Annotated in this window: 51 protein-coding genes and 1 pseudogene (2 of these 52 cut by a window edge); 32 read left to right on the top strand and 20 right to left on the bottom strand. The window is 38.1% G+C overall.

The window, feature by feature from the left end; all coding sequences use genetic code 11:
- The 6 genes from D9O48_RS09470 to D9O48_RS09445 all read left to right on the top strand — a co-directional run.
- Positions 1-2,287: the 3' portion of a TonB-dependent receptor gene (locus D9O48_RS09470; protein WP_126972726.1), read on the top strand. Its footprint begins 1,010 nt before the window's first position; the window shows 2,287 of its 3,297 coding nt (coding positions 1,011-3,297); its start codon lies off the left edge, out of view; it ends in the stop codon at positions 2,285-2,287.
- Between the two features lie 23 nt (positions 2,288-2,310).
- On the top strand, positions 2,311-4,479 hold the full coding sequence (locus D9O48_RS09465) for an IPT/TIG domain-containing protein (protein ID WP_158624862.1): 2,169 nt from the start codon (positions 2,311-2,313) through the stop codon (positions 4,477-4,479).
- 26 nt (positions 4,480-4,505) lie between these two features.
- Positions 4,506-4,742 (top strand): hypothetical protein, encoded by a 237-nt coding sequence (locus tag D9O48_RS09460; protein ID WP_158624861.1) that lies wholly within the window; start codon positions 4,506-4,508, stop codon positions 4,740-4,742.
- A gap of 175 nt (positions 4,743-4,917) precedes the next feature.
- Positions 4,918-5,841 carry an RtcB family protein gene (locus tag D9O48_RS09455; RefSeq protein WP_126972723.1) on the top strand — a complete coding sequence of 308 codons (924 nt, stop codon included), beginning with the start codon at positions 4,918-4,920 and terminating at the stop codon, positions 5,839-5,841.
- Between the two features lie 136 nt (positions 5,842-5,977).
- Positions 5,978-6,751, top strand: coding sequence for an alpha/beta hydrolase family protein (locus tag D9O48_RS09450; protein WP_158624860.1), 774 nt, complete (start codon positions 5,978-5,980; stop codon positions 6,749-6,751).
- A gap of 80 nt (positions 6,752-6,831) precedes the next feature.
- Entirely contained in the window at positions 6,832-7,635 is an 804-nt protein-coding gene (locus D9O48_RS09445) for a hypothetical protein (RefSeq protein WP_126972721.1), read from the top strand.
- On the opposite strand, the gene D9O48_RS09440 is transcribed toward D9O48_RS09445, so the two are convergent.
- Positions 7,632-8,855, bottom strand: a complete 1,224-nt coding sequence (locus D9O48_RS09440) for a GNAT family N-acetyltransferase (protein WP_126972720.1) — start codon at positions 8,853-8,855, stop codon at positions 7,632-7,634. The two genes, D9O48_RS09445 and D9O48_RS09440, sit on opposite strands and share 4 nt — an antisense overlap.
- Before the next feature lie 431 nt (positions 8,856-9,286).
- Here D9O48_RS09440 and D9O48_RS09435 point away from each other — a divergent pair, with 431 nt between their 5' ends.
- Genes D9O48_RS09435 through D9O48_RS09425 form a run of 3 tightly spaced genes read left to right on the top strand, consistent with a single transcriptional unit; the run spans position 9,287 to position 11,225 of the window.
- Positions 9,287-10,009: a dioxygenase family protein gene (locus D9O48_RS09435; protein ID WP_126972719.1), complete on the top strand. Its 723-nt coding sequence runs from the start codon at positions 9,287-9,289 to the stop codon at positions 10,007-10,009.
- Positions 10,009-10,521 carry a hypothetical protein gene (locus D9O48_RS09430; RefSeq protein ID WP_126972718.1) on the top strand — a complete coding sequence of 171 codons (513 nt, stop codon included), beginning with the start codon at positions 10,009-10,011 and terminating at the stop codon, positions 10,519-10,521. The genes D9O48_RS09435 and D9O48_RS09430 overlap by 1 nt, the downstream gene beginning before the upstream one ends.
- Positions 10,518-11,225, top strand: coding sequence for a pirin family protein (locus D9O48_RS09425; protein WP_126972717.1), 708 nt, complete (start codon positions 10,518-10,520; stop codon positions 11,223-11,225). Before D9O48_RS09430 ends, D9O48_RS09425 begins: the two co-directional genes overlap by 4 nt.
- Before the next feature lie 56 nt (positions 11,226-11,281).
- Here the strand turns inward: D9O48_RS09425 and D9O48_RS09420 are convergent, their stop codons facing one another.
- From D9O48_RS09420 to D9O48_RS09400, 5 genes are all read right to left on the bottom strand, one after another.
- On the bottom strand, positions 11,282-12,043 hold the full coding sequence (locus D9O48_RS09420; protein ID WP_126972716.1) for a hypothetical protein: 762 nt from the start codon (positions 12,041-12,043) through the stop codon (positions 11,282-11,284).
- Positions 12,044-12,309: 266 nt separating this feature from the next.
- Positions 12,310-13,029 (bottom strand): 3-ketoacyl-ACP reductase, encoded by a 720-nt coding sequence (locus D9O48_RS09415; RefSeq protein ID WP_126972715.1) that lies wholly within the window; start codon positions 13,027-13,029, stop codon positions 12,310-12,312.
- 12 nt (positions 13,030-13,041) lie between these two features.
- Entirely contained in the window at positions 13,042-14,169 is a 1,128-nt protein-coding gene (locus D9O48_RS09410) for an aldo/keto reductase (protein ID WP_126972714.1), read from the bottom strand.
- A gap of 74 nt (positions 14,170-14,243) precedes the next feature.
- Positions 14,244-14,831 (bottom strand): cupin domain-containing protein, encoded by a 588-nt coding sequence (locus tag D9O48_RS09405; protein WP_233589224.1) that lies wholly within the window; start codon positions 14,829-14,831, stop codon positions 14,244-14,246.
- A 28-nt stretch (positions 14,832-14,859) separates the two neighbouring features.
- The gene (locus D9O48_RS09400) at positions 14,860-16,230 is read right to left on the bottom strand and encodes an amidohydrolase family protein (protein ID WP_126972713.1); all 1,371 of its coding nucleotides are present in this window, start codon (positions 16,228-16,230) and stop codon (positions 14,860-14,862) included.
- 338 nt (positions 16,231-16,568) lie between these two features.
- Between D9O48_RS09400 and D9O48_RS09395 the strand changes: the two genes are divergently transcribed.
- From D9O48_RS09395 to D9O48_RS09385, 3 genes are all read left to right on the top strand, one after another.
- Positions 16,569-17,438: an AraC family transcriptional regulator gene (locus D9O48_RS09395; protein ID WP_126972712.1), complete on the top strand. Its 870-nt coding sequence runs from the start codon at positions 16,569-16,571 to the stop codon at positions 17,436-17,438.
- 121 nt (positions 17,439-17,559) lie between these two features.
- Positions 17,560-17,994, top strand: coding sequence for a DUF3592 domain-containing protein (locus tag D9O48_RS09390; protein WP_126972711.1), 435 nt, complete (start codon positions 17,560-17,562; stop codon positions 17,992-17,994).
- 201 nt (positions 17,995-18,195) lie between these two features.
- Complete coding sequence (locus tag D9O48_RS09385; protein ID WP_126972710.1) at positions 18,196-18,606, top strand: DUF3592 domain-containing protein; 411 nt, start codon at positions 18,196-18,198, stop codon at positions 18,604-18,606.
- 436 nt (positions 18,607-19,042) lie between these two features.
- Here D9O48_RS09385 and D9O48_RS09380 read toward each other — a convergent pair whose 3' ends face one another.
- The 9 genes from D9O48_RS09380 to D9O48_RS09340 all read right to left on the bottom strand — a co-directional run bounded on the left by D9O48_RS09380 (position 19,043) and on the right by D9O48_RS09340 (position 28,684).
- Complete coding sequence (locus tag D9O48_RS09380; protein ID WP_158624859.1) at positions 19,043-21,334, bottom strand: TonB-dependent receptor; 2,292 nt, start codon at positions 21,332-21,334, stop codon at positions 19,043-19,045.
- A 253-nt stretch (positions 21,335-21,587) separates the two neighbouring features.
- Positions 21,588-22,535 (bottom strand): hypothetical protein, encoded by a 948-nt coding sequence (locus D9O48_RS09375; RefSeq protein WP_126972708.1) that lies wholly within the window; start codon positions 22,533-22,535, stop codon positions 21,588-21,590.
- Between the two features lie 8 nt (positions 22,536-22,543).
- The gene (locus tag D9O48_RS09370; RefSeq protein ID WP_126972707.1) at positions 22,544-23,494 is read right to left on the bottom strand and encodes a hypothetical protein; all 951 of its coding nucleotides are present in this window, start codon (positions 23,492-23,494) and stop codon (positions 22,544-22,546) included.
- Between the two features lie 22 nt (positions 23,495-23,516).
- Positions 23,517-24,299 (bottom strand): HmuY family protein, encoded by a 783-nt coding sequence (locus tag D9O48_RS09365; protein WP_126972706.1) that lies wholly within the window; start codon positions 24,297-24,299, stop codon positions 23,517-23,519.
- 230 nt (positions 24,300-24,529) lie between these two features.
- Complete coding sequence (locus tag D9O48_RS09360; RefSeq protein ID WP_126972705.1) at positions 24,530-25,096, bottom strand: biliverdin-producing heme oxygenase; 567 nt, start codon at positions 25,094-25,096, stop codon at positions 24,530-24,532.
- A gap of 65 nt (positions 25,097-25,161) precedes the next feature.
- Positions 25,162-26,127, bottom strand: a complete 966-nt coding sequence (locus D9O48_RS09355; protein ID WP_126972704.1) for a hypothetical protein — start codon at positions 26,125-26,127, stop codon at positions 25,162-25,164.
- A 28-nt stretch (positions 26,128-26,155) separates the two neighbouring features.
- Positions 26,156-27,121, bottom strand: a complete 966-nt coding sequence (locus D9O48_RS09350; protein WP_126972703.1) for a hypothetical protein — start codon at positions 27,119-27,121, stop codon at positions 26,156-26,158.
- Positions 27,122-27,132: 11 nt separating this feature from the next.
- Entirely contained in the window at positions 27,133-27,891 is a 759-nt protein-coding gene (locus tag D9O48_RS09345; protein WP_126972702.1) for an HmuY family protein, read from the bottom strand.
- Between the two features lie 94 nt (positions 27,892-27,985).
- Entirely contained in the window at positions 27,986-28,684 is a 699-nt protein-coding gene (locus D9O48_RS09340) for an HmuY family protein (protein ID WP_126972701.1), read from the bottom strand.
- A gap of 356 nt (positions 28,685-29,040) precedes the next feature.
- On the opposite strand from D9O48_RS09340, the gene D9O48_RS09335 reads away from it, so the two are divergent.
- The 4 genes and pseudogenes from D9O48_RS09335 (at position 29,041) to D9O48_RS19160 (ending at position 32,853) form a co-directional block, all read left to right on the top strand.
- Positions 29,041-29,883: a heme/hemin ABC transporter substrate-binding protein gene (locus D9O48_RS09335; RefSeq protein WP_126972700.1), complete on the top strand. Its 843-nt coding sequence runs from the start codon at positions 29,041-29,043 to the stop codon at positions 29,881-29,883.
- A 70-nt stretch (positions 29,884-29,953) separates the two neighbouring features.
- Positions 29,954-30,991 (top strand): FecCD family ABC transporter permease, encoded by a 1,038-nt coding sequence (locus D9O48_RS09330; protein ID WP_126972699.1) that lies wholly within the window; start codon positions 29,954-29,956, stop codon positions 30,989-30,991.
- Between the two features lie 14 nt (positions 30,992-31,005).
- A pseudogene (locus D9O48_RS19165) lies at positions 31,006-31,758 on the top strand (heme ABC transporter ATP-binding protein); the annotation flags it as partial.
- Between the two features lie 105 nt (positions 31,759-31,863).
- Positions 31,864-32,853, top strand: a complete 990-nt coding sequence (locus D9O48_RS19160) for a ChuX/HutX family heme-like substrate-binding protein (protein WP_449404152.1) — start codon at positions 31,864-31,866, stop codon at positions 32,851-32,853.
- Between the two features lie 76 nt (positions 32,854-32,929).
- On the opposite strand, the gene D9O48_RS09320 is transcribed toward D9O48_RS19160, so the two are convergent.
- Positions 32,930-33,901: a helix-turn-helix transcriptional regulator gene (locus D9O48_RS09320; protein ID WP_126972697.1), complete on the bottom strand. Its 972-nt coding sequence runs from the start codon at positions 33,899-33,901 to the stop codon at positions 32,930-32,932.
- Positions 33,902-34,190: 289 nt separating this feature from the next.
- Between D9O48_RS09320 and D9O48_RS09315 the strand changes: the two genes are divergently transcribed.
- The 3 genes from D9O48_RS09315 to D9O48_RS09305 all read left to right on the top strand — a co-directional run bounded on the left by D9O48_RS09315 (position 34,191) and on the right by D9O48_RS09305 (position 37,838).
- Entirely contained in the window at positions 34,191-35,381 is a 1,191-nt protein-coding gene (locus D9O48_RS09315) for an esterase (protein WP_126972696.1), read from the top strand.
- Positions 35,382-35,589: 208 nt separating this feature from the next.
- Positions 35,590-36,303, top strand: coding sequence for a hypothetical protein (locus D9O48_RS09310; RefSeq protein WP_126972695.1), 714 nt, complete (start codon positions 35,590-35,592; stop codon positions 36,301-36,303).
- Between the two features lie 149 nt (positions 36,304-36,452).
- Positions 36,453-37,838 carry a S41 family peptidase gene (locus D9O48_RS09305; protein WP_126972694.1) on the top strand — a complete coding sequence of 462 codons (1,386 nt, stop codon included), beginning with the start codon at positions 36,453-36,455 and terminating at the stop codon, positions 37,836-37,838.
- 96 nt (positions 37,839-37,934) lie between these two features.
- Here D9O48_RS09305 and D9O48_RS09300 read toward each other — a convergent pair whose 3' ends face one another.
- Entirely contained in the window at positions 37,935-38,537 is a 603-nt protein-coding gene (locus tag D9O48_RS09300) for a DUF4468 domain-containing protein (RefSeq protein ID WP_126972693.1), read from the bottom strand.
- A gap of 212 nt (positions 38,538-38,749) precedes the next feature.
- Here D9O48_RS09300 and D9O48_RS09295 point away from each other — a divergent pair, with 212 nt between their 5' ends.
- The gene (locus D9O48_RS09295) at positions 38,750-39,097 is read left to right on the top strand and encodes an SdpI family protein (protein WP_126972692.1); all 348 of its coding nucleotides are present in this window, start codon (positions 38,750-38,752) and stop codon (positions 39,095-39,097) included.
- Positions 39,098-39,135: 38 nt separating this feature from the next.
- Here the strand turns inward: D9O48_RS09295 and D9O48_RS09290 are convergent, their stop codons facing one another.
- A complete protein-coding gene (locus tag D9O48_RS09290) occupies positions 39,136-40,632 on the bottom strand; it encodes a hypothetical protein (RefSeq protein ID WP_126972691.1) in 1,497 nt (498 codons plus the stop codon).
- Between the two features lie 179 nt (positions 40,633-40,811).
- Here D9O48_RS09290 and rbsK point away from each other — a divergent pair, with 179 nt between their 5' ends.
- The 8 genes from rbsK (at position 40,812) to D9O48_RS09250 (ending at position 51,328) form a co-directional block, all read left to right on the top strand.
- Entirely contained in the window at positions 40,812-41,741 is a 930-nt protein-coding gene (gene rbsK / locus D9O48_RS09285) for a ribokinase (RefSeq protein WP_126972690.1), read from the top strand.
- A gap of 73 nt (positions 41,742-41,814) precedes the next feature.
- Positions 41,815-42,816 (top strand): GRP family sugar transporter, encoded by a 1,002-nt coding sequence (locus D9O48_RS09280; RefSeq protein WP_126972689.1) that lies wholly within the window; start codon positions 41,815-41,817, stop codon positions 42,814-42,816.
- Between the two features lie 29 nt (positions 42,817-42,845).
- Positions 42,846-45,881 carry a SusC/RagA family TonB-linked outer membrane protein gene (locus tag D9O48_RS09275; protein WP_158624858.1) on the top strand — a complete coding sequence of 1,012 codons (3,036 nt, stop codon included), beginning with the start codon at positions 42,846-42,848 and terminating at the stop codon, positions 45,879-45,881.
- Between the two features lie 16 nt (positions 45,882-45,897).
- Positions 45,898-47,298: a RagB/SusD family nutrient uptake outer membrane protein gene (locus D9O48_RS09270; RefSeq protein ID WP_126972687.1), complete on the top strand. Its 1,401-nt coding sequence runs from the start codon at positions 45,898-45,900 to the stop codon at positions 47,296-47,298.
- A 50-nt stretch (positions 47,299-47,348) separates the two neighbouring features.
- Positions 47,349-48,383 carry a nucleoside hydrolase gene (locus D9O48_RS09265; RefSeq protein ID WP_126972686.1) on the top strand — a complete coding sequence of 345 codons (1,035 nt, stop codon included), beginning with the start codon at positions 47,349-47,351 and terminating at the stop codon, positions 48,381-48,383.
- 6 nt (positions 48,384-48,389) lie between these two features.
- Positions 48,390-49,538, top strand: a complete 1,149-nt coding sequence (locus D9O48_RS09260; RefSeq protein WP_126972685.1) for a glycoside hydrolase family protein — start codon at positions 48,390-48,392, stop codon at positions 49,536-49,538.
- Positions 49,539-49,556: 18 nt separating this feature from the next.
- On the top strand, positions 49,557-50,672 hold the full coding sequence (locus D9O48_RS09255; protein WP_126972684.1) for a hypothetical protein: 1,116 nt from the start codon (positions 49,557-49,559) through the stop codon (positions 50,670-50,672).
- Positions 50,673-51,019: 347 nt separating this feature from the next.
- Positions 51,020-51,328 (top strand): hypothetical protein, encoded by a 309-nt coding sequence (locus D9O48_RS09250; protein ID WP_126972683.1) that lies wholly within the window; start codon positions 51,020-51,022, stop codon positions 51,326-51,328.
- 84 nt (positions 51,329-51,412) lie between these two features.
- Here the strand turns inward: D9O48_RS09250 and D9O48_RS19075 are convergent, their stop codons facing one another.
- Positions 51,413-51,538 carry a hypothetical protein gene (locus tag D9O48_RS19075; protein WP_262707383.1) on the bottom strand — a complete coding sequence of 42 codons (126 nt, stop codon included), beginning with the start codon at positions 51,536-51,538 and terminating at the stop codon, positions 51,413-51,415.
- A gap of 67 nt (positions 51,539-51,605) precedes the next feature.
- On the opposite strand from D9O48_RS19075, the gene D9O48_RS09245 reads away from it, so the two are divergent.
- The 4 genes from D9O48_RS09245 (at position 51,606) to D9O48_RS09230 (ending at position 56,549) form a co-directional block, all read left to right on the top strand.
- Positions 51,606-54,032, top strand: coding sequence for a TonB-dependent receptor (locus D9O48_RS09245; protein WP_199750543.1), 2,427 nt, complete (start codon positions 51,606-51,608; stop codon positions 54,030-54,032).
- Positions 54,033-54,088: 56 nt separating this feature from the next.
- Positions 54,089-54,571: a DUF4625 domain-containing protein gene (locus D9O48_RS09240; protein ID WP_126972682.1), complete on the top strand. Its 483-nt coding sequence runs from the start codon at positions 54,089-54,091 to the stop codon at positions 54,569-54,571.
- A 69-nt stretch (positions 54,572-54,640) separates the two neighbouring features.
- Positions 54,641-55,357, top strand: coding sequence for a DUF4625 domain-containing protein (locus tag D9O48_RS09235; protein WP_126972681.1), 717 nt, complete (start codon positions 54,641-54,643; stop codon positions 55,355-55,357).
- Between the two features lie 247 nt (positions 55,358-55,604).
- Complete coding sequence (locus D9O48_RS09230) at positions 55,605-56,549, top strand: DUF4625 domain-containing protein (protein ID WP_126972680.1); 945 nt, start codon at positions 55,605-55,607, stop codon at positions 56,547-56,549.
- Between the two features lie 193 nt (positions 56,550-56,742).
- Here the strand turns inward: D9O48_RS09230 and D9O48_RS09225 are convergent, their stop codons facing one another.
- Positions 56,743-57,671, bottom strand: partial view of a hypothetical protein gene (locus D9O48_RS09225; RefSeq protein WP_126972679.1) — the 3' portion only. Its footprint extends 67 nt past the window's final position; 929 of the gene's 996 nt are visible here — the last part of the coding sequence; the start codon falls outside the window, past its right edge; the stop codon is at positions 56,743-56,745.

Genomic DNA, 57,671 nt, shown 5'->3' with positions numbered 1-57,671 from the left:
TGAAACCGCTCATATTCTTTCGGTTGATGATGCAAACGCTATCTCCAATGCAGTTCAAAGCCGCTACGGAAATATATTCGATGCCGGTACTGCAGGTATGTATACGAATTGGAGCGAATCGCAAAAGTTTTTTAACAGACTAGACTGGAATATTAATAACAACCACCAATTGGTGGTGCGCAACAATACTATTTTTAGTAAGGCTTCGCATATGGACAGAGATCAGCAGGATTTCCGTTTCAGCAGCATGGCTTTTGAGCAGGTAAATAATCAAACCAGTACGGTAGCAGAATTGAAAAGCCGCTTCAGTAATGACCTTTCCGGAAACCTGGTTGTGGGTTTTTCACAAGTGAAAGATAGCCGAAATCCGATAAGTGACCCATCGTTACCACAGGTTCAAATTATGGGACGAACGCCCGGTTCTACCATTTATCTGGGTTCAGACCGTGAGGCGAGTATTTTCAATATGCGTCAGAGAACATGGGAAGTTACTGCAAACCTTAACTGGAATAAAGGTATTCATAAGTTCCTGATAGGTACACATAATGAAATCTATAACATCAATTATGGTTTTGTGAACGGTTGGAATGGTCGGGTAGATTACCAGAGTATTGAAGATTTTTTAAGCAATAATCCTTACAGGGTAAGGGGAAGTTACAATTATACAAATAATAACAGAGATTACATACTGGATAATGCTGCTGCCATTTTTGATGTACATATGTACAGCCTCTATATTCAGGACGAAATAAGAATAAGCGATAAATTAAAAATTACACCGGGCTTACGCGCAGACCTGGCTTATCTGCCAACTATGCCGGTAATGAGTAATAAAGTGCGTAATATTCTTGCAGACCCCGATTTCGGAAATACTTATACTTATACTCCGTTGAACAGAATAAACAACCAGTTCATGAACAAAGTTCAGTTGTCACCACGTGTGGGCTTCAGATATGATGTGTTGGGTGATGCTACTGTAATTGTAAGAGGTGGTGCCGGTGTATTTACAGGGCGTATACCTTTTGCCTGGTTAGCATATGCGTATTATAATACAGGAGATAGTTATGGTGCCTTTGATCAGAGAGCCGATAATAAACCTTTTGTTCCGGGTAGTGATGCGATCAAACCAAGTCCGAACGGTATTGGTGATTTTATCGAACAAAACGGGGCTGTTATGAATAATCCGAACAGCGGAAAAACACAAATCGATTTGATTGATAATGATTTCGTATTACCAAAAGTATTCAGAGGTAGCCTGGCAATTGATTACACTACCTACAATAACTGGAAGTTTACCGTGGAGGGTATCTATACGCGTAATATAAAAGACGTTTTATTTCAACAGTTAAATACGAATGATAATCCTCGTTGGTATGGATATGATACCGAACGTCAGCAACCAATTTATAGCGGAACGGTAGATCCGCGCTTTTCAAATACTTACCTGTTAAGTAATACCAATCAGGGATTCCGTTACAGTGTTACAGGTACTGTATCAAAATCAATCGGAAATATTTTTAATACCAGTGTTTCATATACTTACGGACAATCAAAAGACCTTAGTAACGGTGTACGTAACTCGATGGAAAGCAACTGGCAGTTAAACCAGGCACTGGTGCCGAATAATCCGGCACTGGCTTACAGTAACTTCGATATACGTCACAGAATTGTGGCAAATGCTACTTACACTCATTATTGGAACACAGCCGGAAAAACAATTGTTTCTCTTTTTGTAAGTGCACAATCAGGTAGTCCGTTTACTTATGGTATTGTAAATAACAGTATTCAGGGATTACCTCAACAGGTTTCACTAGTTTATATTCCAACTCAGGAACAAGCCGTAAGATTCTTTAAAGATAATTCACAAGGAACCGCACAACAACAGGCTGATGCATTTAATCAGTTCATCGATGGTAATGAATATTTAAGTAGTAGAAGAGGTCAGTTCACCGAAAGAAACAGGGGCAGAACTCCCTGGAATGTACAGGCTGATTTACATGTTTCGCATGATATCTTTTTAAACAAATCAAAATCGAAGTATATAACAGTTGTGTTTGATGTAATGAACCTTACAAATCTGATCAGCAAAAACTGGGGCATTCAGTATTTTTCTCCTAATACATTCAACAGTACGAGTAGTGTTGGATTAACTCCGACACTGTTTCCGCCTATGCAAAACAGCGGTAACTATCCGGTATATACATTTAAAAACCCCGGGCAACCCTACAGTATTGATTATTTCGGGTCAAGAGCACAATTACAGTTAGGTGTCAGATATACATTTTAATGATAAAAATAAAAACAACTAATATGAATTTTAGTTATAAAAAATTATCATGGTTGAGTACATTACTGGTAGTAATCGCCATGTTTACTACCATAGGGTGTGGCAAAAAAGATAAGGCACCTGAAGTGGTGTTGCGAATAGACAGTTATTATCCTAACAGTGGTAATGCCGGCACACTGGTTACCATTGAAGGAAGTGGTTTTGTAAAAGATATTGCTTCCTACAAAACAACCATAGGCGGGGTGGAGGCGGAAGTAATCGGCGTTACTGCCAATACACTGGTGCTTAGAGCTCCTTTTGATGGTAAAACCGGTAACCTTACACTTGCTTACAATAATAAAAATTATGAAGTAGGAACTTACACCTATCAGTCATTATCTGTAAGCAGTATTTTTCCAACCAATGGCTCAGCAGGTACGCAGATCAGAATTAATGGTACCGGTTTCAGCAGTACCGAAAAACCGGCAGAAGTTTTAGTAAATGAAAAATCAGCCATAATCGTAAGTGTGAGCGATACGCTGATCGTTGCCGAAGTGCCAGACAAAGCAGGAACCGGTGCTGTTAAAGTAAAAGTTAACAGCCTCGAAGCAAGCGGACAAAATTTCAAATATCAGGCAATCGATAATATCAAACCCAAGACCGGTGGTGCTAATACAAAAGTAGTGATCACTGGTGGAGGGTTTGAAGAAACTACAACAGGTAATACGGTTGATTTTAATGGTAAAATAGCGGTTGTATTAACTGCCACTGAAAGCACATTAGAAGTACTGGCTCCTGAGGAAGTTACTACCGGGCCATTATCTGTTGTGATTAACGGACAAAAACTGACCGGTGAAACTTTTACAGTAGTAGATCCGCCAACGATTAATTTTATATCTCCGCAAAGCGGGCCTCAGGGAGCAGAAATGACTATTTCAGGAACCCTGTTCAGCACAGAAGCAGACGAAAACAAAGTTTTTATTAACGGAATAGCAGTGCCTGTTACGAGTGCATCAGCAACTCAGTTGAAACTGACCATTCCCGGAGGTACCGGAGATGGTATTGTAAAAGTAATTGTGAATGATCAGGCTGTAGAAGGGCCCGTATTTAAAGATCAGACTTTAGGTATTGCTGCCATTTCTCCTGATAATGGTTTAGCCGGTACCTCCGTTACTATAGCAGGTACAGGCTTCAATAGTAACCCTACGGGTAATACTGTTTATTTTGGTGATCTTATTGCAACAATAACTGCTGCTGATGAAAACTCGCTGACAGTTACTGCTCCGCAAAATCTTGTTACAGGTAAGGTAAAAGTAGTAGTAGGCCAGCAGGAGGCAGAATCACCGCAACCTTTCAAACGAGCAGGTATAATGACACTTGCCGGAGGACCAGCTTCAGATGTATTTGCCAGTGGTGCAGGAGGAATAGCATTAGACAGGGATGGAAACGTATATATAACAGACAGGAATAATAACCGGGTAAAAAAAATAACCCAGGAAGGGGTCGTAACTACTTTGAAAGAAAATGGAGTTGATATTGAATTCAGTACTCCATGGGGTATTGCTATTGATAAAAACGACAATATTTATGTTGCCGAAAGCGGTGCAAGCAGAATAAGAAAAATAAGCTCGTCAGGGCAGGTTACCGTACATGCGTCAGGGTTTTCACCCGCTAAAATGACCATCAATGATGCCGGAGAACTATATGTAAATGTGAGTGGTATCGGTGCCGGTATGAATAAAGTTTACACAGTAGGTAACTACACTAAAGTAGCAGGGCCTGGCTGGGTATGGTCAAAACCATACGTTGACCCGGCAGGAAATATTTACTATTCTGATCAGAATACAAACGGGTCTAACGGTATTGATATGGCTACCCCGGCAGGAATCAGACCTGTAACATTAGTAGGCCAATATGACGGAGGTTATAAAGATGGATTCGGTACAGATACCTATTTCAACGGTATTGAATCTGTTATTTATTACGCACCTAATACAATAATGGTGGGTGAAGCCAGCGGTAGAAATCTGAGATTAGTGAATATTTCTTCAAAACAGGTAAGCACTCTGATCAGGTTTTCTTTTGGCTATGAAGATGGAACGCTTCAGAATGCAAAAGTTTCAAACATTTATGATGTTGCTATCGGAAAAGACGGAAGTATTTACATTTTAGATGCAAATAACAAAGCTGTACGTAAAATGTTCCTGCAATAATTTTTCACTTACTAAATTGTTCACAAATGGCTGCAATAGATTCATCAAAGCATAAGCGGCTCATGAGCTGGGTATCGGATAGAAGCGTAGAACAGGGCGAGCAATTACCCATGGAAGAGGTACAAACGCTTGAATCTATCTATCAGCAATACAGAACACAAATCGATTTATTACACCGGCTTGCCGGGGAATATGATATCCTATATAAAAAAGTACGTGTGCAGTTACGTAAAGTTGCTACAACGGAAAAAGCTTACAGGTGATCAGTTAGGTTTAATCCGTTCTTTAGTCAGGTTTAAATATGGTGTTACTCGATGTCTTGAACAATTAAGAATTATTATTAATAATTCTTAATTGTTTTTACTAGGTCATAATAAAATTTATTTTGAGATACCGGATAATTTTCGTATATTATAAGAAAGGACTTTCTTACAAGAAATGGAATTGATTAACTACTCAGCCGAACCGCTGAACAAAGTATATGGCTGGCTGCCACACGACCTGAATGCTGAAAAGGTCATCTTCTTCCCGGATGCCTGTCCGGGTAAATCACCTTTACCAACCGGAACTGTAGTGTATACTGAACAGCCAGACTGGCGGAAGTTTGCTATCTCTGATTGCGGTTGCGGCATGTTATTGTGTGAAGCAGATCTTACCAAAGCTGATTTTAAAAAAGAAAACTGGGATGATATTTACTTCGATATCAAAGCAAATAAAGGCAAACTGGGCGATCTCGGTTCCGGAAACCATTTTCTCGATGCCCTGGAATCATACACGGATGATAAAATTTACTTCCTCATTCATACCGGTTCCAGAAATGAGTCTAAACTGGTAGACGATCTCATCAACAATCCCCAAAAATTTGATGCGAAATTTGAAGAAGTATGCGAATGGGCAAAAGATAACCGTTTCGAAATTTTCAACATACTACAAAAATACTTCGGACGACTACGCCTCATCCTCGATAAAAATCATAATCATTTCGAACTCACAGAAAAGGGGGTAATTATCAGAAAAGGTGCAGTGAAAGTATTACCCGGCGAACAAACCGTTGTTCCCTCAAATATGAATGGAGATGTTGTGTTGATTACGGCAACGGAAGAAGTACGGCAAACTTACAACTCACTGTGTCACGGAACCGGCAGGGTAATGTCGCGCGGCGAAGCAAAAGAATATGCAATGAACTTTGACTATGACGATCTGAGAAATAAAATCTATATCCCGGAAATGATTGCCAATGACAACATTAAAACGGATGCACCCTTTTGTTATCGTGATCTGGATAGCTGCCTTGGCTTGATTGACCCCCTCATTACCATCAATCAACGATTTTCAGTTTTTGCTTATCTGGGCCAAATGTAAATTTTCTTTTTAAGTTTTTGCAAACGGCCGGTTGGATACACATCCGGTTATACTACACGAATCTTTATTGTGAAAGTTATCTGAATCCATTTCAAATGTATTAAATTACATCAGATAAATTTGTAAAATGGAACGAATGAAAAATATTCTCCCGGTTGTTGCTTTTGTGATAGTATTGTTATCTTGTGCCGGTAATACAGCAACTACTCCAGAACAGGTAGCCACCCCCGTATATATACAATCAGATACACTTGAATGGTTCGACTCTTCACGGAATAGAAAAATTCCCATAGCTGTTTTTTCAGCAGCTGTTAATGAAAAAAATGCAGGTTTACCGGTAATTATTTTCAGTCACGGTTACGGACAAAACAAAGGTGGCGATAACTTTGCCTATTCATACCTTACTGATTATTTATCCCAATCAGGTTATTTTGTAGTAAGTATTCAACATGAGTTACCCACCGATGATTTGTTGCCAATGGAAGGTGATCCACGTATAGTTCGTCGTTCTAATTGGGAGCGTGGAGCAGAAAATATTTTGTTTGTTTTGAATGAATTGAAAAAGACCTATCCTGATCTTAATTATAATAATGTTTCTTTAGTGGGCCATTCAAACGGAGGTGACATGAGTGTGCTGTTTGCCCATCAACATCCTGAGCTGATTAACAAATTAATTACAATGGATCATCGACGTATGCCTTTACCAAGAATTAAAACGCCTAAAATATACACATTACGATCGAATGACTTTCCTGCTGATGAAGGAGTTTTGCCGTCAGAAGAAGAAAATAAATCACTTGGAATCACTATACAATTAGTACCCGTTAGTCATAATACAATGGACGATGATGGTACAGAAGAAGAAAGAACTATCATGAGAAAGTATATATTGGAATATTTAAAAGATTAGTGAAAATAACCTACGCAATATTAATTTTTTTATCTGCTCAGGTTTGCAATGCACAAACTGACCGGCAGAAACATTCAAAAATGACAGAAGACGTTTTTCATAACATATTACCATTTCGCGACTTTGAAAAAATAAGTGCATTTGTTCGATACTATGGTAACAGGAAAACTTTCGGTAATCGTTGGAATCACAATCCGCATTTCTCATTTCCATTCGGAAGCCTCTATTTAATTCCTTATGGTGAAAATTCTTTTGTAGAAAAACCACATCCTTATGCTTACAACGGCTTTTACTTTCAGTCAGAGGAGTTAACTTTCAGCCTGAACTACATAGACCGTGAAACTGTTACAATCCAACATTTCAGGCAGCATGAAAAGGCAATCCGGGCAATTATTGAAAAAGTAACTGCAATAGCAACTTCTTATATAGCTTTTGACCTGCAGGATGAATATCTTATGAAAAATGAAGGCATTCTTTTACTTTTGCCAATGGATCCGGAAGAAAACAATATTCAGCTAAAACTACAGATCAATGTGGTGGATGAAATGTTTAACAGACCTGTGGATAAAACCGGAATACCGGTAGTGTTTAACAAAATCAATGAACTAAATTTATCCATAGAAAAAAGAGACGCCACTCTTTTAAAAATTGAACCAGAAACAGCCGGGCAGTTCCGTTACTCCTGGATTTTCCACTTTACAATCAACAATAGCAGATATTGTGTTCCTGTTTCATTTTTTGACCGGCAGGGTAGTATTGTTGAAATCTACGATGATCTCGTTCTGAAGATTTATTTGAATAAAAATGATACTGAAAATAGGTTACCCGATTACTATTATTACAAAATAGAATTACTTGAACCGGTAAAACCGGTAGATTACTAGAAGTAATCTGAAAAATAAGGTTGCTCTGTAGGAATAAGTTTTTCGAGCATTCTTAGCGTAACTTCGTCAGTTTGTATTCGTCCCAACCGGTGAAGATAAGCCGGTGATTTATAACTCATGAATAAGGTAGACAAGGTTTGAATATCTATCTTTACAGCTTTTCCTTCGGGTTCACGGGTAATATCTGCCGTAAATGCCTGATGGGTGGATGGTCTGATTCCAAAAATACCATTGTTCCATTCGGCAATTGGATCACTCACAACAAAGTGAAAGGGTTCAATTGTATCATCCCAGGGATAAGCACTTAAAAATCCTTTTACATCCACAATACGTGCCATATAGTAAGGTTCAATGGTTTCAACGATCTGACTATCGTCCAGATTAAAAGCCAGTGGTTCATTCATATATTTAGTACCTCTGATTTCTTCAATCATTGAACCATGAGCACCGACAAAGTTCCAGAGTCCATGACGGGCATCCTGTGTTATATATACCATTTCCTTGATGTGAAATACATCATTTTCCACCCAATAAAAAAGATAGCCCAAAGGGTTGTTATTGGTGTCAAAATAAACGGCAGCTGTTCGCTCTTCTTCATTTTCCCAACGCCAGTATTCCGTCCATTCAAACTGGTTCCTGATCAGCGATCCGTGTGTGATTTTGGCAAACTGTTGATAAATTGTAATTACAGAAGGGTCAGATACTTTTTTTCTTTCAACGTGCCCGCTTACGGGATGATATTTTGGTACCTGTGTGTCTTTTAAGGTAAAGGTCATCCGGTCTGACATGATTTCCCAGCCCTTTTTCCGGTAATAAGAGATGGAATAAGGGAACAGGTAGGAAATATATTGTTTCGCTTCACGCATTTTTTCCAGGCCCATTTTAATAAGGTCGTTCATTAAACCCATATTGGAAAATTCAGGATAAGTACCCACCCCGGTCAATCCGGCCATTTCATATTCAGTTCCGTGAATATTTACAAGGAAAGGATAAATACTCAGAGAAGAGATTAACCGGTCGTTTTCAGTGAACCATCCCAGTACTTCTGCATTTCTCAGAATAGGTTGTTTAGATCTATTGAATTCGCCTTCTTCATAACCATATTCTCTTAACATTCGTTTGGTGACCTGAAAAACATAATTGAGTAATTCTTCATATTGATTAATATGAGCAAGTGTTACTTTTTTAATGACCAGTTTATCTTTAATTGTTTCAGACATAATATTTTATGTTTTACTTAATAAGGCAGCAGCAGCTTTACTAAGAACTTACTGTAAATTACGAAATTGAATAATCAGAACCATTTACTGTTGTTTTTTGATGGTATTTATATGATTATCTGTTATTTATGTAGATAAGGGGAAGCTATTTTATAGTATTACACTGTAACGTAGTGAATTGTTTTACTTTTCTTTTAATTAATTGTAAATAATCATTTTGTATGTTCGGATATAGATAGGGTATAGACGATAACTGCTATATCATCATTTCATTTTTATAATCGGTATTGTTATAAGGATTAAAAAAATAAAATAATTGGAGCACTCGTCGATATAAACACTGCACTCATCGATCCTTAACATTTTCTTATATAGCCGTTTGATATTATTGGATTGAGTTTTAGAAATAGAATCGATTAAATCATACAGCTATGGAAAGAAAAAAATTCCTACGATCTTTATCGTTATTTGCGGCATCACCATTAATTATCTCTGCCTGTAAAAAAAGTGAAAACGACAGCAATTCTTCCGGCAGCGGAAACGATGTTACCGTGGATGATTCGTGTATAGTAACACCCACTGAAACAGAAGGGCCGTTTCCGACTAAGAGTCCAACATCCTATATCAGGAATGATATCAGAAAAGGTGATGGTATTGGGGCGGATATGACTGCTGATATTACTATTGTGAATGTCAAAAACAATTGTAATCCGGTTTCGGGAGCAATTGTGGATATATGGCATTGTGATGTGAATGGAGATTACTCGCAATATGGCGGTACACAGATGCAATCTACCAATTATCAGAATCAGCATTGGTTCAGAGGCCGGCAATATACAGATACCAACGGATTAGTGAGTTTTAAAACAATTTTTCCCGGCTGGTATCAGGGACGTGCAACTCATATTCATGTACATGTATACAATAGCAGTGGTACATCATTGTTGATTACACAAATTGCCTTTCAGGATAGTCTTTCAACAACTGTTAACACAACAGGTGGTGCATATGGCTATACAAAAGGAATTAGCGGCTATACCTATAATTCAAGAGACAATGTATTCGGTGATGGGGTTGACAAAGAAATGGCTACTATAACCGGTAATCTTGCTGATGGGTTTAACTTATCGATTACCATTAAAGTAAATGCATAATGTTACGGAAACTAATCAGCCTGCATTACAAAAAAATGATTGACTCTACGCATCAGGGCCGATGGGAAAAGATGGTGCTGGAGCAGGCATATGAAGAATTTAAATTACAGTTTCAGTATTATAACAGAGAGCAGTTGTATCATAGTTATTCAGAAATAAAAACAACCGTTCATGGAGCAGACCAGCTTCCTTATCTGGTGAGCGGCGCGATTTTTAATTCTCTTCATCTGCTGGAAGATATAATTCCGGATATATATGATCAGTCAGGAGAGAAAATACTAACTTTTAAGCAGTTCAGTTTTGAGTTACTCACCGCAGATATACGTACCATCGATACGTTCAGAATTGTTATCAATTTTTTCTCTGAACCTGTCTTATGGTTGGAAACGATCGGTGAAAAGGTACTATTATCGAAAGAGATAGAAAAAAAGAATGATTATCAAACCGCTCTGGTTACATTATTACCCTATTTGAGTGTTTACAGATTAACCTATCAACAGGATGAATTATGATAAAAATGTTTATGGCCGAGCAACGGGGTATACAGGAAGATGCCCGTCAAAGAATACTAAGCACTTTTAATTATGGTGAATATTATCATCCGGATAAAATCGGAGTCGATAATCTTTACTTATTAAATGAGTGTTCTTTAGCAAAAGGGGAGGATTTTGATTTGTTGACAGTACCTTACACAGCACACATTATTGTACCTCTCGTGGGAGATTTAATCGTGCAGAAAGGACCGATCCGGTATGGAGTCAGTATCGGTAAGATATTTTATTCAGAACGAATGGTTGAGTCTAAGTGGACCATTACGAGTCTTGACCCGGAAGAGCCGGTCAGTTTTTTACATATAGGAATAAAGTCTGGTATACAGCAACAGTTTTTTGAACGAACCACTGTTCTGCCTATTCCTTTATCTGTTGTAAAAGACGAGTGGATTATTCCGGAGTTATTTAAAAATAACCCTTCAATATCTTTTTCTATTGGCACTTATAATCCGGGAAAAGAATTCTCTTATCAAAGTAAGCTGAATGGTGGATTGCTATTTGCATTTGTGTTGGAGGGCGCCGTTGAAATGGAAGAACGTATATTATATGCGGGAGACGGAATTTGTTTTTTTGATACTACGGCAATCAACTTTGAAGTATTGAGCGGAAATAGTATTTTCTGTATGCTGGAGTTTGAAAAAAAGGATGTCATTAACTTGAGGTGATCGCCATTTTTTGAAGAAATCTGTTAATGACAGATCAATGACATCCTTTATATTTTTTATTCACCGGGAATGGTGATGGTCTGATATTGAATATTATTCTCCATTACTTTGGTTTGTGTACCCTGTGTAAATACTTCGTATTTGATAATACTGTTATTTCCATTTCTTTCACTGGTATAGTTGTAGTTAACAGAAGCAGTAGTTGAGCTGTTGATCTGACGTTTGGCAAAAAATGAAAAATCCCGGAAGTCTGTATCAAAAGAACCTAAATAGAATGCCAGCTGAAAAACGGCATCGTTAAAAATACCGGCGTTGGTATTGAAGTTTATACTGGTTTGATTGATTCCCAGCAGATCGTATTCGGGATTGATATGCATTGTTTGTGCCGCGATCTGATAATTATGTTGCGTGGGTACAGTTACCGGATAGTCGGTTTCCTGATTGTCAGGAGTTATAACTTTTACAGATAGCGGAATATAACTGTTGTTGATATCATCATAAGCTATTTCATATTTTGTAGTGCCCTCTTCTGTAACTTTATTGATAGTAGTAAGTTTTAGAAAATCATCATACGTATAAGTGAGTACATAAGAATCATTATTGGTATAATGTTTCTTAATAGCGGTTATTTGTCTGAATGAGTTATATTCAAATTCAATTCTTCCTGATTTTTCCGGTTCGTTCAGGTAAGTTACTTCCATCACAGAGGGTAAATATAGATATCCCGGAGCAGAAGAAGTTTTACTGCAAGCCGAAAATAGATGACTAACCGGAATGAATAATGTTAGAGCTATAATTAACTTATAGAATCTAGTCATATTTTTTTATTTAGTGGTCAAAGGAAAGGTTTAATAAAAACATGTTTCTGTAATAATGACCAAAACAAAAATGATATCGTTGCACGCAGATCATATACAAAATATTTTCTTTCGTAATTGATTTAAAATGAATGTGATTCGGGTTGTAAAGGAGATACTTGTATCCAACCCAAAATGAAAGCAAACAGAAAAACAAAAACTGTTAATAAATAAAAAACCTGATTGGTAGCTGCAATCAGGTATCAGTAATATAGACCAGCAATGTATTAAGGATTAGTGCTCCAGATGCTGCTTGACTTTACAAAAGCCCTTCTGTTTAATTTTAGCTGCATCACTACCAGTTCTGCCATGTCTTCAGGTTGTACCACTTTATCAGGATTACCGTCTGTTATTTTCAGGTCATCGATAGCCATGTCTGTAGCAACGGTACTTGGTGTAAGTGCCGTTACCCGGATGTTTTGTTTACGAACTTCCATCATCAGTGATTCGGAGAGTCCTAAAACTGCAAACTTTGAAGCGCTGTAGGCGCTGGTACCGGCTGCTCCACGAATACCTGCCATAGACGAGATATTAACGATATCACCGGATTGTTTGGCAAACATATCGGGTAAAACGGCATGGGTGGTATAGTATACGCCCAATACATTGGTTTGAATGATTTCTTCCCAGGTAGCAGTGGGCATTTCTGTAAAATTTCCGAATGCAGCAATGGCTGCATTGTTTACTAAGATATCAATAGATCCTAATTTCTCTTTGATGGAGTTAATTGCCAGTACGATGGAAACCTGGTTTGCCACATTTCCGGCTGCATATACCACTTTAGCATCTTCTGCAGATAATTCTGCGGCTGTTTTTTGAAGTAATTCTTCGTTTCTGCCAATAATACCCACATGAATACCTTCTTTGACGAATGCAGCGGCTATTGCTTTTCCGATGCCTCTGGTTCCTCCGGTAATAATCGCAGTTTTACCTTTTAGTGATTCCATATATTTAATTGTTTAACTTTTAGCTTTAGGTGTTGGTGCGTTAGCGGCGATTAATTGTTCGCTTTTAAGTTCTTCCCAGAATGCTGCCGGTAATTTCTCATTAAAAGAGGCGGCATTCTGTTTAGCCTGTTCAATTGTATGTGCGCCGGGAATAACTGCAGCTACTACATCCGGTGCAGCTGCGAATTGTAATGCTGCTGTTCTTAAATCTACTTTATGATTAGTGGCTACTCTCTTTAAAGCGGCTAATTTTTCTTTTACACCTTTAGGAAAGTCTCCGCTATACAAATAACGGTCTTTTCCTGCTAAAAAACCAGCACATAAAGGAGCTCCCACAACAATTGACATACCTTTTGCTGCTACTTTGGGAAATACTTTATTCAGGTCTGCTTCGTGTTCGATCAGTGAATATTGACAAGCTGAGAGAAAGATGTCAGGATCTGCAATTTCGAGTGTTTTAAGAATTGGTTCGATAGTATTCACACCCAATCCCCAACCTTTTATCAATCCTTCTTGGCGCATTTTGGTTAATTCGGGCATGGCTCCTTTAGCAGCTTCATCAAAGTATTTTAACCAGTTATGTTTCATGTCGGCGTTATCTGGCGAAAGATCATGAATAAAAACGATGTCGAGTGAAGGCAATCCCAGTCTGTGTAAACTGTCTTCAACACTTTTTCTAACCCCAGCTGCGGTATAATCATATTTATATCCAAAGTTTAATTTCCCTTTCCAGTTGGCATCTACTTTGAAATCTTCCTTAGGTTCCAGAATACGGCCTATTTTGGTAGAGATGGTAAAGGAGTCTTTTGGTTTGTCTTTCAGAAATAATCCCATTCTTCTTTCACTGATACCTAATCCGTACCAGGGAGAAGTATCGAAATATCTTACCCCGGCATTCCAGGCGGCCTCCATTGTTTGCAGGCATTCAATGTCAGGATTTTGATTGAACCCGTTTCCGATAGCAACTCCTCCTAAACCAGAGAGGGTGAGTGGTCTGAATTTATTGGCCGGTTGTTTTTCTGCGAATGCCGTCATAGTATTTGAATTTAATTGAGCAGCGATGTAAGCAGGAATGGTTGCTGCTGCCATGAGTGCTGATGAACTCATGGTGGTGTTTTTTAAAAAGTTTCTTCTGTTCATAGGATATGTTATTGATGAGTTAACAAAATAAATTGTCAGCCCCTGAGTGACTGACAATTTATTTTATCTGAATGTTATTTTTTCCATAATCTGATCAATCCTTCCTTTGTTCCTGTAAAAGGGTCGGTTTCGGGTTGGCTGACTTTTTCAATGTTTTTATCAGCTTTAGGGCGATCTGCTTTTTCACCTCTCATCAGATCAGGTGAAAGCCCATTGGGATAGGCACCTACAACAGTAAAGTCATTGCTGTTAGAAAGGCATTTGTGCCCGACGCCTGCGGGTATTACAATAATATCCCCTGCACTTACTTCTATTTTTTTCCCTTTTTCTCCACCCATGTGCAATAGGGCCGACCCGCTAAAACACCCCAATACCTCGTGTGTGTTGCTATGATAATGGTGAAAAGGGTAAACACCCCATCGCCAGGAATTAGTCCAGTTATTCTCTGAAAAATGTTTTTCCAACCAATCGGCTCCTTCATTACCTCTTAATGAAAAAACATTTTTGTATACGATTAAAGGATACCTGCTATTGGGAATCATACCATCATCTTCAAAGAAATAAGTAATCGGTTGATTGATATTCATAGCCGGTAAATTGAGTTTCAGTATAAATGTTCCAGCCAGCAGGCTACCCATTTTAATAAAAGATTTTCTATTCATTTTACAGAATTATAAGTAAGCCGCGGTGTTACTGTTTTTCCGGTTTTGGACTGATTGTTTTTCCTGCTTTGTATACTGCATTGATTTTTCTGGTGTCTTTAATATTGATAGATGGGTCACCGTCTACAATAATAAAATCGGCAATTTTACCTTCTTCCAGGGTACCGTATTTATGATCAATCTTTAGTGCTTTAGCGGCATTACGTGTGGCGGTGGTAATGGCTTCCAGGGGTGTTAGTCCTGCCTGTACCATTAACTCAAGTTCAAAATGTTCACTAAACCCTTGTGCACGTACAGGGGTAGCGCCACTATCGGTGCCAAGTGCAATAAGAACACCGGCATCAAAAAGTTTTTTAAGATTTTGTGCAGCATTTTTGAAAGCTTGTTCATTTATGGCATACACAGCAGAGTTTTTAATATCGTTTTGATATTTCTCTGAAGTAATCATTTCATATACGCCCGGTTCTAATGAAGCTTTGAAGAATGCATCGTCTGCCCAATCGGGTTTCGAAGCATAGATATAAGCATATTGATCGAGCGTAAGTGTAGGAATGTAAATAATTCCTTTTGATTTCATTTGTTGTATCAGTGCATCGTCAATAATACTATCACGAATACTATGGGCAATAATGTCTACGCCGTCGTTCACTAATTGTCTGGCATCTGAAAGATAATAAGCATGTGAAGCAACCCGTACATTATTTTTATGTGCTTCGTCTATGATGGCTTTATAAATGGAAGGTTCCATTTTTTTATATTTTCCTCCGAAGTCATCTACCCATATTTTTATTACGGAAGGATGCAGTGTTATCAGGCTATCCATTAAAGGTTTAACCTGTTGTGGGGTAGAAGGGCGTAGTACGCTGGTCATACCGAATTCAACCGGTGGAGTTCCGTTTAAAACCCCAAACCCATAGCCGGCTGATTGAAGGCGTGCACCAGGTAATGATCCTGCTACTGAGGAATCTCTGATACCGGCTTCAAATAATAAAGAGCGATCGCTTCCTAAAGAGAGTACATTTAATACGCCATAGTCGGCATATCTGTTTAATTGGTTGACAATATTTTCGCGTGTATAAAATTCCGCATTGCTTTCGGTTCCTTTCACGTTGCCTACATGCACGTGTGCGCTGATCAGAGCGGGCATTACAGTTTTTCCGCTGAGGAAGATAACATTAGCGGCAGTGCCGGTATCGAGGCCGGTGCCAATAGCTGAAATAGTATCTCCTTTAATAAGAATGTCAACACTTCTTTTCGGTTCATCTCCGCTACCATCAATGAGTGTTACGCTTCTCAACAGAAGTCCTTCCTTAGCAAAATCCGGATGCTGATTTCTACACGATGCAATAAAAATTACAAAAGCTAACAGAACAGTAGTAATAGTGTAAGATATTTTCATAATCAATAATTAATAGGTTATGAGTTAATAGTTGTTAGTTCATTAATTTTTTATTAATGTTTGACAGCTATGCTTGTCAGTTATTCATTTTGTAAATCATATCTGACCGTGTAATGTCATCATCATACCAATACTGTATCAATATTGATTCCAAGAAACGGCAAAATAAATGATGAAGTGAAAAGAATAAAAAATAACCGGTTTGATAACCGACTGACTATCAGTTTGATTGTTAGCATTCCTTAATAAAAAACAAAGTTCAAAAAAAAACTTAACTTTATAATTGTAGAAATATCATAAACAGTTGTATATATATAATATGCGCTTAATAAAATATAATGAAAAGAACGCAGTTTGACAGATTAGTGATTCATGATTTTGAAGAAGAAACCTTTCATTTACCTGTGCATAGCCATACATATTATGAAATGGTGTATATCAGAAAGGGGATGGGTTTGCATCTTTTAAACAATAATCAGATTCCTTATAAGAAAGGTGATTTATTTATATTAAGTCCGGAAGATAAACATCGTTTTGAGATTACGAAAAGTACACACTTTACTTTTATTAAGTTTACAGACAGTTATTTTGCCGGTCATAAAATGCACCAGCCTGATGCATTTTTGCTGATTACTCCGGAGAGCATTATGAGGAATAAACTGCTCAAAGAAGTAAAGTTGAAAATGAATGAACCCTGTGTTTCGATTCTTCAGAATACCATAGAAAATATAGTTGCTTATAGTTGTAGAAAAGATGTAGCAACATCTCCACTGGTGTACTATCAGATTTTATCTATTTTCGGTTTAATAAAAGAAGCTGCAGCAAAACTAAATATCCGGATTGATAATGGACAGCCTGATAAAGAGGAATTGATTTCATATATACATCAGCATATATATAATCCTTCACAGGTACAAATCAAAAATATAGCTTCCAGATTTAATATTGCATCTACGTATTTTAGTGATTATTTCAAACGAAATTTTTCTATTAGTTATAAAAGCTATCTCAATGAGTACCGAACTAAACTCATTGAAAAGAGGCTTGAAACTCCTGCATTAAACATGAAACAAATTGCTGATGAATTCGGCTTTACAGATGAAAGTCATTTGTCTCATTTTTTTAAAACAATGCGTAAAGTGAGCCCGGTACAGTATAGAAAAAGAATTTTGGAAAATTCAAATAAAAATCGTATCTTATTAAGATAGGCTATTATGTAATTCATTATAACAGAAAGAATTTGAAGTATGTATCATTAACTGACAGATGTGGAATATAAGTTGCTGTTGATTTATCTGTTAATGATTTATACTTTAAATACTGTTGCTGATGATTATTATTCTTGCCATAGCCGTTTTAGGTACATTATTGTTGATTTACGCTGCTTCCAGAAGGTTGATTGCGTTTATTAAATTAAAGAATAATGGTATTAAAACTGATGGAGTTGTCTCTGATCTTGCTATGTCACGTATTCCGATTAAAATTCGTCCACAGGTTCCTGTAATAGAATTTACTGCATCTTCACAAATTGTTAGCGGAAAGCCGTTAAATCATTTTCCCACCACTTTATCGAACTACGGAAGAGGTAGAAAAGTCATTGTTTATTATAACCGTCAACAACCTGAGCGATTTGTAATCGATCAGCTGAGTGAACATATTACTTCAATCATTTTATTTTTAGTAGGTTGTGTTCTTTTCCTCAATTTTGGAAAACTCTTTTTAGCTGCTATCACTAATTGGGTAGAAATAAGTGGTAATTCCTAGCTTAAAACTGGTGAATTACTAATGGATAGTGTTGTGACAATGTTTATTTTAGACAGCGCTCAATTTCCCTGTATTGATTGGAGTATTTTGCTTTTGTTTTATCGGGAGGAATGATTATATTAGTAGAGACCATTTCTAATATTTAGATGGCTGGAAGGAGTATATTGTTATACCAATCTTAACTGTTTAATTGTTTATCCTATGAATTTCAGTATCAGTTTTTTTATTCTGTTGATGATAGCTTTGTTACTGATGTATATGTCAGTTGTAAGGCTATGGTCATTTTTGAGATTAAAATATGTTGGAAAAAAAACAAGTGGCCTGGTTGTAGGTTTCGGAGACCCTTCTGAAAGTCCGTTTTACAAAAATAAGAATACACCTGTCATAGAATATTCCGCAGAAACGCAGCTGTTAAATGGTAAACCCTTAAATTATTTCCCCAATACATTATCTTATTATAGTAAAGGACGATCAATGATTGTTTTTTATGATAAAACGAATCCTGAAAAATTTGTAGTGCATCAGAGCAGTGAACATGTAATAGCCATCATAACTTTACTGGCAGGAATAGGTATTCTTGCTACTGCATTCAGAATGCTTTACTTCGAATAAATTTCTCTGAACTTTTGTAGTTTCTATATTTTTTTTAGTTATTGTCATCTTTATTGAAAACTGCTGCGTATAATATATTGTATAGCATGCTGTTTTTGATTGTGCTGGCATTTTTATGTTGGCAAGATTCGTTGGATGTATTTACATCTTGATGAATCACACTGGGGTTTATTGTTATTGCTCGTTAAATACCGCTTAGCGGGTTTTACAGGAGCAGAGCGGTATATAAATCAACAGTATAAAGGGGAACAATATTTTATAACACTATGAAGGTGGTTGGAGGAGTATAGTGTTGTATAAAAAAAGTATATTGAAAATGTAAAAAAATAAATAGATCAATGATTACAGATAATTACCCGATATAAACGGGCTGAATGGTTATGTATATATCGAAAATAAAAATGCCGGTAATATTACCGGCATTTTTATTTTCAATTTAATACTTTTGAAATCGATAACTTGCTCCAAATAAAATAATCCTGCCGGGCTGTCCGGGAATCAATCGATCTGTGTAATCATTGATATTATCAGCTGTAAGCCGGATGCTTAGCCGGTCTTGCAATAATTTTTTTTCAATAGATGCATTTAAAAGCAGATAACCATTCACAAAGTGATCATACTTGTCAATGAAATTATTGTTATTCGCATCTCCAAATGCATATTTTCCTCTGTAATTGGTGCGGAAACTGATATTGATGCCGGCTGAAGGTATACTGTACATGATCCGTAGATTAGCCATATGCCGTGATCTGTTTTCTATTCCCCAATAGTCGGAAGGCCGGGCCGTAAATGTTTCTCCGGTATTGTTGTTTCTCACCTTATTCCAGGGAAAATTTCCGGCAAGAATACTATCCTTCACACTCCTGTCTTTTGATATCAGAAACTGATATCCTCCGCTGATTTCAAGATTGCTTATCGGAGCCCATGAAAATGATCCCTCAAAACCGGTATTATACGATTTTGGAAGATTCTGATAAGAAAATATTAAACGGTTACCAGTGCCGGTGGCTACCTGTACACTATATATCTGATTGGTAAGACGGTGGTAAAAGCCACCCACTTCAAACTTTAAATTTTTGGCTGGTTTTATGATAAAACCTGTATTTAATGAAACCGATCTTTCCGGTTGAAGATTGCCGGCTATCTGCTTAAAAAGATACTGACGGATCTCGCTGATTTCTCCGGCATTTTGTAATTGCGCTAAGGTTGATGCCAATACTTCCGTACCAATTACCATATAATTACTGGTAGGATTCACAAATACCTGAAAACGATTCTTGAAATCAGGTGCTTTAAATCCTGTTCCTGCAGATACCCTGAATGATACTATTGAATTAAGCTTTTGTTGTAGCCCTATACTTGGATTTAATTTTCCACCGTAATTATTATGACCATCATACCTGATACCACCCATAATTTCTGTATTGGCAAAGGGTAACCAATCCAGCTGAAGGTATGAAAAGTAAGTAGCCATGTTTCCTGCCTCAGTATATGCATTGGTATTCATCGTTTCAAGCCCTGCACCTAAACCTCCGGTAAATTTCAAACGACTATTGTATGCATATGCAAACTGCTGTTCAAAGCGATAAAGAGTCTGCCTGAATTTTTCACTACTGATATCATTGTTTTGTTGCTGCCACATTACACTCATATCAGATAAATAACTGGTCACATAAACGCGGCTCATACTTTTTAAACCATTGGTAAAATCATGATTATAGTACATTGAAAGATTAATATCTGCGATATCCTGCCTGTCACCGGTGGTGTGTACATTACCATTCTGAGATTCAAACCTCTTTTCCATATATGATTTTCGTAAAGCATACCTTCCGCTCATGCCGATGATGCCTTTAGATGAAAGCTGATACCTGGCTCTTCCCTGAACACTGTAATCGTCGTAGGGTGGAGCAGTAGTGCCTCGGGCAATATAGTTTGGATCAGTATTATATCCGTCACTATGATAATAATTGGCAGATAAATTTACGGTTCCTCTGTTATGATGAAAGGGCGTTTCTCCTTCAAGTGTTGCATCTGATATATTTAAACTGCCATATTGAATATTGGCCAGTGCCTGGGGCTGTATAGCTCCGTGTCGCGTCACGATGTTGATCGCTCCCCCTAATGCTTCACTGCCGAATAAACATGAGGACGCACCTTTCACGATTTCTATCCGTTCTATATTGGTAACGCTGATCCGGGATAAATCAAAACTTCCTGAGTTTCTCCCTACCATCGGTTGCCCGTCAATTAATATCATGATGTATTCAGAACTGAATCCCTGCATTTGAATACCCGTTGCTCTTGCCCCGCCACTGATATCATTCACCACTGCAATTCCGGTTTGTTCTTTTAGTATTTCATCTAGTCTTCTGCTGCCCATTTTCTCAATCGTTTCCCTGCTGATGACTGTCACCGGCATGGCACCTCGTTGAATATTGATCAGGTTATCAGGACTACTGGTTTTAGATATCGTATGAACAGTTACTGCATCTAATTCATTAATGCCTTCCTCCAGGCGAATAGCAACAAAGTTTTTGTTATTGCTTTCAACTGTTATTGTTTGATTGAGTTCTAAAAAACCAACACTAGTGGCTATGAGGGTATAATTACCCGGATAAATATTTTTGATAATAAACTGTCCTTTCTCATCTGTCTGGGTAAGATGTCTGTCAGGTTCAAGCCGGATGGTGATTCCTGCTAAAGGCCGGCCTGAAGTGTCCGTCACGGCGCCACTGATATTAACTTTCTGGGCCGTGAGAACATGGCTTAAAAGCAAGAAGATGAATGTGAAAAATATTTTTGACAGATGATACATACAATATGCTTTAAAAACAACAGAACACATAGCTGAATTTCAACTATGTGTTTACTGTTTTGGATAAATGGTTATCTATGGTTCGGAATTATCTCCGAGTAAGTTCACTGGTTTGGATTTTAAAAGGACTGAATGTTTGACTTATTTAAGTTTCTATAAAAAATTATTGTGTAATACTGATAACACGTGCTCCTGATAAATAACTTGATAAAGCCCCTGCGTTGTAATACTGATCGCCGGAATATTCAAACTTTAAGAGATTCCAGGATCCGGTAGCTGCATCTGACGGAACTTGTAACATAATGGATGATTCAGTTGCTGTAACGATCGTTAATGGAATGTTTACTCCAAAATAATCACCTAATGTAACTTTTGTCATCTTGTTGAGTAGTGTTCCTGAAAGGGTAATTGTTTCACCTCTTTTTACTGAACCGCCGGTAGTGAAATTAAAGGCCGGTGTTGCAAATGGTTCAATCACTTCTACATCGTAAAAATATTCTACCTCACGGATACCTAGTTCGATGATGAGCTTGTATTTGCCTTTTGGAGGGGCTGAAACAATCAGTCGCGCACCTGTATTAGAAACAATTGTTACCGGAGTTTTTACACCACTTTCGTCTTTTGCCCAGACTTTTGTTTCCATACCATCAAAAAGGAAATTATCTCCTGCGAACGTGAGGTTTTTATTATTCACCCAAAACCTGTTACCATTTGCAGTATTAATGTTTTGTAGCTGACTGATAAAAGGATAAGGTTGATTAATAATCAGTTTAACATTATATTTTTTTACAGAACCGTTTTCTGCAGTAATTGTATAACCGTTGTTATCGGTAAGGTTTAATGTATGGCCACTGGCCGGAAAAATATTTGCAGACTGATGTAAGGTAATTGCCGGTGTAATTGTTTCCGGTATATCCTGCATCGGAGGCCAATAAACGTAAATGGTGTCACCATATACAGGTGCCTGCAAGGTTTCTCCATTCGTATCCGTATATTCAAATAGAATTATTTCTGTATTGTCGTATTTTTCTGTTTCCTTTTTACAGGCAGTAAAACAAGACGCTGCAAAAATTATTAACAGTAGTATATTTTTAGAAATTTGATCTTTCATGAGAAAATTTATTCAATAACGTTAAAGATAATTTGAGCGTCCATGAAGTTCTGGAATGATACGCGTGTGTCATAGGTAATTCCATAAGTCATGTTTTCAGGAACAACAAAAGTCATTTTTTCAAAGTCCCATGAAATGATTTCCATTTCTGTTTCTACTCCATCAATATAGGTAAACATTCTGGTTGGCTTTACTAATGTAGATGCAGAAGCATAACGAGTTACCGTATCACCACGTTTTACTTCAACATAAGGTGTCAGATTGTGGAATTGAGGTTGAAATTGAGTGAATTCAAACCATTGCTCACCATCTGCTGTCATTCCACGGAATTTTGCTCTTACTTTATAAAGTTTTTCCAGACTCAAATTTTGAGGTGAAAAATAACCGGTGATTCCGTAAGTATTATTTCCACTCGGAACAATTGAAACGTTGTGTCCTTCAGCAATGATTAAAGGATATTCATTATTTTCTTCATCTACAATGAACAACTTCGGTTCGGTTGCATCTTTTGTATTGAAATTACCATATACAGAAAACCCGTTTCCGAGATAACTTCTTGTTCCCATACGTTCTACCCAAAGTGGTCTTGAAATCTGAATGTCAATAATAAGTTTATAATCACGGGTAGTATTGTCAGCACCTACTACTGTATAAATATAATCCTGTGCATCGATTTCAATTGGCTCTGCTTCGTTTTTAAGCTTAGCCCCTTCACTCAATTCAATGATAGGGTCGATGATAGCAAAGTCGAAATAATACGGTATATATACTTTAATGGTATTATTGATATTATCGATGGCGCCGAATAAAATACCTTCTGCTGTTTCTATTTTGTAAGCAGTGATTTTGTTCTTAGGTTCGTCTGGTAATTTCTCTGTTTTGGTGCAGGCACTGAAAATGATGGTGCAAACTCCGAATAAAGCAGTTAAAAGATATACTCTTTTGAAAGAATATTTCATGATAGTTTCTTTTGAAAAGTTATTATTTGATTTCAAATCTGTTGCTTCCTTTTGGTACCACCACATATTCAAAGGTGAAATAGATGAATGGTGAATTAATGTACCAGTCAGCTTGTGTATAGATATCTTTATAACAACTGATCATTTTTATTTTTACATAATCACCTTTTGCAGTACGAACAATTACTGTTCTGGGTGATAAGACTTTTCCGTTAGTAAGTGTTAATGGTTCGGCTAAAGCATAAGCGACGTGTTGTTTCTCCGGTCTTCCATCGCTGACAATAACGCCATCGAAGTCATACAAAAACCAACCAATACGATCGCCGAAATTGCCCGCTGCATCTGATCCGTAAACATCAGCAGCGGTTTGAAACAGATTGTCGCTCGGAATTTCAATAACCTCGTCAAAAGGTTTATCAACAATATAAATTCCTCCAACACCGGGCCCCATAAATCCTAAGTTAGTACCATTAGTACCATTATTTCCTGAGAAATAACAATTAAACATTCCTCCTAATGCCATATCCCATCTGCTTGTTTTAGCGTATCTGGCATCTACCAGTGTGCCGGTAGCAAAATTTAAATAAATAGGAGGGCGATTGTCTAGCGAAACAGACGATTCTTCTGATCCGGTAGGCAGGTTATTAATCCGGTGCAGTTTATAGTAATGTTCTGTGCCTACCGGAGGCTCTTCGTCTTCAATAATTTCTTTATCTTTTGAGCAGGATACCAGCACGAGTGATAAAGACAGTACTAGTGCTGCTGCTAATTTTACTTTTTCTACAAAATTCCTTTTCTGATACATTTTGAATTACAGGGTTTAATAATTTTGCTATACAATCATTCTAAAATGCAAAATTGATGTACAATCAATGTTTTTCATTTACGAATTTGGATTTCATTTGTATGCTTTTCGGTAAATTTTGTATGCTAAACAGTTTGAAAAATTGACGGCAGATATTTTTTATCTAAGAAAGTAGTGTTTCGTAAAAAACGGATCTCAGATAATTGCCTGCCGTCAATGAAAATATAGTACTATGAGTTTGCTACCAGTGAAGAAGTAAAAACATCGCCGAATCTGCTGAAAGTTTCATTGGCGGCATGAATCGCTTTTTGCTCATCAGCTTCGGTAGGTGCATGGTGATTCATTACTTCTGTAAATGCACCCCACATTCTGCCGGTATTTTCTCCGTATCCTGAAAAAAACGAAACTCCATTGGTAATACCACCTTTTTCTAACATCTGAACGATGATTTTACCACCCATTATACTACCTTCCATTACATATAAAGCACCTAATGCTTCAATAGTACTATTGATTTCAGGAGCTTGTGCAGCAGGTAGTTCTTGTGTTGAAAACCCTAACGCTTCGATATCCTGTTTCAGGTAAATAGAAGTACGTCTCTGACTGTAATCAGGTAACACTTCAGTCGTAATGTATGGAGCGATAGTTTTTTCTACCGTACTGAAATATGAATAAAAGTGTTTTAATAAATCTGCATAATCTGCATGACTTCTGATAGCTTTTAACTTTTTTACTACCACTACTTCTAATTGCTGATGGGCACTTTTGGTAGCTTCTTTGATGCTGTTACTTAACATAGTCGTGTATTTTTGTATGATTGTAAGAATGAGCTATTGACAACAATAGCTCATTGATGTAAGTATTAATTGGTTACTATTATTGCAGTTTCCCATAAAGCAAGCTGGCCATTTATAATGTCGTGATACTCTCCTGCATTTTGCTTATAAAGTAAATAATTATATTCTCCGGTTGGTATTGTTGCGGGAGTTGTCAGTGTAATCGTTGCTGAAGTAGCATTCTTGATCACCAGTTCATATTGATCACCACCACTTAATTTTGTTAGAACTACACTGCTGATTTTGTCAAGGTTTTTTCCTGTTAATACAAAATCTTCTCCCTGTTTTACTGTTATATTTTCAGTAGGGTAGGATATACGTGAGAATGGATCGCTTACGTAATGAAATACAGTATCAAAAGTAAAAGTGTATCCTGCTGATTCGAATCTGAACTTTTTATATGTTCCTATTTCTTTTGGTCTGAAACCAAATACTAATCCGGTTTTAGCCACTATTTCAGCTTCTACTTCCTGATTGTTTTCATTGGTAATGAATACACGAGATCCGTTTTCTTTTGTACTGAAATAATCTCCGCGTATATTAATCTGATTGCCTTCCACTATAAATGCTTTTCCATTGTAGAGAGTCAGTCCATCCCATGATTTTATGTAAGGTTTTACTTTGTTATTCGGAATGTATAATGTGTACTTACGTACAGCACCAGTTTCTGACGTAACAGTGTAAACTACTGTTTCAGTGGTAGAAATTGTAGCTCCTGAAGCCGGACTGATAGTAGCATTTTTTGATACATTGATCACCGGGCTGATTGTTTCAGGAATATCCTTTTCTAACGGCCAGTATAAAATGATTTTGTCATTATCAACAGCCGCTTTTACAGCTTCGCCTTCAACATCAACAGTGAAATTTACAACTTCAGTATAGGGAATTTTAGCATCTTCTTTTTTGCACGAGAACAATACAGCTGATAAAAGAACAATGGTTCCTATTGATGAAAGAATTGTTTTATGAGTAAGTTTATTAATTAAGTACATGTTTAATTTTTAAAGGTTTTGACAGGGGTTATTCGCTGATGGTAATGTTCCAGAAAGGAGAGGCCGTTCCAACAGTTCCACAAACTACTTTTGGATTATAAGATCCCGGAGGCATATCTGACGGTACGCGAACTGTTACATCTCTATAGGTCTGACTAACAATTTCAAGATCTTTTTCTACACCGTTTACAATGAAGTAAACTCTTCTGACGTCATTCAGTGCAGCACTTGCGGTTTCCAGTTTAAACGTTTCGGTGGCTTTAACATCAATAGTAGCGTAAACAAATACCGGTAATCCCCATACCATTCTCACCGGATACTTTGTAGTGCCTACCTGTCCTAATACTTTTCCTCTTATATAATATAATCCCGGTGTAAGCGTTTGAGGTATTTGTATATTACCGAATGAATATTCTTTCAGTCCATTGCCATTTTGTGTTACAGCAACACTTGCAGGGCCGAACCCGGTATTGGCATTGGTAGGATATTCATTTCCTTCTTCATCTACTACAAAAATGGTGATTTTGCTGGCGTCAGTAGTATTAAAGCTTCCGTATACTTTTACGTTATAAGCTCCGATAACCATAGTGGCAGTGTTGGTTTCGGATGATAATTCTCTCATGGTGAGAGGAGTGAGCTGAAGTAACTTAACTGTAAGGGCATAAACGGTTTCGCTATTGTCTGATCCGATCACAGTGTATTGAACATCATCTGCCAGCACACTTACCGGAAGTACTTCTTCTTTTAATCGGGCACCCGCTGAAACTGTAATAATCGGGTCAATTACATCAAATTCATAATAGAAAGGAACATATATGGTGATTGTTTTATCTGTCTGATCAACTGCAGCTACCAGCTCACCATCAAGTGTAGCAACTTTAAAACTTAATAACTGGCTCTGACTTAAAGGGGGTAAATCTTCTGTTTTTGTACAGGCAGTACCAAAAAATACAACTGAGAGCAGGATTAAAAAAATATTCTTTAAAGAATTCATGTCTGGGTTATTTAGGGTTTTATTTCAAATTTTGTTTCTCCTCCCGGAATTACTACGTATTCAAATGTGAAGAACATTTTTGGAGCGTCTTTGTACCACTCCTCCGGTGTAAACAGGTTTTTGTAACAACTGATCATTTTGATCTTAGCATAATCGTTTTTTGCTGTTTTAACAATGATTGTACGTGGTTTTACAGTAAGTTGATCGTTGGTGGTAACTCCTTCGCTGAGTGCATAGGCAATGTGTTGCTTTTGTATTGTACCATCTCCTACAATGTTACCGCCGAAATCATACAGGTACCAGCCGATACCTTCTCCAAACGCACCTGAATCGTCTGTACCAATAATACCACTGGCAGTTCTGAACACGGCGTTAGCAGGTACTTCGGTTACTTCATCAAAGTGTTTTTCAAGTATTAATATTCCTCCTCTGGAGGCACCGCCGTAACCGGCATTGTTGAGATCCGCACCGTTGTTTCCACCTAAGAAACTATTATAGAGGTTACTGAATGAAATATCCCATCTGTTAGTTTTCAGGTAGCTGGTAGGTACTTCTTGTTTGTTGTACAGACTGAAAGCTACTGCCGGTTTTGCCTGCGTTGGATTACTGTCATCATTTTCTACAGCAAAATTCTCAACACGATGTAATTTGTAATAAAAATCCGCCGTTGGTTCCGGTTCCGGATCAGGTTCGTTATCATCATCTTTTGAACAGGCAGTAAATGCCAACAGAACAGTCAGCATTAAAAGCCATAGAGTTCTCCTTTCCATTTTTCTTTTATTAGTGTGTGTGAATTAAATTAAAGCAACTGAGTAAGTGTATAATACGATTGTATGGTGCTCTTTATATTTTGTGATAGTTCGCTTAATTTGTATTCAGGTTTCTACTCCCATCTTCCTGAACATAATACCTGAAAGTAAAATAGGGCGCAGGCCAGTTTAAATCGGTTACTACAGGAGGATTACCCTGATATGCATTTAACAATTCAAGCTTGGCGAATTTGCCACTATTTAATTTGATGACGTATGTTCTGCTCTTAATCGGCTGCATAATGTGAGAACTCAGGCTATAGAAAAACCAGCCGGCAGATGTTGTAGAACCCGCCCATCCGATTTTGTTGACTTCTGAAGTTTCAAAAACAGCATCGTCAGGTGCTTCCGTTACCAGGTGATATGCTTTATCCAGCATCACTACTTTTGCCGTACCCACTCCATCATATTCTTTGGCAGGATTATATTCCTTTGATGCATCATTGGCAAAAATTTCACTATTGTACGGACCGGTAAAGGCCAGATCCCAATCTGCCGTAGGAAGCCATTGAGCAGAGTCTGCAGCAGTACGCAGCCATATCTGACGCTGATCCCTGAATCTGAACAGAAAGGTATAGAAGCCCCGTTTTTCTTTTCCTTCGGAATTATCACCCATTGCGGCACCGGTGTCGCCAGCTAAATCGTATACCCAGGTGCTTTTTTGGTCATTGTCTGCCGGAGCAGATTCTTTCGTACAGGAAACGGTTAAAAACAGTACGGCAACAATGCCCCATCGGGTTAAAAAGTTGATCATTTTTAATTTCAGTTAGATTGCTGCAAATTTTCGACACTATTTTATAATTGCATTTACGAAATCAGGAGTCCCTTGTATGGAATGTGATAAATCTTGTATTCAATTTTTACCAGGCATATGCAATCCGGTCTTTTTTGTATGTATTTCGTGTTGTTTTTGTTAAGAGTGGATTTCAATATTTTAAGCTGATAAAACCTGCTTTCATTGGTAAAACACTCAATTGAAAGACGCTTTTTCAGCTTAGTAAACCGTTTACGAAATCAGGAAAAAATGCACCAGGCCTGCTTTGTGTGCTCAGGATATGCTATATAATAGTTGAATAAGTACTTTTTTTGCATTGCGAAACGATGACAAACATGAAAAGTATAAACAGCATTCTGATCATTTTACTGTTGTGTATATCCACCACCGTAAGTGCCGGAGTGCCCAAAAGAATTATTACGCTGGGAACCGTTATTACTGAAACAACTGATGCCCTGGGTTTCGGAAAAAGTATTGTTGCCACTGATGTTACCAGCGAATATCCGGCATATGTTAAACAATTACCGAAAGTAAGCCGCAATCGCGCTGTTTCGGTAGAAGGACTCATGCAGTTTAGTCCGGATCTGGTATTAGCGCTTGAAGGAGATATTTCTAAAACAGTGGTACTGCAATTAAAAAAAGCAGGAATTAAACTGGTTACTATTCAACAGGAATATTCGGTAAAAGGGGCTGAAAAAATGATCAGAACAGTAGCTAATGCACTGGAAGTACCCGCAAAAGGCGAAGAACTGATCAAAATCTCTAATGAAAAAGTTCAACAGGCTTTACAAAAAGTAAAAGCGAATAATAAAAAATCTCAAAAGGTTTTGTTTGTTTATGCCAGAGGGGCAGGAAACATGACGATTGCCGGAAAAGGAACCAATATAGATGCAATGATTGAACTGGCCGGTGGTAAAAATGCTGTTCAGGAGTTTGCTTCTTTTAAACCTTATAGCACCGAAGCACTGATTAAAGCAAATCCGGATGTTATACTCCTGTTTGATTTTGGTGTGAGCAGCCTGGGTGGTAGTGAATCAATTCTTAAAATGCCCGGAGTTGCATTGACAAATGCAGGAAAAAACAAGAAAATCGTGTCGGTAAACGGCCCGCTAATGGTCGGCTTTTCTTCCAGATTAGGAGATGCTATTATTGATCTGCATACCAAAATATATCAATAAGTAAGAAAGAACCTGCCTCCAACCTTATAAAATTATCATCACAAACGACAGAGCATAGGAATATATTGGAATGAAAAAAGTTATTTACATATCACTGACAGCCGCACTTATTATCTCAGTGATTGTTTCGATGTCGGTAGGAGCTATGGATATTCCTATTAAGCAGGTAATCTGGTCAGTACTGGATATACTGGGCATTTATCATAGCGATCAGCTGGATGACCAGTACAAGGGAGTGCTGTCAATTGTGCGTATTCCACGTGTATTGATGGGAATACTGGTAGGTGCAGCGCTGGGCATTTCAGGTGCTGCCATTCAGGGGGTTTTTAGAAATCCGCTTGCTGAATCCGGATTGATTGGTATATCTGCCGGAGCTTCGTTAATGAGTGCACTTGTAATAATGCTTGAAACGACCCTGTTCGCCGGTATGAGTCTGATGGTCGGCTATTACCTGCTTCCTGTAAGTGCATTTATAGGAGCTGCTGTTGCTTCTATTCTGGTGTACAATATTTCAAAAACAAATGGTAAACCTAATATTGCCACCATGTTACTCGCAGGTATTGCCATTAATGCACTAGCCGGCGCCTTAACCGGTTTGATTTCTTTTATGGCCGATGACCAGCAATTGCGAAACATTACCTTCTGGATGTTAGGCAGCCTTGCGGGCGCCACACAGGAAACTTTACTGGTAGTAGCACCGTTTATATTGATTCCTGTTTTCATTTTACCATTTCAGGGTAAAATGCTAAATGCTTTCGTATTAGGTGAATCACAGGCAGAACAACTGGGAATGAGGCCATCGGTAATTAAAAGAAGAGTAGTGTTGCTGGCAACGTTGGCAGTAGGAGCCGCCGTTTCTGTTTCCGGTATTATCGGTTTTGTAGGATTGCTGGTGCCACATCTTATACGATTAATAGGAGGTGTTGATAACCGATATGTTTTACCTGCCTCAGCTATTATGGGTGCTCTTGTACTTACTGTAGCAGATATGCTAAGCCGTATTCTGGTACCGCCGATTGAATTGCCGATCGGAGTTATTACGGCACTGCTGGGAACACCTGTATTTATCTATATCCTTATTAAAGACAAAAAGAAACTACATCAATAAACAGAATACGTATGTTGAAGGTTGATTCGGTTACATATGCAGTTAAGAAAAGAACGATTCTGAAAGATATTACGTTTTCGGTTCGTCCTGGTGAAGTATTAGCGCTTCTTGGAGCGAATGGTGCCGGCAAGTCTACATTGCTGCGCATGATTACCGGTGAACAAAAACCTGATAGCGGATCTGTTAGTTTATACGGAAAAAAGTTACAGGATTATAATTCAGTTGAACTGGCTTCTTTAAAGGCAACTTTAAGTCAGCACAATGTAGTCAATATGCCATTCCTTTGTCAGGAAATTATTATGATGGGGCGATATCCTTATCATCGTAATAACCCTACAAATGCTGATCATGATATTGTACTGGAAACCATGAAGGTTTGTGGTATTGAACACCTGGCAGAAAGATCTTTTCTAACTCTTTCCGGAGGCGAACAACAACGGGTTCAACTGGCCCGCGTACTGGCGCAATTGTGGGATAGAAAAAGAGGATTGATTATTTTAGACGAACCTGTTACCGGCCTTGATATGTTGTATCAGCAACAAACGATGGCTATTGCCAGGGCATTAGCCAAAAAAGGATATATGGTTTTGGCAGTATTACATGAAATTAACCTTGCCGCACAATATGCCGATAGAATATTGATGATGAAAAATGGTAGAAGATGGAAAGATGGTACCCCTTCGGAAGTATTAACTCCTTTGGATATCTATTCCGTTTTTTCTATTGAAACAGAAGTCATGATCAATCCGCGTACTTTGAAACCTTTTGTACTAGTAAAGGAAATCAGGTTACAGGCCGAAAACTTCAACTCCTGGTTGCCGGAAGAATCAAAACAACAATCATTAAAAGATAGATATATCTCTCTTAGAGAAATGTATCCTCATTATACAATACGTGACATTGCCCGTCAATTGAATATTTCTGAAGCCTCAACAGTAATGCTTGAGTTAAACGGCAATGCCGTTTTACTGGAAGCAGATATACCGGCTTTATTAAGAAATTTACCCGCCCTGAAGTCAGTAACCACCCAAACCTACAGCGAACATGTGATGGTGGAACGAACCGGCATTTATCAGAATTATTCCAGCAATGAACAAATTGTAAAATTTGATGATGAAGATATTGATCTGAATGTATCGCATCAGTTATGGCAAACTGTTTTTGCTTATAATGATATTTATAATAACGAAAAGAGCTTACAGTTTTTTAATGCAGAAGGAGAGCTGTTGTATAAAGCTACTTTAACTGATGAAAGTGATATTGACGTTTATGATGCTATTGTCAGACAATTTCGCTCACCCAGACAAGAGCCATTTGATATACATAAAAGTAAGGTTCAGTCATACAAAGAAATACCTGATGAATCTGTTAATCAGCAATTGTTTTGTGATTCATGGCATGCTATGAAAAATGCAGATGAACTATCTGTCATTCTCCGGAAATTCGGAATCAGACGTAGTCAGGCAATACGGCTGGCACCAGATAATTGTGCGGCAAAAATGAGCCTTTACAATTTTAAAAAAGTGATGACGCATTGTATGAATAACGAAATACCGGTGAAGTTACAAGCCGGCAACAGAAGTTGTATACATACACAGGTAGGAGTGATTAAGAATTTAATTGATACAGGCAGCTGTTATCAGGTGGCCGATGCAAAATGTAAGTTGTTTGTTCAGGAAGATGCCATCGGAAGCGTCTGGCATATTATTCAACCAACTATAACCGGGCCTATGCATCTGCTTGAATTATATGACCACGACGGAGAACTCATGTTGCAGGTAACCGGTAAACATGAAGTAGGAAAAGAGCATGTGGAAGAGTGGAAGAATACATTAGAAAGAATGCACTTAATTGAAAGTTGAAAATGGAAAATTGAAAGTGTTTTGAACAATACAGCCTGGCAACGTTTTCAATTTTCAGCTTTCCATTTTCAATTAACTAATATCTTATATCACTCGGTGAAATACCGAAGTATTTTTTAAAAGCACTACTGAAATTATTCTGATGATTAAAGCCTGTCAGTTCTGAAACCTCAAAAATAGTTTTACGCTCTTCTAATAATAACTTTCGTGCGTATTCCATTTTTATGCGAACTGTATAGTCGTGAATGGTTGTTCCGAAATACTCTTTAAACGAACGTCGCAATTTAGATTCGTTTAATCCTGCTTTTACAGAGAGTTCCTTTTGCGAAGGCGGGTCAATAAAGTTTTGTTCCAGAATACTTCTTACTAATTCCAGTTTTTCAATATCATCTGCGCGTAATGCTTTGATGGAAAGCTCTTCTTCTGAAGATTTTAACTGTTCCAATTGATAAATCAGTAACTCCATTACTTTTGCTTCGGTATGTAACCGACGTATTTCTCCTGATTTTTGTCCTTCCTGTAATTCACTGATCACACGGCTCATTTCCGGTGTTACCGGCATATCATTGGGGGCAATACTGACATGTTTTCCCTTTTCAATTTCCTGCACAAAATCTTCATGCAGAGAAGAGTGCCGGTTGATCAGGTGAAAATAATAATCCTTCGAAAGTACCATCAGGAAATAACTGTATTCTATGCCGTCTTTCATCTCATACTCCTGAACCGTATTCGGAATGTATCGGATGTTATGGCGGCTTCTGCCTGAAATAGTAAGTTTCTTAAATGATGGTTGTTTGTAAAATATAAAATGGCTGGTAACGGTTTCCCCCAACACTTCAGTTCTGATTCGAACCGGCTCTTCGCATTTCATCTCAGAATACAATAAAAATATCCCCGAGCTGCTTAACTGGAAATTATCCATGCGTACAGGACTACGGTTAATGACTACCTTTTTTTCTGATACAGATTTGTTGGGTGTATACTGATCAGGAATATCTTCAATAAACAACCACTCGTCCAGCCCCTTTATTTTACTTTTTATGATCATTTTATGTCACAATTTCTGTTGAAAGAACAATCCGATTCTACCTGTGAATGTAGCATTTTTTATTCTTTGATAATACGCTGATATTAACGGATCAAGTTAAAGAAAAAGAGGCAATTTTGATTACGAGTTTTGGAAAAAAAGAAATGATTTGCCTTAAAGATTGGCAAAATACTTTTTTAGTATAGTTGTATTGTCAGTGAACAGTGCCCGACATTTGAAAATTATTGAATTTTATGAGTATTTCTGAATTTTTTTTTGTAAAATAGAGAAACTTTTAGCTGACAATTACATGAAAAAACTTTTTTTATTTATACCGGTTTTATTGGTTGGAATCACCCTGACTGCACAACAAGCTATTTTTAATGCACAATCCGGTATTTCGCCGGAAGTGCACTCCGATAATAGGGTTACTTTCCGCTTGTTTGCGCCGAATGCAAAAACTGTTCAGGTTACAGGCGATTTTTTGCCTGCCCAAAAGTCAAAAACACCTTACGGAGAAGTGGATGTTCCCGGTGTGCAGGATATGACCCGGTCAGCTGCCGGATTGTGGGAATTCACCACTGCCCGGCCGTTAGCCTCTGAGTTGTACAGTTATTCCTTTCTACTTGATAGCGTGAAAATAAGCGATCCGAATAATGTTTATCAGATTCGGGATGTAGGATCTGTGACCAGTGTTTTCATAATTGGTGGCGGACAGGCAGATCTGTATAAAGTGAACGCAGTTGCTCACGGAACTGTTGCCCGGAGGTGGTACAATAGCATGACTTTACAAAAAGAACGCAGATTAACTGTTTACACACCACCCGGTTATGAATCTTCTAAAACCAATTATCCGGTCTTGTATTTGCTGCACGGAATGGGAGGAGACGAAGAAGCCTGGATTGCATTAGGTAGAACCGCACAAATTCTCGATAACCTTATTGCACAAGGTAAGGCCAAACCGATGATTGTTGTAATGACCAATGGTAATGTGGCGCAGGAAGCCGCACCAGGAGAATCAGCACTCGGATATGTAAAACCGACCATGCAATTACCTAATACAATGGATGGAACAATGGAAAAAAGTTTCCCTGATGTAATGAAATTTGTTGAACAGAATTACAGAACTATTCAGCAAAAATCAGGACGTGCAATTGCAGGATTGTCTATGGGGGGATTTCATTCTTTACATATTTCAAAAGAATATCCTGATCAGTTTGACTATGTAGGATTGTTCTCTGCAGCCATTATGCCAATGAATAATACAAAGTCAGCTATTTATGAAAACTTTAATCAGAAACTTAAAAAACAGTTTGACCTTAAACCGAAACTTTATTGGATAGCGATCGGCAAAACAGATTTCTTGTATAAAGCTAATCAGGATTTCAGAAAAATACTGGATGAGAATAAATACCCATACAAGTATTTTGAAAACGAAGAAGGACATATCTGGAAAAACTGGAGAATTTATCTGGCTGATTTTGCTACGATGATTTTTTAATAAAGAGGTGAGAATTGGAAATTGAAAATGGATAGTAAATAGAATTTGCCTACTCAGCGGAGGATAAGGATTTAGCTGAACAATTATTATCAACGAAATAGTTTTAATGGAGAATACAAATATGACTGATTTTTCTTTTATATAAAAAGCCATTTACTATGCATTGCGAATTGTTTTATTCATGTAATAAAAAATAAAAACACCGATTATGAAAAATATTATGCTAACGTTTGCTTTACTATTACTGACTATTGCAGGATTTTCGCAAAAAATTGACGGTGCCTGGCAATATAAGTCAGGATCCACTGAATATACACTTGTTTTTGTGGATGGTTATTGCTCATTCAGCACATTTGACCTGGCAAATAAAAAGTTTATTAATACGCAGGGCGGGCCATATACCGTAGATAAAAACTCGATAAAAATTACCTGGGAATATAATGCGGAAAAAGCAGGTAAAGACCTGGATAGCTGGTTAGGGAAAACAGCTTCTTTTTCTTATAAACTGGATGCAAACTTAGTAAGTAATATCACCGGACAAGAAGCTAAATGGCAACGTGTTGATGAAAATAAAAATGCTTTGTCCGGGGTTTGGCGTATTACCGGCCGTCAACAGGGAGCTGAAGTACAAAATATGCCTTTAAGAGAACGCAGAACATTAAAAATATTAAGTGGAACCCGTTTTCAATGGGCGGCCATTAACATTAAAACCGGTGAATTTTCCGGTACAGGTGGCGGCCGTTACACTTTTGAAAATGGAAAATATACCGAACATATTGAATTCTTTTCACGAGATAACAGCAGGGTAGGAAGTTCTTTGTCGTTTGATGCTAAAGTAGAAAAAGGCAACTGGATTCATTCGGGCCTCAGCTCGAGCGGCGCAGCTATTTATGAAGTGTGGAGCAAACTTGAAAAACAATAAGTGCCGTTCGGCAGAATGTATCATTGACCAACTAATTGTTTGGTGACAAGATGAACTGCTGTGGTTGCATTCGGTATTTTTGCCACCGAATGCTTAAATTGCAACTAATTATTATTTACCAAAGCAAATTGCGCCAAAAGTTGTAAGAAATGCGAAGTACCCTTCTTGGAATGTTGCTGTTATTGTTTTCTCAGATGCAGGCACAGCAACTGAACAAAATATCTACCGTTGATAAAATATACGGATTATCTAATTACTGGCAGGAAGTCAATTACAATTTTGTTTACTTTGATAAAGTAGATAAAACCGTCTGGAACGAAGCTTATAAAAAATTAATTGAAAAGATTCCTGCTCTTAATGATTTTGAATATTATCTGGAGCTTCAAAAAATGTCTGCATTATTAAACGACGGACATACCCAGGTTTATTTACCGGATGAGTTAGACGGTCAATGGATTATCAATGAATTCGGTGATCTGAAACTTGCTACAGACTATATCGAAAACAAAGTAGTGGTAACAAGAATTATTGAAACAAAAAAAGAATTACTTCCAATCGGCACTGAAGTGCTGAAAGTAAATAATATTCCCATACAACAATATCTTGAACAAGAAGTAACTCCATATTTATCAGTATCCTCACCACACGTAAAAGTCAAAAGAGCGGCTCAGTTATTGTTTAAAAACCTGGCAGGAACCAACTATACTGTTGAATATAAGAAACCGGATGGTAAAGTTAATACGCTGAAACTATCATTGAAGAGATTTTCAGGTGATGCTAAAATGTATCCTGTTTTTCCAAAGGTGGAAGTGTTTTCTTCAAAATGGATCAACCAAAATACTTATTACATCAAAATACTTTCTTTTGAAAATGCCGGTATATATGATGAGTTTCTGAAAGTACTACCTGAATTAAAGAAAGCAAAAAGCCTGATCATCGATATCAGATACAATGGTGGCGGAAGCTCTGTGTTGTCGAGAAAGATTGCTCAGCACCTGGTAAATGATTCTTTAATCTATGGAGCTAAAAATCAAAGCAGGTTATTAATTCCTACCGATAAAGCGTTGGGAAGTTTTCTGACCCCTGCTGACACCGTAAACGGAAAAAAGGAATGGGGCCTGGATAAAGAACAAACGCTGATGCATTATAAAGCTGCACAGGGAAGTCTGATGCATCAGTATCCTTATCAGCCTTCAAAAATACCGGCCGGTACCGAAAAAATAATCATTCCTACTGTAATTCTTACCGAATCAACTACGGCTTCGGCTGCTGAAGATTTTTTGATATTTACCAGCAATCAGCCACATATTAAAAGAATCGGCAACTTCACCAACGGCAGTACCGGGCAGCCCCTGCTCATCAGTTTACCCATCGGCGGAGAAGCCTGGATATGTACTAAAAAAGTATTATTGCCCGATGGAACTGAGTTTATAGGTAAGGGTATTGAACCACATATAAAAGCAGAATATACAGTAAAAGATCTTTTAAAGAACGAAGACAGTGTATTGGAAAAGGCTGTTGTGTTTTTGAAATGATTTAAATAACCGCAGCTAACAGGTGATACCTATGGCTGCGGTTATTTAACTAAATAATGCTTGTAAATAAAAGAGATTTGTAAGCCGGTGTTTGTTTTACCAGTCTGTATTTTCCACTGATTTAGAAGTATTGCCCTCTTTGATCGCTCTATCTACTGCGTTGAGTGTTTTCATTGTTCTCTGGTAAGATTTATAAAACGCTTTTGACATCACTGTTTTTTGCATGCCTTTCGCATTGATGGGGTATTCAGATGAAATTTTCATCGTTGAATAGGTACTGGTTCCATTGCTGCCGGTGATTTTCTTTTCATAATCAGTTAATGTTACTATTGCTCTTGCCTTTCCGTCTTTTACATCTACCCGCAGAATATGCCAGGCATCTACAAGAGTGGTTTGCAGTGAAACACCCATATGAACATTACTATATAAGCCTTTTCCTACTATTAAGCCTGCTTCTTTATCCTGGTGCTGAATGACTGATTTTCCACTTACATAGTTGTAGGTAAAATAGTTGAGCGCTCTATTGAAAATCTCATCTTTTGTTAATCCCGGTGCTTCAATTAGTTTTACAAAAGTTACATTGTTGTTGTCATCTAACTCCCATTTACCGTTTATTTCAGCCAGCATTTCTTTAGCAGTCTGTGCATTAGTAGAAACGTTTAAAACCATCATAACTAATAGCGGAATTAATTTTTTCATTTTTTATAAATTTAAAGGTTGCTTCAAATTTATCAGTTACTCTTTTTCTATTAGTACGGAAAACCTCTTCACTCTTGGAAATGATAAAGTTTTTGATTTTATAAAGCATAATTAGCTTAACGGTTTATCCGAAATGTACTTTGAATTATTGAATCATTTTATTATCTTCCGGTTAATGATGATTAATATGAAAATAATTTAATTCATAGCGTATGAGCAATCCATTATTTCTGATTCCTGTTATGGTAGGCCCCATCTTTATGATTGCCGGTTTTATTCTGCTGAAATCACCACCAAAGCAAATCAACCATTTATATGGATATAGAACGCCCGGTTCTAAAAAAAATCAGGAGCGGTGGGATTTTGCACAGCAATATTCAGCTCGTCTGATGATTAAAACCGGAATTGTGCTGGCGCTGCTTTCTGTCGCCGGATTGTTTTTAAAATTGAATCCGGTCATTGAATTGATACTTGCAATTGCGTTATTGGTGGGGTCGGTAATACTACTGACAGTAAAAACAGAGCGCAAATTAAATGAAAAGTTTCCGATTCAACCTTAATTCCTGAATTTCTTCATGGTTCGTTTTCATTCTACACTCTAGCTGACCATAATGCCTGTTTTCTGAATTGCCCAGGCAGGTATATCGATATATACCAGTAGTTGTTCTTCATACGGACTTGATTGAATCTCTTTTATTTCTGCGTTTAATTTTTTGACCGCATCTGTAGTAATGTTTTTACGATTGATCTTCGACCAGTTGGCTAATAACCTTAATAACATCAACTCACTCTTTAACTGGCTTTTTTTATTCTTGTAGAATCGTTTGTAAGATCTTATTTCATATTCCAGATAATCATTGTCACCTTGTTCAAAGTAGATCATCATATTGAGCAGACGGGTAGCTTTGCAAATGATCCAGGCTGTTTGTTCTTTGTAGTTATTCATGATATGACTGATGAACCGATGCGCCTTTTTATATTCTTTCAACTTGAAATAAGTTAAGCTGCAGTAAAAAAACAAGCTCCATAGTTTTTCTTCATCCGCCATTACATATTGATGTAAACCTGCATTATCAGCATGTTCAATGAGTCTTTTTGCCGTATTCAATTCATTGTTGGCTATGAAAATTGCCAGTTGATAATTTAAGTATAAGCCATGCGCGAGCGATTTAAAATATTCCGGATAAGCTGCTATGCTCAGCTGCTGCAGCTTTAATAAGTACGGTTCCATTTCTGTATACATCTTCAATGATTGAAGATTGTCCAGAATGCCGGTAAGAGTAGATAAATAATCATGGGGCGGGTTTTCCTGTAAAGCTATATTGTCTTCAAAAAGCTGATTCAATACGTTGAAGGTTTTTAGGGCAGACCGGTGATCGGAAACGTTGGTGAAAAAATAAGACTGAAATAACAGATGCAGTTTTTGTTGTGTAAAATTTTTCTTCGACTTATCGGCAACCAGAATCATTTCGCTCAGCATCAGGTCATTCATTTTTTTCTGCTCTTCGGCTGATGAAAGTTTGCCCGCTTTGGTTAACCGGTATTTAAGCAGTTCAAACAAAGTATGATGCTCCTGTGCATGGTGTATGGTTTTTAATAACTCTTTTGCCCGCATCTGTTTTTGAATCAGTTCGGTATCATTTATTTCCTGAAAGTTATTAATACTAAGTACATCTAACTCTTTCCGGTAGGTTAAGTATTCAATTACCGGTTGTTGTTGCAGGCGTGCTTGCAGTTGTATTTGTATCCGAAGGTCATTACTCTCTGTATAGAGTGCCCGTTCCTGTAAGATTTGTACTTCCAAAAACTTATGTATCAGCTGGAAAAATGGATCCTTTTCGGTTTTGATATCAATTAAACATTGTGTAATCACTTTTACAAGGTAGGCGGCACTGTTATTCAGCTGTTTTCGGTTATACTTCTCCAGAAATAAACGGCTGACATTTTGAACGTCGGTTATGCGGTGTCGTTCAATTAATCGAAATAGCTCTACGTACCCCCGTGTTACCGATTGTTGACGGGTGTAAAGTGTAAACATCTTCTTTTCTGACTTAGAAAGAGAGTGAACGAGTTTAATGGCAGTGTGTAGTGACATGCGTTTTGGAATTCAGCCGTTTGTGTTATATTTTATTTTGTATATTATTGAAAAACAATTAAATATAATAAATTATTTCATAAAAATATTATTTGAAATTAAGCAATTTGTATTTAATTGGCTGATTTTCTTTGCTTACTGCCTCTATTTTTGAAGGAGTAAAGAAATTCTCAAGAGGTATGAAAAATAAATCGATTGTTGTTGTAGGAAGTTCAAACATGGATATGGTAGTGAAAACAGATCATATCCCAGTGCCCGGCGAAACCGTTCTTTCCGGCTCATTTTTTATGAACCCGGGTGGTAAAGGTGCCAATCAGGCAGTAGCCGTTTCCCGCTTAGGTGGTGAAGTCATCTTTATTTCAAAGCTCGGAAATGACGTGTTTGGCAAACAATTCTCTCAGCTTTTTGCCAATGAAGGTATTAACACTACTTATTTATTGTCTGACGATGAGCTACCCTCTGGTGTAGCATTGATTACGGTCGACAAAAAAGGAGAAAACAGTATCGTTGTAGCCTCCGGAGCCAATGCCAGTATGCAGATTACCGATTTGCAACAGGCGAGAGAGGTTATCCGCCAGGCGGCTATCTTATTAGTTCAGCTGGAAACACCGATGGAGGTGGTTGAATGGGTAATTGAAGAAGCTGCCGCTCACGATGTAAGAGTCATTTTAAATCCAGCTCCCGCCAACCATCTGTCTGAACAGCTTTTAACCCGTGTAAATATTCTTACTCCGAATACGACCGAAGCCAGTGCTATCACCGGTATTGAAGTAATTGATATGAAATCTGCTGAAGCAGCTGCTAAACGCATTTGCGCGAAAGGTGTAAAGAATGTAGTAGTAACGATGGGCCCCGAAGGAGCACTTTTATGTGCCGAAGGTAAATGCAGTATCATTCCCTCTGTTAAAGTTGAAACGGTTGATACTACTGCTGCCGGTGATGTTTTCAACGGTGCGCTGGCGGTAGCACTCTCTGAAGATAAATCGCTTGAAGACGCCGTTGCTTTTGCCAGTCAGGCAGCTGCCATCTCCGTTACGAGAATGGGTGCACAGGCTTCTATTCCGCATCGTAATGAAGTGATCGCTCACCAGTTAAATCTTGCCCAATAATACATGTCTGGTAAATGTGACATTTTTCGGATGCTCTTATCTACCTCCAAATAATTAACTAAAACGCTGCCGTATGTTTCTTGTTTCTTCTTACACACTCGCTGTAGTGTTCACCATCATCACCATGTTATGTTGGGGATCGTGGGGAAATACACAAAAATTATCCGCCGCCAAAACCTGGCGCTTTGAATTATACTATTGGGATTATGTGATCGGACTTTTATTAACTACCCTGATCGCTGCATTTACTTTAGGAAGTACAGGTACGGAAGGTAGGTCTTTCCTTGCCGACTGGTCACAGGCTGATACTGCTAATCTGGTAACAGCAATGTTAGGTGGAGCTGTTTTTAATCTTTCTAATATTTTGTTATCAGCAGCAATGGCCGTTGCAGGAATGGCAGTTGCTTTTCCGGTGGGAGTTGGTTTGGCACTTGTACTGGGTGTTCTTGTCAATTACGCTGCTGCTCCTTATGGCAATGCCGGATTACTGTTCATTGGTGTTGGCCTTGTCGTTGTTGCCATTATTCTTGATGCAGTAGCGTATCGTCGTGTAAACCGCAGTACCGGAAATGTTTCAGTAAAAGGAATTGCACTGGCTATTGCTGCCGGCGTGTTAATGTCTTTCTTTTACCGTTTTGTAGCTGCTTCCATGTCTGACGATTTTGCAAATCCTGCCGCCGGTAAACTGACTCCTTACACCGCTTTGGTTTGTTTCGGTATCGGCGTGTTTATCAGTAATTTTTTATTTAACACCATTTTGATGAAACGCCCGATCAGCGGATCAGCTCTTTCTTACAAAGATTATTTTAAGGGAAATTTTTTAACACATCTGACAGGTGTACTCGGTGGAATTATCTGGTGCATCGGTATGCTGTTAAATATCCTGGCAGCAGGCAAAGCCGGTTATGCTATTTCTTATGGCCTGGGTCAGGGTGCTACGCTGGTGGCTGCATTATGGGGTGTATTCATTTGGAAAGAATTCAAATCTAACGACCCGAATGTTAAAAAGCTGGTAACCCTAATGTTCTTGTTTTTCCTTTCCGGTATTGTACTACTGGTATTAGCCGGTATGTAATACTATTTCGCATACAAAAAATGATTGCTATGTTTAACGTATTCTTCTCTCCAAAAATAAGGACGCTGGCCGGAATGCTATTGTTTTCCTGTATAGCTGCTTTGCCCGTTGCGGCGCAGCAGATACAAGGGCAGGTTTTATCTGCCTCCACCCAGCTTCCTTTACAAAGTGCTACGGTTCGTATTAAAGAAACCGGAAAAACTACTCTCACAGATGAAAAAGGTTATTTTACCTTAACTATTCAGGCTGCTACCGATAAAGTAATAGAAGTATCGATGGTAGGCTATCAGGTTTTTATTGATTCTATCAACAATAAAAAAGACTGGATCATTCGCTTGTCAGAAGAAATTCAGCAAATGGCAGATGTAGTGGTAATCGGTTATGGAACCAGAAAAAAAACAGATCTTACGGGTGCTGTTTCCAGCGTAAGCGGTCGGCAAATCGCTGAAACACCCGTTACCTCGATGGAACAATTTCTGCAAGGCAGAGCTGCCGGTGTTCAGATTGTTAATGCCAGCGGTGCTAAACCGGGTGGTGACATTGCTGTTCGTATCAGAGGTATTAACTCTATCAACGGAGGTAGTAATCCTTTATATGTAATCGATGGGTTTCCGGGAGTAGGTGATCTCAGTACTATTAACCCGGGCGATATCGAAAGTATCGATATACTGAAAGATGCTTCTGCTACGGCTATATACGGTTCACGAGGCGCTAATGGTGTTGTTATTATCACCACTAAAAGGAATGCTGCCAAACGTTTCAGAGCTGAGTTAAATTCTTATGCCGGCCAGCAAACAGCTTCCCGCAAAATTGACATGCTCGATGCAACGGAATTTGCGCAGTTCGTAAATGACGTAAGAGCTACTGACGGATTAACACCCATCTTTGATAATCCGGCCGCATTTGGTAAGGGTACAGACTGGCAGCAAGAAATCTTCAGGCCTGCAAACATTACGAATCATCAGTTAAGTATCAGTAACAGTAATGATAAAACACAGTACAACCTTTCAATGAATTATTTCAATCAGGAAGGTGTTGTAATCGGTTCCGGATTGCAGCGTGGTAACCTGCGCTTGTATCTCGAAAACAAAGCCACTGATAAATTAAAGTTCGGTGTTAACTTCAACCTGTCTGAAACTTTTCATGATCAGGATGATCCCGGTGCTTTAACCGCTGCTCTAACGATATCTCCGATTGCGTCTCCTAAAGATAAATACGGAAACTGGTTAACGAACAATGAACTGGCGTCTTTCTACGGAGCTTCTTTTTATAGTAAAGGTAATCCGGTGGCATTAGCTGAAAGTGTTACCAACCAGTTCAAAAAAACACACGCGATCAGTAGTGTGTATGGCGAGTATGAAATTATTCCAAACCTGAAATTCCGCACGATGGCCGGGGCTGATATTTCTTACGGCAGATATGAGTATTATCAGCCGAAAGGAACACCGGGTAACGGATATGTAGATAATTTAGGTACTGCCAGCATCAGTACTTCAAGATATCTTTCCTGGCTGAATGAAAATACTTTATCCTATTCTTTGCAAAGTGATTTACATGAGGGAGATGTGGTAGCCGGTATTACTTTCCAGGAAACGTATTTTAACAATGTTTCTGCTACTGCTAAAGGTTTTGTTGATGATCACTTCAAGTTTAACAATCTGGGGCTTGGCCAGATTCAGGAACCTTCTGCCTCTACCAGTGATAAAGCATCTTTGAATTCTTATTTCCTTCGTTTAAATTATCAGTACGACCGAAAATATCTATTCACTTTCACCGGAAGAGTTGATGGCTCTTCACGCTTTGGAGCTGACAACAAATACGGTTTTTTCCCTTCTGCATCTGTAGCTTATCGTTTATCCGAAGAAAACTTTATTCAGAATATTCCTGCAATCAGTGATTTGAAATTACGTGTATCATACGGTATTACCGGTAATCAGGAAATCGGCTCTTACAGTTCACTCGCTAAGCTAAATGGTGTATATGCTGTTCTGGGAGATGAACGCCAGGTTGGTATTGTACCCACTTCAATTGCTAACAGAAATCTGAGATGGGAACGTACTGGTCAATTTAATGCAGGGATAGATGCAGGATTTTTCAATAACAGAGTGTTATTTACTGCAGACTATTATTATAAAAAAACGACCGATCTGTTATTGAATGCACAAATACCTTATAGCTCGGGTTATACTTCTGCTATTACGAATGCAGGAGCTATTTCAAATGAAGGTTTGGAACTGGCGGTGAACGCACAGGCGATACAGGGTAAGAATTTCAGATGGACGACCAACTTCAATATCAGTTTTAATAGAAATAAAGTATTGGATTTAGGAGAGAACAATGAAATTATTACTAATGGTTATTTGTTTTACTTCGGAAGTTATAGTGTGGCAAGAGTAGGTCACCCGATCGGCATGTTCTACAGTTATCAGAATGCAGGTATCTGGCAGGAAGGTGATGATATAAAGAACTCAGCACAACCGGGCGCCCGTCCGGGAGATCAGAAAATCGTTGATGTGAATAATGATGGTATGATCAATGCCAATGACCGTACCATTATAGGAAATCCGCATCCTGATTTTATCGCAGGTTTCAGTAATGATTTTTCTTATAAAAACTTTGACTTAAATATTCTTATCACCGGTTCATACGGTAATAAAATATTGAACGAAGCATATATCGATTATAAATTTCCTAACGGTACCACCAACATTACCAGAGATACTTATCGAAATGCATGGACGCCTGGCAATCCAACCAATACTCATACCCGGATGGGGGCTGACATTGCACCATTAACATCTTCCATGTATCTGGAAGATGGTAGTTTCCTGCGGATAAAGAACGTAACATTCGGATATAACCTTCCGGCCAAATTGCTGGAAAAAACCAAACTCAACAGATTGAGGGTATATGCCACTGTTCAAAACCTTTGGACATTCACTAAGTATACCGGTTATGATCCGGAAGTGAATTTGTTTGGATTGAATCCGTTGTTGCTCGGTTATGATTATAGTTTTTATCCACAGGCGCGTACTTTCCTGATGGGTGTATCTGTTTCCTTTTAATTAAAAAACGATTGCTATGAAACTTAAAATATGGCAACTCCCGATATTGTTTTTTGTGCTGAGTATCACTTCATGCATGAAATTTCTCGAAGAAAAGCCTGATGCTTTTATCGATCCTGATCAATTTTATAAAGATGAACAACAAGCTAATTCAGGGGTAGTAGGAATCTATGCCACGCTCTCTGATTTTAACGCTTACGGTTCTTTTTACAATATGTCTGACCTCCCTTCCGATTTAATGGAACCGGGTTACCAGGGAAATCAGTCTACCACTTCAATGGATAGCTACACTTTTGATTCTAATAATGATATTATCGCTGCTTACTGGCGTGTACATTATATGGGTATTAACAGGGCAAATCTGGCAATCAATAAAATCAATTTAATGGAAGGGAATATTAATCCTGCCATTAAAAATCAATTACTCGCCGAAGCTCGTTTTTTAAGAGGGCTGTTTTATTTCAACATGGTTCGCTGGTTCGGAAAAATTCCCTTGTCACTCAATTATGTCAGTTCTTTAGATGAAGTGAATCTGCCACAGTCTGATGCTGCTACGGTATATGAAACCATTATCGGTGATTTAACTTTTGCCGGAGAACATTTACCTGAATCAATGCCTGCAGGAAGAGCTACTGTTTATGCTGCTAAAACATTGTTGGGGAAAGTATATCTGACACTGGGAAGATGGGAACCTGCCGTTGATCAGTTAGAATCGGTGATCGGTAAACACAGTTTATTCAGTAGTTACGGTGATGTATGGACGAATGCCAATAAAAACGGTAAAGAGTTTATCTTCTGTGTTCAATATAAAGCCGGCATTATTAACAGTAGTTATAGCGTCAACTTTGCGCCTCGTTCAAGTGGTATTCAAGCGGTACAAAGTTATGGTGAGATGGCTGTTGAAACCGGTTTCTATAATTCATTTGCCGGTAATGATGCCCGCAAACAACTCATCAGAACTTCGTATCCCAAATACGACGGCAGCGGAACTGCCAACTTCAACAAGCCGTACTCTTTTAAGTATTTTGATCTGGCTGAAGGTGGTTTGTCGGGAGTCAATTATCCGGTATTACGTTACGCTGATGTATTATTAATGTACGCAGAAGCAAAAAATGAAATTCAATACGGTAGTGTAGAAGCTTTTGATGCTATTAATAAAATCCGCGACCGCGCTAATGTGAATTTATATGACGTGCAGAATTTTGATCAGCAATCATTCCGTCAGGCCGTTTGGCAGGAAAGAGCCTGGGAACTGGCTTTTGAAGGGCATCGCTGGTTTGATCTGGTAAGAACCGGACAGCTGGTACAGACGATCAGTCAAACCGGTAAACAGATTTTTGAAAGAAACAAAGTATTCCCCATTCCGCAAAGAGAAATGGATGTGAATAAACTTTTAAAACAAAATGACTCTTATTAATTCTTAATTGAAAATTAAAAACTAATTGAGTGGTTTATAAAAAAGCAGATATGAAATTTAAACTATTGATACTGGCTGTTATTGCTTTTGCTGGTTGTAATGATGCCAATAAAAATAATGAGGCTATTGACAATAAAACCGAACCGGTAAAGGTGATTTTTGATACGGATATGGGTAATGATGTGGATGATGTACTTGCTATCGATATGTTGTATAAATATGCCGATCAGCAAAAGATTCATTTTTTAGGAGTTCTTTCTACCAAATATAATACTTATTCAGTTCCTTTTATTCATTTACTGAATGAATGGTACGGATATGAAACGCTGCCGGTCGGTACTGTTGAAAACGGTGCTGATTCTGAAGGCGATTCACGAAATTATGCAGAGGCCGTTTGGTTGATGCAAAAAGATGGAAAACAATTGTTCAATCATCCTGACACTTCCGGCAAGTACCATGAAGCTACACGCCTGTACAGACAACTACTGGCTAAACAAAAAGATAGCTCCGTCGTAATTATATCTGTTGGCTTTTCTACCAATATCGCCCGTTTGTTAGCTTCACCTGCTGACGATCTTTCACCATTTAATGGTAAAGAGCTGGTTGCTAAAAAAGTAAAATTATTGTCTGTTATGGCAGGTAATTTCAACGGGCAAAATCTTCCCGAGTACAATGTTGTAAAAGATATACCGGCAGCTCAGCAAGCTTTTTCAAACTGGCCCGGAGTGATCGTATTTACGCCATTTGAACTGGGTATACGGGTAAACTATCCTGCCGTGAGTATTGAAAATGATTTTACATGGGCAAATCCTCATCCGTTAGTAGAAGCTTATAAATTTTATCTCGACATGCCATATGATCGTCCGTCATGGGATTTATTATCTGTTCTATATGCAGTAGAAGGCGAACAATATTTTGAAAAAAGTGTAGCAGGAACTGTTACAGTGAACGATAAAGGAATCACCACTTTTCAAGCTGATCCAAACGGGTTACATTATTACCTGAACGCTTCCGATGAACAAACAAATGCCATGTTAACAGCTATCAAAAATCTTGTTACACAAAAGCCGAAGGCGCTAAAATAATTTATCATGATTCGATTGCTTAAAGATATTACCATTGCCGGTTTGCTTTTAACAGCCGGCAGTTGTCAGAAAAAAATTGACATTCCGGAATGGGAACCGGCAATTTCAGCACGCTACACTACCTCTCCGGTAAAAAAGATATTCGGATTTGAAGGAGAACGAAAGTATGCTTATTGTCCGAGTATTATCATAGATGGTGCTGACAGACACCTGTGGTTCTGCGGAAATGATCCGGATGGTGAGTTTCATGATCAGATTTACTACATCCATGAATCTCCTTCAGGAGTATCTCAGCCATCTATTGTTTTAGCACCCGGTAATACCGGTGAATGGGACGACCGGCATGTTTGTGACCCTTCTGTTATTGAAGGTGATTTTAACATGAATGGTGTAAACTACAAATATGCTTTATTCTTTCTGGGAAACAAAAACAACCGGTATTATAATGAAGTAGGGGTGGCTTTCAGTAATTCGTTAACAACCAATGACTGGGTAAAATATCCGGGGCCGCTGGTGCCGAAAACATGGGAAGGCGATCAGGATTTGCAATATGAAGGTAGTAATGGTCAGCTATATACTGCCTGGGGAGTAGGTCAGCCTTCTGTTGTATCATTAGATCAGAAAGGAAAGGTATTAATCACTTATACAGTCGGTGATCAGGAAGGTACTCGTACGCTGATAAGAGAAGCTGATTTGTCAGATATGAATCAACCGGTACTGGGTACACCCGTGAAAATGGCCACTTCGGGCTTAACTCAAATGAATTATACCACGTCGGATATTGCACCGAATGCCGATTTTGCTGTTGATGCCAACACTGAAAATGTATATATGGTGAGACATGTACAACCGGCTCCGTCGAATTATCCGAATTATATTCCTGCAGCAGTGGAAGTAAATATGATGAATTATAATGAGTTCTTAACTGGTGGAGGTGTTTGGAAAAGAATCGTTAGAATTGATGAATCGGTAAGCGGATATCCGCGAAATCATAATGCTGCACTGGCTAGAAACGCTTTCGGAATCACCACCGGACTTGAAAATATGGAAGTATACTTCACTATCAGCAAAGCACAACCGGATGTTTCAGCAACACCTGATCATCATGCCGAATGGACGTATACCATTTTCAAAACAAGTATTCAGCCGAAGTAAAATTTCAAATTAAGCTATATGAAAAAGTTTATTATATATCTCTTGATAATAACCGCAGCGATCAGTTGTCAGAAAGATGAGCGTACCAGCTATGTATGGGATCCGCCTCCGAAACCGGTAGATACAACACCCGTAGCGGCTAACTTCTCTTATCGGCCGTTCGGCCCCGGAGCTATTGTTGAAAACGGTTATCTGTATTTGTACTATACCGATCAACCGGATGACGAAAACTATTCTGGTGCAATCCATTTCAGAAAAATAAAAATGGCAGACCAGACCGTAGAAGTAGAAGTAAAAAATATCTTAGAAAAAGGAACCGCAGGGGAGTGGGATAACGCTTACGTAGGCGATCCTTGTGTGGTTTCTGGAACAAACATCGTTTACGAAGGTAAAACTTATAATACGGTGATGTTTTATACGGGTGCCAATCAGGATTATGAATACAATCAGGTAGGTATTGCATTAAGTAATTCTTTTGAAGCAACTACCTGGGTGAAATACAAACAACCGCTCATTACAAAAACATGGAGCGGAACCGGTAATCTGAATATTGGTGGACGTAACAGACTCGGTTCTCTGCAACCCGCTGCCAGTACTGTAGGAAACGGTGGTGAATTTTTACTGGCTTATACAGTTGATGATGAAACAGGTTTACGTGTTATCCGAAGACATATCAACATCGGCAACCTTTCAGCTATCAACCTGGGTAACTCAGCTAATTCTGTCAGCATTGCCGGATTGTTTCAGTTAGACGGAGATGCACCGGACTTTCTGGAGTCGATCGATTATGCCTGGGATTATACCGGTGTAGATCAGTTCTTCATGGTTCGCCCTGTGCATTCCGGCTCTTCGCCCGGTCAGATTACCGAAAAAATAGAAATTATGAAAATGCCGGGAGCTGGTTTTTGGAGCGATGGAGGTGCCTGGACTAAAGTAGGTGAAATCGGAATTGCTCAAACCGGAAAAAAATACAATCATACGCCTGCAATCGGTAAGGTAGCATGGGGTGGAATTGCGCCTGATTTCGGTATTAACGTGATCCATTATGTTTCGGATTCATTAGAAACACCTTCGGGAAACCATTATTATAATCAATGGAATTATGAATTAAAAACCTCAGTAATCAACCTGTAGATAAAAATTTGATAAAATCATCGTAGGATTATGTCTATAATCTTACCCGCAAGTAAACAACAAGAACGTAACCGGCTTTTCAATAGAGGAGCCGGTTGGCGTTTTTAAGAATGATTAACGAATAATTAAAATTAAGACAGAGTTGTAGGTGGCTATAAAAAATAGTAAGAATTATCTATTCTGTGGGGTAAAGAAAACTATTCGAAATAGTAAAAATAAGCCCGAAAATCACCGTTTATCCGCACCGGTTCCGGTTTCCTGAAAAAAATGTTGTTATATAAAAACAAATTATATAAATTTGCAACATTGTTTCAATTATGAGAGGCAACGCAACCATACAAAAAATAATGACCCTTTGGATAATGCTGGTGTTTACGTTCAGCATTATGCCCAGGCATTATTTGCATGACCTCTTCTCTCAGCATATACATACTTATAACAATGTTCCCGACGACGGCAGACATCATATTGTTCAGGCCGGTGTTGTATGTGACTGTGTTGATTTAGTAGTTTCATCTCCTTATCTTTCTGTTGATACAATTGAATGGCCGGTTTTTCAACAACCGCATCACATAAAACATTCAGTTGTTGAAAGCCATCTTTATGCGCTTCCTCAGTATTTTTTCTCCCTTCAGGGCCCCCCTTCATTAGCATAATCTCTTTATGTGTTACCTCATTTTTCGAGTGTAGCCGGTTGTTTTTTGATAAGATAGATTTTTCTGCTATCGGTAATTGTATATCTATACCAATAAGTCAGTAAATGTGAATGTTATTTCATTCATTTTTGAAAATCCGGTCTTATCCAGATTCAGATCATTGATCTGTACATCTTCTGCCGCTACTTTATCTTCCGGGGTAACTACCATCTTCTATTTAAAAGTATTTCACTTTTAGTTTACCGTTCATTGCACGTATGGTTGCAATGAGGATTTAATGAGTATGAAAGCAGGCTATTATATAGCGCTGATTTCACTATTAGTTTTTGGCTATGGTGAAGTTAGTGCGCAACAAGCAGGTATTGCCGGACGGGTTTTAGGAAATAACCAACCGTTAGAAAGTGCCACTATTATGATGAATGAAAATCATATCATGGTAAAATCAAACACAAAAGGTTTCTTTCAAATTGACCATCTCGAAAGCGGCGTATATAAACTTCTGATTACCTATACAGGTTTTCAGGTGTACGATACCACCGTGCAGGTAGGTAATCAGATACTCGTTTTGCCAGACATACAACTCATTCCCGACCATCAGCAACTAGAACAGGTACTTGTTACGGAATCATACGAAGACCGTAGAAAAAGAACCAGCAACTTTAGTATGGAAGTGGTAAACAACGATTACCTGCAACGATATCAGGGAGGCAGTCTGATGAAATCGCTTGAACGTTTACCCGGTATTAACAATATCGGTATTGGCTCGGGCAATTCAAAACCACTCATCAGAGGACTTGGTTTTAACCAGGTGGTAGTTGTTGAGAACGGTGTTAAACACGAAGGTCAGCAATGGGGTGCTGATCATGGATTAGAAATAGATCAATACAGTGCGCAACGCATAGAAATTATTAAAGGCGCAGCCTCTTTCATGTATGGTTCTGACGCCATTGCCGGTGCTATTGATATACAACCGGCTCCGGCTCCTGAAAAAAACACCTGGGGCGGATCAATCGATCTTTCCGGAAAAACAAATAATGCTTTAGCCGGAGGTTCATTGAATCTTTATGGAAGAAAAGACAAACTTTTTTTTGATTTGCGGGCTACCGGCATCTTTTACGGCGATTATAAAGTGCCTGCAGATACCGTGTATGTTTATGATTATGCTGTTCCGCTGCACCGACAACAAGTTCGGAATACGGCAGGTAGGGATATTAACTTTCATCTCAGTGCAGGATGGATGGGAAAAAATGTGAAGTCGGTATTCTATGCCAGCAGAATTTATAACAAGAGTGGCTTTTTTGCAAATGCACACGGACTGGAGCCGAGAAGGGTTGACCACGATCTTCACGATGCTTCCTCAAGAGATATCTTATTGCCACGTCAGAATGTAACACACTATAAACTGATCAATAAAACATCGATTCAGTTGCAGAAACATCATATTCAAACAGAAATAGGTATACAAAGAAATTTCAGACAGGAATGGAATCATTATACTAACCATGGCTATATGCCGGCCATTTATCCTGATACTCTGACGAGCCCCATTACGCTCGAACGGCAATACGATAAATATGTTTACTCTTTTAATATACGTGACCAGATACGTTTGAATAAACATCTTTTAACCATAGGTGGAAATGCAGAATACCAACAAAATACAATTGACGGATGGGGATTTTTAATTCCCGCATTCAATCAGCTCACCGCCGGAATATATGCCTATGATCAATATCGCTTAAATAACGATGTTGTGGTGCATGGTGCAGTTCGAATGAATTATGGTAAAATGGAAATGAAAGAATATACTGATTGGTTTCCGTCTTACATTATCAATGCAACTGATACAACCCGTCAGTATTTGCAAAGGGTAAACAATATCAATCGTGACTTTACCAGCCTCAACTGGAGTGTTGGAGTAAATTATAACAGAGATCAATGGCTTTGGAAGCTGAATGCCGGAACAAGCTTTAGAATGCCGATCGCAAAAGAACTGGGTGCAAACGGAGTGAACTACCACTACTTCAGATATGAAAAAGGAGATGCCTCATTGTTGCCCGAAAAATCATTTCAGGTAGATGTTGAAGCTAATTATAAAGATGAAAACTGGTCATTACAATTGAGTCCGTTTTTTAACTATTTCCCTAATTACATATTCCTGAATCCTACTTCTACTTATGATTATTTCTATGGTGCGGGAAACCAGGTTTTTTATTATGCTCAAAGCCGTGTAATGAGATATGGTGCGGAGCTGCAGGCTAAATACCGGTTTTCAGACAGATGGAGTTCTGAAATATTAGGTGAGTATATCTACAATGAACAGCTGTCAGGTGATAAAAAAGGTTATACATTACCGTTTTCGCCGCCTGCTTCTGTATTGATGAATGTTAGTTTTGAACCAAAAAACGGAAAACGGTTGAAGGATAACTATTTTTCTCTTGATTACCGTATTACAGCTGCACAAAAAAATATTGTTCCACCTGAAAGAATAACAAACGGTTTTCAATTATTCAATTTTCAGGCAGGTACCAAGTGGCAACTGAATAAAAGCTATATCCATATTAATCTTCAGGTACAAAATGTATTTAATACAAAGTATATGAATCATACAAGCTTTTACAGATTGATCAATTTGCCTGAGCCGGGAAGAAATATCATTTTATCGCTGAAAATTCCTTTTCAGTTTTCAGCCAGTCAAGAATAGAATTACAATCCGATAATACAGTTTAAAACAATTCTCAAACAACTAAAATCTCTATCATGCAAACAAAATTTTTTAAACAGAGCTGGTTAACGGCGGTACTGGTGGCAGTGATAGCAGGCGCCTGCTCGAAAAACAAAGAAGAAATCGATACGGAATATCCTGAAATCGATATTGCCATTCAGGATGCTTTTCCTATTCAGTGTAGTGAAATCACCAGAGGAGTGCCTTTTACATTTAAAGCAAAATTTACAGACAATAAAGCATTGGGATCTTTTAGCCTTGACATTCACCACAATTTTGACCAGCATTCACATAGTACGGAAGTGATGACCTGCCTGGCTGCACCGGTAAAACAACCTGAAAATGCCTATGTATTCATTCAATCTTTTGAAATTCCTGAAAATTCAAAAGAATATACTGCTAATGTAAATATGCTTTTCCCTGTTGATGCAGATCCGGGTGATTACCACTTTATGATTAAAGTGACCGACAAAGAAGGCTGGCAAACAATCAAAGGTTTAAGTATTAAAGTGATTTAAACCTCTTATAAACAATTGAAATTATTCGACACAATATACCTATACGTTTATCTAAAAAAAAGAATCATTATGAGAATTGCACAAAGATTATTGACTTCGCTGCTGGTTAGTTCCGTTTTATTTACTGCCTGTTCAAAAGATGATGACGACAACTTTGCACCTCCAACCATTGAAGATGTTGAATTAGGGTCAAGTAACAGCAGAATTGCTTACAGAGGTTCTGATTTTCATATCGAAGCAGAAATCAAAGCTCCCGGAACCATCGAAAGTGTAACTGTTGAAATTCATGGCAGCGGTGCAAATGCATGGGAGTTTGAACAAGTGTACACCGACGGATTCAAAGGATTAAAGAATGCCGAATTGCACAAACACATTGATGTACCGGCAACCGTTGCTTTAGGTAATTATCATCTGCACATTGTTGTATTGGACCAACAAGGTAAAAAGACTTCATATGAAGCGGACATTGAAGTGAAAGAAGACAATACTCTACCTTCAATCTCTACATTAGAGTTAGAATTAAACGCTGCTGGTGATGATTTGCATGTAGAAACTTTAATTACGGCTCCTAACAAAATCAAAGAAGTAGAAATTGAAATTCATGGCGGAAGCTGGGAGGAAGATTTCACTTATACGGATGCTGCAATGGTAGGACAAACATCTTACACCTTTCATAAACATGTGAACATCGCTTCTGCACCTGCCGGGCATTATCACGTACATTTCAAAGTAATTGATCAGGCTGGTAAAGAAAGAGAGTTTGAGGGTCATTTTGATAAGCCTTAATTAAGAAAGTATTTGTTTGAAATAGGATTTAAACAGATTTACTATTAATACTTTTTTAAACAGAGAAAAATTATATCCTTCCCGGCACCTTATTTACCAGACCGGGAAGGATTATTAAGAGAACATATTAAATTAACATTTGCCAGATAGCTGGCATCATCACGTCAAAAAAGGGCGGTATATCATTAATCAATGTTTCAGAGTTTGCAAATAATACCTGTATTCATTTAACCACAACTGATCCGGAATGAAAAAAATTAAACTTATAACCTTCGTATTATTACTTGTTGCTGTTTTTTCTGCCTGTAAAAAAGATAAAGATGATGATATCAACCCGGTGAAATCTTCATTGACGAATGTTGAAGTGGGACTGAACAATAATGAAATAGGTGTGATCGGAAAAGATTTTCACTTTAATGCCGAGATATTAGCTGGTGAAAAAATCGAAAATGTACAGATAAAGATATTACCCAGAAGTGGCGAAAGTTATGACAAATCGTGGAAGATGGAGATTACCTGGGACGAGTACAGAGGAGTCAAAAATGCAACTGTACACAAGCATTTTAATATTCCGGAAGATGCGGCAGAAGGGAAATATGACTTTGTAATCATTGTCAACGACCAAAACGGAACTACGCTGGAAGAGAAAAGAGAGATAAAAATTTACACGGCCGCAAACCTGCCGGTTAACCCGGAAATAATGTTCTTTAGCGTTGGAGCAGATAAAAGATTAATATACGATCAGATCAACGGCGGCTATCTGGATCCCGAAACCGGCACTTTTGGAAATACTACCGGTTATATTAATAAAGGAGACAGTCTTGTGCCCTCTATGACAGTCAATGGCATTAAGGGTGATGGTGTTATGTATGTAGTACTCATCAACAAAAAACATAATCATCGCCCCGAAACAATAGGAGCAATTGACTTTACAAAAGTCATCATAGCAGATATCTATGAGCACACAAACATGGATAAAATCGGATCGTTCACTAACTATACTTTCAGACGCAATTATTTTCCGAAGCTACTTATCGGAGCTGTTTCGGATAATAGCGTGCCCGCTCCGCGAATGATTGATCACCTGAAAGCATGGGAAACCGGAAATTATTATGTAGGAATGATTTACTACAATAGCACTTATAATATGACTGTTTTTAAATATATAGATTTAAAGATAAATTATAACTAAAGCACCTTAAAGTAACGAGGTTTTATTGAGATCATTAATGAACATAAGCTTCAGCTGCTAACAATATATTGAAAACTGTGGTTCGTTTTGGTTTACGATAAGGGGGCGCTCGGGATGAGCGTCCCTTTCTGTTTACTGAAAATGAACCTTTCTTAGTGCTTAAAGGTATGTGCGCAAGCTTTATTTATAGCAACTAACGATTTGAATTGATGTAAGCAATCAGGTAGTCATTGTATTTATCCAGCGCATCGAGTACAGCGGCTTTGTATTTTACCGGATCTGCGTATACAGTGTAAGTAAACTCTCCGGTTCCTCTTCCGTTGCCAACAAGGCCCCCGCTGAATATGCCCACCAGGTCACCAGCAACATTGCTTTTGAATCTTTTCATTGACTCCGGTATTCCCTTCGCCGCTTCTGTAGCAGTAGCGTAGGAGAGGTCTGACTGAATGAGCGCATCCTGGGTAAGAATGGCATTCGTAAAACCCCAGTTAGTGCCGGTAAATAAACTATAACTTCCGTCGCCACGCATTTGCGGCCCCGACTGCGTAACTGCTTCAATACGTACATGTGGTACCAGTGTTGATTTAGATTTGGTTTCGATCAACCCTTGTATGGTAGTGCTTTTACTGATATTCAAAATAAACTCTGCAAAGTCGATTGTGAGAAAAATACTTCCAACAGGCATTTTTAACTGATTTCCCATACTGGCATGATTACCCATCGCCATCACAGGATATTCAACATAGGGCTCTTTGTTGGAGGTAAATATTTTAGAAATACCCCAATTCTTTTTATAAGTTTCCCGTTCTCTGTCTTTATTCTTGTCTACAAGTTTTTGATAACTATCGTTGTCTCTGAACTTTTGAGAAAGAATAATATTCTGTTGATTGAATTTTTTTTCAAGCCTTACATAATATTCATCAGCTATTTCCTGCATTAACCGGTCATCAATACCTTCCAGAAATGCCCACGAAATAACTTTTCCGGTATTCCTTTTTTCAAGCTGTTCTTTAGAAGCAAGTTTGAATTGAAGATTCACACTTACAAGACAAGCTTCTGTTGCTCCTTTGAAAGGAGAGCGATGATTACCTTTTGGAGCAAAAGATTTCTTTAATTCTTTTT

It is taken from the genome of Gynurincola endophyticus, assembly GCF_003991195.1.
Classification (GTDB): Bacteria; Bacteroidota; Bacteroidia; order Chitinophagales; family Chitinophagaceae; genus Gynurincola; species Gynurincola endophyticus.
Note: the sequence above shows the minus strand (reverse complement) of the source record. Positions and strands in the feature narration are given on the sequence as shown.

Bases quoted from the DNA above. Each gene is read 5' to 3' on its own strand.
- D9O48_RS09455 (WP_126972723.1), top strand. From the start codon at position 4,918: ATGGAATTGATTAACTACTCAGCCGAACCGCTGAACAAAGTATATGGC.
- D9O48_RS09315 (WP_126972696.1), top strand. From the start codon at position 34,191: ATGAAAAAACTTTTTTTATTTATACCGGTTTTATTGGTTGGAATCACC.
- D9O48_RS09245 (WP_199750543.1), top strand. From the start codon at position 51,606: ATGAGTATGAAAGCAGGCTATTATATAGCGCTGATTTCACTATTAGTT.
- D9O48_RS09350 (WP_126972703.1), bottom strand. From the start codon at position 27,121: ATGAATTCTTTAAAGAATATTTTTTTAATCCTGCTCTCAGTTGTATTT.
- D9O48_RS09300 (WP_126972693.1), bottom strand. From the start codon at position 38,537: ATGAAAAAATTAATTCCGCTATTAGTTATGATGGTTTTAAACGTTTCT.
- D9O48_RS09420 (WP_126972716.1), bottom strand. From the start codon at position 12,043: ATGACTAGATTCTATAAGTTAATTATAGCTCTAACATTATTCATTCCG.
- D9O48_RS09425 (WP_126972717.1), top strand. From the start codon at position 10,518: ATGATAAAAATGTTTATGGCCGAGCAACGGGGTATACAGGAAGATGCC.
- D9O48_RS09295 (WP_126972692.1), top strand. From the start codon at position 38,750: ATGAGCAATCCATTATTTCTGATTCCTGTTATGGTAGGCCCCATCTTT.
- D9O48_RS09445 (WP_126972721.1), top strand. From the start codon at position 6,832: ATGACAGAAGACGTTTTTCATAACATATTACCATTTCGCGACTTTGAA.
- D9O48_RS09270 (WP_126972687.1), top strand. From the start codon at position 45,898: ATGAAACTTAAAATATGGCAACTCCCGATATTGTTTTTTGTGCTGAGT.
- D9O48_RS09390 (WP_126972711.1), top strand. From the start codon at position 17,560: ATGATTATTATTCTTGCCATAGCCGTTTTAGGTACATTATTGTTGATT.
- D9O48_RS09260 (WP_126972685.1), top strand. From the start codon at position 48,390: ATGATTCGATTGCTTAAAGATATTACCATTGCCGGTTTGCTTTTAACA.
- D9O48_RS09355 (WP_126972704.1), bottom strand. From the start codon at position 26,127: ATGTACTTAATTAATAAACTTACTCATAAAACAATTCTTTCATCAATA.
- D9O48_RS09460 (WP_158624861.1), top strand. From the start codon at position 4,506: ATGGCTGCAATAGATTCATCAAAGCATAAGCGGCTCATGAGCTGGGTA.
- D9O48_RS09290 (WP_126972691.1), bottom strand. From the start codon at position 40,632: ATGTCACTACACACTGCCATTAAACTCGTTCACTCTCTTTCTAAGTCA.
- D9O48_RS09310 (WP_126972695.1), top strand. From the start codon at position 35,590: ATGAAAAATATTATGCTAACGTTTGCTTTACTATTACTGACTATTGCA.
- D9O48_RS09265 (WP_126972686.1), top strand. From the start codon at position 47,349: ATGAAATTTAAACTATTGATACTGGCTGTTATTGCTTTTGCTGGTTGT.
- D9O48_RS09255 (WP_126972684.1), top strand. From the start codon at position 49,557: ATGAAAAAGTTTATTATATATCTCTTGATAATAACCGCAGCGATCAGT.
- D9O48_RS09415 (WP_126972715.1), bottom strand. From the start codon at position 13,029: ATGGAATCACTAAAAGGTAAAACTGCGATTATTACCGGAGGAACCAGA.
- D9O48_RS09335 (WP_126972700.1), top strand. From the start codon at position 29,041: ATGAAAAGTATAAACAGCATTCTGATCATTTTACTGTTGTGTATATCC.
- D9O48_RS09340 (WP_126972701.1), bottom strand. From the start codon at position 28,684: ATGATCAACTTTTTAACCCGATGGGGCATTGTTGCCGTACTGTTTTTA.
- D9O48_RS09405 (WP_233589224.1), bottom strand. From the start codon at position 14,831: ATGAATAGAAAATCTTTTATTAAAATGGGTAGCCTGCTGGCTGGAACA.
- D9O48_RS09330 (WP_126972699.1), top strand. From the start codon at position 29,954: ATGAAAAAAGTTATTTACATATCACTGACAGCCGCACTTATTATCTCA.
- D9O48_RS09395 (WP_126972712.1), top strand. From the start codon at position 16,569: ATGAAAAGAACGCAGTTTGACAGATTAGTGATTCATGATTTTGAAGAA.
- D9O48_RS09320 (WP_126972697.1), bottom strand. From the start codon at position 33,901: ATGATCATAAAAAGTAAAATAAAGGGGCTGGACGAGTGGTTGTTTATT.
- rbsK (WP_126972690.1), top strand. From the start codon at position 40,812: ATGAAAAATAAATCGATTGTTGTTGTAGGAAGTTCAAACATGGATATG.
- D9O48_RS09230 (WP_126972680.1), top strand. From the start codon at position 55,605: ATGAAAAAAATTAAACTTATAACCTTCGTATTATTACTTGTTGCTGTT.
- D9O48_RS09275 (WP_158624858.1), top strand. From the start codon at position 42,846: ATGTTTAACGTATTCTTCTCTCCAAAAATAAGGACGCTGGCCGGAATG.
- D9O48_RS19160 (WP_449404152.1), top strand. From the start codon at position 31,864: ATGTATCCTCATTATACAATACGTGACATTGCCCGTCAATTGAATATT.
- D9O48_RS09440 (WP_126972720.1), bottom strand. From the start codon at position 8,855: ATGTCTGAAACAATTAAAGATAAACTGGTCATTAAAAAAGTAACACTT.
- D9O48_RS09370 (WP_126972707.1), bottom strand. From the start codon at position 23,494: ATGAAATATTCTTTCAAAAGAGTATATCTTTTAACTGCTTTATTCGGA.
- D9O48_RS09305 (WP_126972694.1), top strand. From the start codon at position 36,453: ATGCGAAGTACCCTTCTTGGAATGTTGCTGTTATTGTTTTCTCAGATG.
- D9O48_RS09360 (WP_126972705.1), bottom strand. From the start codon at position 25,096: ATGTTAAGTAACAGCATCAAAGAAGCTACCAAAAGTGCCCATCAGCAA.
- D9O48_RS09250 (WP_126972683.1), top strand. From the start codon at position 51,020: ATGACCCTTTGGATAATGCTGGTGTTTACGTTCAGCATTATGCCCAGG.
- D9O48_RS09430 (WP_126972718.1), top strand. From the start codon at position 10,009: ATGTTACGGAAACTAATCAGCCTGCATTACAAAAAAATGATTGACTCT.
- D9O48_RS09280 (WP_126972689.1), top strand. From the start codon at position 41,815: ATGTTTCTTGTTTCTTCTTACACACTCGCTGTAGTGTTCACCATCATC.
- D9O48_RS09465 (WP_158624862.1), top strand. From the start codon at position 2,311: ATGAATTTTAGTTATAAAAAATTATCATGGTTGAGTACATTACTGGTA.
- D9O48_RS09235 (WP_126972681.1), top strand. From the start codon at position 54,641: ATGAGAATTGCACAAAGATTATTGACTTCGCTGCTGGTTAGTTCCGTT.
- D9O48_RS09375 (WP_126972708.1), bottom strand. From the start codon at position 22,535: ATGAAAGATCAAATTTCTAAAAATATACTACTGTTAATAATTTTTGCA.
- D9O48_RS09410 (WP_126972714.1), bottom strand. From the start codon at position 14,169: ATGAACAGAAGAAACTTTTTAAAAAACACCACCATGAGTTCATCAGCA.
- D9O48_RS09345 (WP_126972702.1), bottom strand. From the start codon at position 27,891: ATGGAAAGGAGAACTCTATGGCTTTTAATGCTGACTGTTCTGTTGGCA.
- D9O48_RS19075 (WP_262707383.1), bottom strand. From the start codon at position 51,538: ATGGTAGTTACCCCGGAAGATAAAGTAGCGGCAGAAGATGTACAGATC.
- D9O48_RS09240 (WP_126972682.1), top strand. From the start codon at position 54,089: ATGCAAACAAAATTTTTTAAACAGAGCTGGTTAACGGCGGTACTGGTG.
- D9O48_RS09435 (WP_126972719.1), top strand. From the start codon at position 9,287: ATGGAAAGAAAAAAATTCCTACGATCTTTATCGTTATTTGCGGCATCA.
- D9O48_RS09385 (WP_126972710.1), top strand. From the start codon at position 18,196: ATGAATTTCAGTATCAGTTTTTTTATTCTGTTGATGATAGCTTTGTTA.
- D9O48_RS09400 (WP_126972713.1), bottom strand. From the start codon at position 16,230: ATGAAAATATCTTACACTATTACTACTGTTCTGTTAGCTTTTGTAATT.
- D9O48_RS09365 (WP_126972706.1), bottom strand. From the start codon at position 24,299: ATGTATCAGAAAAGGAATTTTGTAGAAAAAGTAAAATTAGCAGCAGCA.
- D9O48_RS09450 (WP_158624860.1), top strand. From the start codon at position 5,978: ATGAAAAATATTCTCCCGGTTGTTGCTTTTGTGATAGTATTGTTATCT.